Annotated in this window: 38 protein-coding genes and 1 pseudogene (1 of these 39 running past the window's edge); 13 read left to right on the top strand and 26 right to left on the bottom strand. The window is 67.8% G+C overall.

Annotated elements, in window-relative coordinates:
- The 7 genes from araD to D187_RS44215 form a co-directional block, all read right to left on the bottom strand.
- On the bottom strand, window positions 1–265 hold the 5' portion of the coding sequence (gene araD, locus D187_RS44245) for an L-ribulose-5-phosphate 4-epimerase AraD (RefSeq protein WP_002631811.1). It extends 434 nt beyond the left edge of the window; 265 of the gene's 699 nt are visible here — the first part of the coding sequence; it begins with the start codon at window positions 263–265; its stop codon lies off the left edge, out of view.
- A 39-nt stretch (window positions 266–304) separates the two neighbouring features.
- Window positions 305–1420 carry a galactofuranose ABC transporter, permease protein YjfF gene (gene yjfF, locus D187_RS44240; RefSeq protein WP_002631812.1) on the bottom strand — a complete coding sequence of 372 codons (1116 nt, stop codon included), beginning with the start codon at window positions 1418–1420 and terminating at the stop codon, window positions 305–307.
- Window positions 1417–2493, bottom strand: a complete 1077-nt coding sequence (locus D187_RS44235) for an ABC transporter permease (protein WP_002631813.1) — start codon at window positions 2491–2493, stop codon at window positions 1417–1419. The genes yjfF and D187_RS44235 overlap by 4 nt, the downstream gene beginning before the upstream one ends.
- Window positions 2490–4037 (bottom strand): sugar ABC transporter ATP-binding protein, encoded by a 1548-nt coding sequence (locus D187_RS44230; RefSeq protein WP_002631815.1) that lies wholly within the window; start codon window positions 4035–4037, stop codon window positions 2490–2492. The genes D187_RS44235 and D187_RS44230 overlap by 4 nt, the downstream gene beginning before the upstream one ends.
- A gap of 32 nt (window positions 4038–4069) precedes the next feature.
- Window positions 4070–5041: an ABC transporter substrate-binding protein gene (locus tag D187_RS44225; RefSeq protein WP_002631817.1), complete on the bottom strand. Its 972-nt coding sequence runs from the start codon at window positions 5039–5041 to the stop codon at window positions 4070–4072.
- A 106-nt stretch (window positions 5042–5147) separates the two neighbouring features.
- A complete protein-coding gene (gene araA, locus D187_RS44220; RefSeq protein ID WP_002631818.1) occupies window positions 5148–6650 on the bottom strand; it encodes an L-arabinose isomerase in 1503 nt (500 codons plus the stop codon).
- A 48-nt stretch (window positions 6651–6698) separates the two neighbouring features.
- Window positions 6699–8396, bottom strand: coding sequence for a ribulokinase (locus tag D187_RS44215; protein ID WP_002631820.1), 1698 nt, complete (start codon window positions 8394–8396; stop codon window positions 6699–6701).
- A 302-nt stretch (window positions 8397–8698) separates the two neighbouring features.
- Here D187_RS44215 and D187_RS44210 point away from each other — a divergent pair, with 302 nt between their 5' ends.
- Window positions 8699–9688 (top strand): LacI family DNA-binding transcriptional regulator, encoded by a 990-nt coding sequence (locus D187_RS44210; protein WP_002631822.1) that lies wholly within the window; start codon window positions 8699–8701, stop codon window positions 9686–9688.
- A 27-nt stretch (window positions 9689–9715) separates the two neighbouring features.
- Here D187_RS44210 and D187_RS44205 read toward each other — a convergent pair whose 3' ends face one another.
- The 6 genes from D187_RS44205 to D187_RS44180 form a co-directional block, all read right to left on the bottom strand.
- Window positions 9716–11092, bottom strand: a complete 1377-nt coding sequence (locus D187_RS44205) for an iron-containing alcohol dehydrogenase (protein WP_002631824.1) — start codon at window positions 11090–11092, stop codon at window positions 9716–9718.
- 7 nt (window positions 11093–11099) lie between these two features.
- Window positions 11100–12278 (bottom strand): multiple monosaccharide ABC transporter permease, encoded by a 1179-nt coding sequence (gene mmsB, locus D187_RS44200; RefSeq protein WP_063725090.1) that lies wholly within the window; start codon window positions 12276–12278, stop codon window positions 11100–11102.
- 35 nt (window positions 12279–12313) lie between these two features.
- Complete coding sequence (mmsA, locus tag D187_RS44195) at window positions 12314–13843, bottom strand: multiple monosaccharide ABC transporter ATP-binding protein (protein ID WP_002631827.1); 1530 nt, start codon at window positions 13841–13843, stop codon at window positions 12314–12316.
- A gap of 73 nt (window positions 13844–13916) precedes the next feature.
- Window positions 13917–16985: an MGH1-like glycoside hydrolase domain-containing protein gene (locus D187_RS44190; protein WP_002631828.1), complete on the bottom strand. Its 3069-nt coding sequence runs from the start codon at window positions 16983–16985 to the stop codon at window positions 13917–13919.
- Between the two features lie 122 nt (window positions 16986–17107).
- On the bottom strand, window positions 17108–18172 hold the full coding sequence (gene chvE / locus D187_RS44185; RefSeq protein WP_002631829.1) for a multiple monosaccharide ABC transporter substrate-binding protein: 1065 nt from the start codon (window positions 18170–18172) through the stop codon (window positions 17108–17110).
- Between the two features lie 59 nt (window positions 18173–18231).
- Window positions 18232–19641, bottom strand: a complete 1410-nt coding sequence (locus D187_RS44180; protein WP_002631830.1) for a glycoside hydrolase family 43 protein — start codon at window positions 19639–19641, stop codon at window positions 18232–18234.
- Window positions 19642–20216: 575 nt separating this feature from the next.
- On the opposite strand from D187_RS44180, the gene D187_RS44175 reads away from it, so the two are divergent.
- A complete protein-coding gene (locus D187_RS44175) occupies window positions 20217–22100 on the top strand; it encodes an RICIN domain-containing protein (RefSeq protein WP_002631833.1) in 1884 nt (627 codons plus the stop codon).
- A 98-nt stretch (window positions 22101–22198) separates the two neighbouring features.
- On the top strand, window positions 22199–23521 hold the full coding sequence (locus D187_RS44170) for a cell wall protein YJL171C/Tos1 domain-containing protein (protein WP_155894015.1): 1323 nt from the start codon (window positions 22199–22201) through the stop codon (window positions 23519–23521).
- A gap of 21 nt (window positions 23522–23542) precedes the next feature.
- Here the strand turns inward: D187_RS44170 and D187_RS44165 are convergent, their stop codons facing one another.
- The gene (locus D187_RS44165) at window positions 23543–25279 is read right to left on the bottom strand and encodes an RICIN domain-containing protein (protein ID WP_002631835.1); all 1737 of its coding nucleotides are present in this window, start codon (window positions 25277–25279) and stop codon (window positions 23543–23545) included.
- Between the two features lie 211 nt (window positions 25280–25490).
- Between D187_RS44165 and D187_RS44160 the strand changes: the two genes are divergently transcribed.
- On the top strand, window positions 25491–26546 hold the full coding sequence (locus tag D187_RS44160; RefSeq protein WP_002631837.1) for an iron-containing alcohol dehydrogenase family protein: 1056 nt from the start codon (window positions 25491–25493) through the stop codon (window positions 26544–26546).
- A gap of 85 nt (window positions 26547–26631) precedes the next feature.
- Here D187_RS44160 and D187_RS44155 read toward each other — a convergent pair whose 3' ends face one another.
- Genes D187_RS44155 through D187_RS53385 form a run of 3 tightly spaced genes read right to left on the bottom strand, consistent with a single transcriptional unit; the run spans window position 26632 to window position 28511 of the window.
- Window positions 26632–27090 carry a hypothetical protein gene (locus tag D187_RS44155; protein WP_002631838.1) on the bottom strand — a complete coding sequence of 153 codons (459 nt, stop codon included), beginning with the start codon at window positions 27088–27090 and terminating at the stop codon, window positions 26632–26634.
- Between the two features lie 42 nt (window positions 27091–27132).
- Complete coding sequence (locus D187_RS44150; protein ID WP_002631839.1) at window positions 27133–28329, bottom strand: trans-sulfuration enzyme family protein; 1197 nt, start codon at window positions 28327–28329, stop codon at window positions 27133–27135.
- A complete protein-coding gene (locus D187_RS53385; protein WP_002631840.1) occupies window positions 28326–28511 on the bottom strand; it encodes a hypothetical protein in 186 nt (61 codons plus the stop codon). Before D187_RS53385 ends, D187_RS44150 begins: the two co-directional genes overlap by 4 nt.
- 86 nt (window positions 28512–28597) lie before the next feature.
- On the opposite strand from D187_RS53385, the gene D187_RS51320 reads away from it, so the two are divergent.
- From D187_RS51320 to sitI6, 7 genes are all read left to right on the top strand, one after another.
- Window positions 28598–29032: a hypothetical protein gene (locus tag D187_RS51320; RefSeq protein WP_020918697.1), complete on the top strand. Its 435-nt coding sequence runs from the start codon at window positions 28598–28600 to the stop codon at window positions 29030–29032.
- A 332-nt stretch (window positions 29033–29364) separates the two neighbouring features.
- On the top strand, window positions 29365–32715 hold the full coding sequence (locus D187_RS44140) for an AAA family ATPase (protein ID WP_002631842.1): 3351 nt from the start codon (window positions 29365–29367) through the stop codon (window positions 32713–32715).
- Window positions 32712–36149 (top strand): AAA family ATPase, encoded by a 3438-nt coding sequence (locus D187_RS44135; protein WP_002631843.1) that lies wholly within the window; start codon window positions 32712–32714, stop codon window positions 36147–36149. Before D187_RS44140 ends, D187_RS44135 begins: the two co-directional genes overlap by 4 nt.
- The gene (locus tag D187_RS44130) at window positions 36142–38451 is read left to right on the top strand and encodes an AAA family ATPase (protein ID WP_002631844.1); all 2310 of its coding nucleotides are present in this window, start codon (window positions 36142–36144) and stop codon (window positions 38449–38451) included. The genes D187_RS44135 and D187_RS44130 overlap by 8 nt, the downstream gene beginning before the upstream one ends.
- Window positions 38452–38846: 395 nt before the next feature.
- The gene (locus tag D187_RS44125; protein ID WP_002631846.1) at window positions 38847–39818 is read left to right on the top strand and encodes an AAA family ATPase; all 972 of its coding nucleotides are present in this window, start codon (window positions 38847–38849) and stop codon (window positions 39816–39818) included.
- Window positions 39819–39838: 20 nt separating this feature from the next.
- A complete protein-coding gene (locus tag D187_RS51760; protein ID WP_002631847.1) occupies window positions 39839–42265 on the top strand; it encodes a S8 family peptidase in 2427 nt (808 codons plus the stop codon).
- A 324-nt stretch (window positions 42266–42589) separates the two neighbouring features.
- Complete coding sequence (sitI6, locus tag D187_RS44115; RefSeq protein ID WP_002631982.1) at window positions 42590–43306, top strand: SitI6 family double-CXXCG motif immunity protein; 717 nt, start codon at window positions 42590–42592, stop codon at window positions 43304–43306.
- A 45-nt stretch (window positions 43307–43351) separates the two neighbouring features.
- Here sitI6 and D187_RS44110 read toward each other — a convergent pair whose 3' ends face one another.
- From D187_RS44110 to D187_RS44100, 3 genes are all read right to left on the bottom strand, one after another.
- Entirely contained in the window at window positions 43352–45106 is a 1755-nt protein-coding gene (locus D187_RS44110) for a DnaJ-like cysteine-rich domain-containing protein (RefSeq protein ID WP_020918696.1), read from the bottom strand.
- 141 nt (window positions 45107–45247) lie between these two features.
- A complete protein-coding gene (locus D187_RS51310) occupies window positions 45248–45988 on the bottom strand; it encodes a hypothetical protein (RefSeq protein WP_002631986.1) in 741 nt (246 codons plus the stop codon).
- A gap of 196 nt (window positions 45989–46184) precedes the next feature.
- Window positions 46185–47093, bottom strand: coding sequence for a LysR family transcriptional regulator (locus D187_RS44100; RefSeq protein WP_043434803.1), 909 nt, complete (start codon window positions 47091–47093; stop codon window positions 46185–46187).
- Window positions 47094–47217: 124 nt separating this feature from the next.
- On the opposite strand from D187_RS44100, the gene D187_RS44095 reads away from it, so the two are divergent.
- Window positions 47218–48213: a nitrilase family protein gene (locus D187_RS44095; RefSeq protein WP_002631990.1), complete on the top strand. Its 996-nt coding sequence runs from the start codon at window positions 47218–47220 to the stop codon at window positions 48211–48213.
- A gap of 29 nt (window positions 48214–48242) precedes the next feature.
- On the opposite strand, the gene D187_RS44090 is transcribed toward D187_RS44095, so the two are convergent.
- Window positions 48243–48773, bottom strand: coding sequence for a cytochrome P450 (locus tag D187_RS44090; RefSeq protein ID WP_002631992.1), 531 nt, complete (start codon window positions 48771–48773; stop codon window positions 48243–48245).
- Between the two features lie 72 nt (window positions 48774–48845).
- Window positions 48846–51236 carry an ATP-binding cassette domain-containing protein gene (locus tag D187_RS44085; RefSeq protein ID WP_002631994.1) on the bottom strand — a complete coding sequence of 797 codons (2391 nt, stop codon included), beginning with the start codon at window positions 51234–51236 and terminating at the stop codon, window positions 48846–48848.
- 206 nt (window positions 51237–51442) lie between these two features.
- Between D187_RS44085 and D187_RS51305 the strand changes: the two genes are divergently transcribed.
- On the top strand, window positions 51443–53299 hold the full coding sequence (locus tag D187_RS51305; protein ID WP_002631996.1) for a methyl-accepting chemotaxis protein: 1857 nt from the start codon (window positions 51443–51445) through the stop codon (window positions 53297–53299).
- A 1-nt stretch (window position 53300) separates the two neighbouring features.
- On the opposite strand, the gene D187_RS44075 is transcribed toward D187_RS51305, so the two are convergent.
- The 4 genes and pseudogenes from D187_RS44075 to D187_RS44060 form a co-directional block, all read right to left on the bottom strand.
- Window positions 53301–54464 (bottom strand): terpene synthase family protein, encoded by a 1164-nt coding sequence (locus D187_RS44075; protein ID WP_002631997.1) that lies wholly within the window; start codon window positions 54462–54464, stop codon window positions 53301–53303.
- A 287-nt stretch (window positions 54465–54751) separates the two neighbouring features.
- Entirely contained in the window at window positions 54752–56323 is a 1572-nt protein-coding gene (locus D187_RS44070; protein ID WP_155894014.1) for a sensor histidine kinase, read from the bottom strand.
- A 187-nt stretch (window positions 56324–56510) separates the two neighbouring features.
- Window positions 56511–57308, bottom strand: a complete 798-nt coding sequence (locus D187_RS44065; protein ID WP_002632003.1) for an isocitrate lyase/PEP mutase family protein — start codon at window positions 57306–57308, stop codon at window positions 56511–56513.
- 103 nt (window positions 57309–57411) lie between these two features.
- Window positions 57412–57671 (bottom strand): annotated as a pseudogene (locus D187_RS44060) (hypothetical protein); the annotation flags it as partial.

The following is a 57671-nucleotide window of genomic DNA, read 5'->3' as shown; positions in this document are numbered from 1 at the left end:
GGTTGCGGTACAGGACGAGGTGGGTCCGCGTGTCGGAGGAGGGCCGCAGGGTGCCCTCGATGATCCTCCCCTCGAGGTCCACCACCACCATGTGCTCCACCTGGAGCTGGTCATAGGGCACGCCGCTCGGCTTGATGGCGAAGACGCCCGCCCGGGCGTCCAGGGCGGAGACATTGCCGAAGGTATAGATGGCGAGCCCACGCCGCGGGATCTCCATGTTCGCCGCCCAGGCTCGTTCTTTCAGTGCGTGGTATTTCGATTCCATGGCGCCTCGATGCCGTCTGGGAAGGGTGCTGCGTGGGGGTTACCCGCCCACCTGGGCGGTCTGCTCGATGGGGGAGGAAACGGGGTGGGTCTGCCCGGTGTCCTGCCGGGCCGCGCGGGTGGACCCCTGGCGCGCGGGCGCTCTGGCCAGCACCTTTTGCAGCAGGCAGAAGACGAGCAGCAGCAGGCCAATGACGATCTTCGTCCACCAGGAGCTGAGGCTGCCCTCGAACATGATGAGGGTCTGGATGGTGCCGTAGATCAACACGCCGACCAGGGTGCCCAGGACATGGCCCGCGCCGCCCGTGAGCAGGGTCCCTCCCACCACCACCGCCGCGATGGCATCCATCTCCATTCCCTGCGCGTGCAACCCGTAGCCGGAGAGCATGTAGAAGGTGAAGGCGATGCCCGCCAGGGCGGAACAGAAGCCACTGAACGTGTAGACGAAGATCTTCGTCCGCGCGACCGGCAGGCCCATCAGCAGGGCGGACTGCTCACTGCCGCCAATGGCATACAGCGTCCGCCCCAAGCGCGTGGAGTGCGCCAGGTACACCGCTCCGAGCAGGACCCCCAGCGCCATGACGACATTGACGGAGACGGAGGTCTCGAAGGGCAGGGGATAGCGGATCGCGGAGATGTCGGTGAAGAAGGGATGGGAGATGGCGATCGAGTCGACGCTGATGAGGTAGCAGAGCCCCCGGGCGAGGAACATGCCCGCCAGGGTGACGATGAAGGGTTGGAGCGAGAAGTACTGGATGACGACCCCATGGATCAGTCCGATGGTGGCGCCCATCAGCAGGACCAGCGGGATGACCAGCACGGGGCTCCAGCCCCGGTTCTCGACGAGGTGCGCCAGCACCATGGTGGTGAGCGCCGTCACCGAGCCCACCGACAGGTCGATGCCGCCGGAGATGATGACGAAGGTCATCCCGACCGCGGCGATCAGCAGGAAGGCGTTGTCGATGAACAGGTTGAGGAAGACCTGGAGGGAGAAGAAGCCGTCGAACGCGACCGAGCCCGCGCCGAACATCACCCCGAACAGTCCCAGGGTGACCATGAACGGCAGGTGCCGCGGATCCAGCCGGGGCCGCGCGGGCGCGCGAGCCGGGAGGGCGCGGGGCGCGGCGAAGAACCTGGAGTCGGTCTCGTTCCTCACAGTGCCTCCCCCAGCTTGCCCATCGAGGTGATGCGGTTGCGCACCCTGTCGGACTGCAGGATGCTGACGAGAAAGACGACGGCGGCCTTCACCACCAGCGTCACCTCGGGCGGCACGCCGACGGAGTAGATGGTCGTGGTGAGGGTCTGGATGATGAGGGCTCCCAGCACGCTGCCCACCAGCGTGAAGCGGCCGCCATTGAGCGACGTTCCTCCCAGGACCACCGCGAGGATGGCATCCAGCTCGAAGAGCAGGCCCGCGTTGTTGCCGTCCGCGCTCTTGACGTTCGAGCTGATGATGAGCCCCGCGATTCCGGCGCACAGGCCACAGAAGGCGTAGGCCCAGAAGGTGATGGCGCGCGCCCGGACTCCCGCGAAGCGGGCGGCGACGGGATTGAGCCCGACCGCCTCGATGAAGAGTCCCAGTGCGGTCCGGCGCGTGAGCACCAGCAGCAACAGCAGCACGGCGGTCACGATGAAGAGCGAGAACGGCAGCCCCGCGAGGAACCCGTTGCCGATGAAGAAGTAGGGGGTGTGGTAGATGGTGATGATCTGCCCGCCCGTAATGAGCTGGGCCACGCCGCGCCCCGCCACCAGGAGGATCAGCGTGGCGATGATGGGCTGCATGCCGAAGAAGGAGATGAGCGCGCCGTTCCACATTCCCAGTGCCATCGCCACGCCCAGGGCCGCGATGATGGCGAGCGGCATCGGATGGCCGGCCGCCTCTGGTGATCCACCGCCCGGAGTGAGCTGACCGCCGATCAGCGTCGCCGCCACCGCTCCCGAGATGGCCACCACCGCGCCCACCGAGATGTCGATGCCATGGGTGGCGATCACCAGCGTCAGCCCCATGGCGACGATCATCAGGGGCGCGGCGCGGTTGAGGATGTCGATCAGGCTGCCGTACAGATGGCCGTCCCGGACGGTGATGGAGAAGAAGTGCGCGTTGAAGGCCAGGTTGAACGAGAGCAACAGGGCCAGGGTGACCAGCGGCCAGAAGAGCCGTCCCCTGACCAGCGCTCGCAGGGACTCGGATGCCCGGGACGCCCCGGGGGACTTCGTGGCCGCGCTCATACCTGTCCCCCCGCGATGATCTTGAACACCATGCTCTCGTCCGCTTCGCCCGACTTGATTTCACTGACCTTGCGCCGGTCGCGCATGACCGCGATGCGGTCCGAGTAGCAGAGCACCTCCTCGATCTCCGACGAGATGAAGAGGATGGCCATGCCCTTGTCACACAGCTCCATCACCTTCCCCATGATCTCGTGCTTCGCCGCCACGTCGATGCCGCGGGTCGGCTCATCGAGGATGAGCATGCGCGGCTCGGTCGCCAGCCAGCGGGCGAGGAGGACCTTCTGCTGGTTTCCCCCCGACAGCTGCGAGATGGGCTTCTCCGCGCTCGGGGTCTTGATGCCGAGGGCCTCGATGTAGCCCGCCGCGAGCTCGTCCTGACGCTTGCGCGAGAGCGTGCGGAAGATGCCCCGCTTGGCCTGGAGCGCGAGCAGGATGTTCTCGCGGATCGACAGCTCGCCCACGATTCCCTCGTGCTTGCGATCCTCCGGGCAGAAGCCGATGCCGTGCTGGATGGCCTCCAGGGGGGAGGAGATCCGCGCGGCCCGGCCCTCGATCTTGATGGAGCCCTTCTCGGCCCGATCGATGCCGAAGAGCAGCCGGGCGAGTTCGGTCCGTCCGGAGCCCAGCAGCCCTCCCATGCCCAGGGCCTTGCCCCGCCTCACCTCCAGGCCCACGTCCTGGACCGAGCCCCGCCGGCCGAGTCCCTCCGCGCTGAGGAAGGGCCCCTCGGCCGAAGCGGGCGCCTCGTCCACGACGGCCTGCGTGCCCGCGGGGACACGCGCGCTCTTGCCCCGGCCCGGGCCCGGCCCGGCCACCTCGCGGCCGACCATCCGGGTGACCAGCTCGATACGCGACACCTCCTGGACGGGGTACTCGCCGACGAGCTCTCCGTTCCTGAGGACGGTGATGCGGTCGGAGATCTCGAAGACCTGCTCGAGGAAGTGGGTGACGAAGAGGATGGCCATCCCCTGCGCCCGGAGCTTCCTCATGACCGACAGGAGCATCTTCACCTCGTCCTCGGCGAGACTCGAGGTGGGCTCGTCGAGGATGAGGATCTTCGCCTGCGTGCTCAGGGCGCGGGCGATGGCGCACACCTGCTGCACCGCGATGGAGTAGGAGGAGAGGGGAGCGGTGACGTCGAGCTGGAGGTTGAGGTCCGCCAGCAGCGCCTCCGCCTTCTGGTGCATCTGCTTCCAGCGGATGGCAAAGGTCTCGGAGGCGTCCTGGCCGAGGCAGATGTTCTCGGCGACCGAGAGGTTCGGGCAGAGGTTGACCTCCTGGTACACCGTGCTGATGCCCAGCTTGCGTGCCTCGAGCGGGCTCCGGGGTTTGATCTCCTGACCTCGCAGCAGGATGCGGCCCGAGTCCGGACGATGAACCCCCGTGAGGATCTTGATCAGCGTGGACTTGCCCGCGCCATTCTGGCCCATGACGGTATGGACCTCGCCGGGCAGCAGGCGGAAGTCCACGCCCTGGAGCGCCTGGACGCCGGAGAATCGCTTCGAGATTCCCCTCATTTCGAGCACTGGAACGGTTGGCATCATGTTCCTCTCCTCCGCGCGCGAGGCTCTGGGGCTCAGTACTTGCGGTTCGGGAACTCGCGGGCGGCGCTCTCCTGGGGGAACACGGACTCCTGCGTGACGATGCGCCGGGGCACCTGCTTGCCGGCCACCACGTCCTTCACCAGGCGCATCAGCTGCGGCCCCAGCTGCGGGTTGCACTCCACCGTGCAGTTGAGCTTGCCGGCGATCATCGCCTCGAAGGCACCCTTCACCGCGTCGATGGACACGATGATCACGTCCTTGCCGGGCTTCAGGCCGGCCTCCTCGATGGCCTGGATGGCGCCAATGGCCATGTCGTCGTTGTGCGCGTAGAGCACGTTGATCTTCTTGCCCTCGGCCTTGAGGAACGCCTCCATGACTTCCTTGCCCTTGGCGCGGGTGAAGTCACCAGTCTGCGAGCGGATGATCTTGAACTTCGGCTGGTCCTTCAGGACCTCCTCGAAGCCCTTCTTGCGATCGATGGCGGGAGCGGAGCCCACCGTGCCCTGGAGCTCGACGATGTTCACCTCGCCCTTGGCGGCGAGCTCCTGGATGGGCGCGTAGCCGACGAGCCACTTCGCGGCGCGGCGGCCCTCCTCCACGAAGTCCGAGCCCAGGAAGGAGAGCCAGAGCGACTCGTCCTTCACGGAGACGGCGCGGTCGGTGAGGATGACGGGGATGCGGGCCGCCTTGGCCTCGCGCAGGACGGGCTCCCAGCCGGTCTCGACCACGGGCGAGAAGGCGATCACGTTCACCCGCTGGGCGATGAAGGAGCGGATGGCCTTGATCTGGTTCTCCTGCTTCTGCTGGGCATCGGAGAACTTCAGGGTGATGCCCTCCTGGGTGGCGGCCTCCTTGATCGACTGGGTGTTGGCCGTGCGCCACTCGCTCTCGGCACCCACCTGGGAGAAGCCGAGCACGATGGAGTCCTTGGCCAGCACGGCACCGGGAATCAGCGCGAGGAAGACGAGGACCGCGGAAGCGACCTTGAACGTGACACTCTTCATGGGGTGGCTCTCTGGAGGGAGGTACGGCTCTGGGGTTTGAGGAAGGGAAAGCCGTGTCACGCCGGGTGTCGGGCCCGCCGTGACACGGTGCGAAGCCGGCGCGCGGCTAGCGGGCCAGCCGGTAGGCGATGTCGTTCCAGCGCAGCTCGTTCTTGAGGGCGGTGAGGCTCGTCCCCGGACCGATGTGGATGAACTCGAGGCCCGCCATCGCCGCGAAGTCCTGGAGCTGGGAGACGGAGACGGCGCGGCTGAAGCCCGAGTGGTGCGCGCCGCCCGCGAGGATCCACGCCTCGCAGCTGCTCTTGAAGTCGGGCAGGGGCTTCCAGACGGCGTGCGCCACGGGCAGGTTCGGCATCGGGCTCTCGGCCTTCACCACTTCCAGCTCGTTCACGATCATCCGCATGCGCCCTCCCATGTCGACGAGGGTCGCGTTGAGCGCGGGACCGGTCCCGGCCGCGAAGACCAGACGGCAGGGCGGCGCCTTGCCGCCGATGTCGAGCGGGTGCACCTCGAGCGACGGCTTGCTGTCGGAGATCGACGGGCAGACCTCGAGCATGTGCGCGCCGAGCACGAGCTCGCGCCCCTTGGCCAGGTGGTACGTGTAGTCCTCCATGAAGGAGGCGCCCCCGGGGCGTCCCGCGCTCATCACCTTCATGACGCGCAGCAGCGCGGCCGTCTTCCAGTCACCCTCCGCGCCGAAGCCGTAGCCCTCCGCCATGAGCCGCTGGCAGGCGAGGCCGGGCAGTTGCTTGAGCCCGTGGAGATCCTCGAAGGTGGTGGTGAAGGCGCTGAAGCCGCCCTCGCGCAGGAAGCCGCGCATGCCGATCTCCTGCCGCGCCGCATCGCGCAGGCCCGAACGGCGCTCGCCGCCCTTCCGCAGGGCGGGGACGAGGGTGTACGAGTCCTCGTACACCGAGAGCTGGGCATCCACCTCGGCGTCGCTCACGTCGGCGATGCGCCCGACCAGGTCTCCCACCGCGTGGCCATTGACGGACCAGCCGAGCTGGATCTGCGCCTCGAGGCGGTCGCCGCCGGTGACGGCCACCTCCCTCATGTTCATGCCGCCGAAGCGGACGATCTTCATGCGCCGCGACTCGGCGAGGCCGCAGGCCGACCGCGCCCAGCCGTCGAGCTTCGTCAGGACATCCTCGTCCTTCCAGTAGCCGACGATGATCTTCCGCTCCAGCCGCAGCCGGGCCCCGATGAACCCGAACTCACGGTCGCCATGGGCGGACTGGTTCAGGTTCATGAACTCCATGTCGATCTTGTCCCAGGGCAGCTCCCGCTCGGTCTGGGTATGCAGGTGGGCCAGGGGCTTCTGGAGGCGCGACAGCCCGGCGACCCACATCTTCGACGGCGAGAAGGTGTGCATCCAGGTGATGACGCCCACGCAGTTCGGCGAGTTGTTGGCCTCCAGGCAGACGTTCTGGATGGCCTCGGCGTCGGTGAGCGTGGGCTTGCAGACCACGCGGACCGGCAGCTTGCCGCAAGAGTCGAGGTACTCGGCGATCTGGCGTGAGTTGGCGGCGACCTTCGCGAGGGCCTCGTTGCCATACAGGTGCTGACTGCCCGTGAGGAACCACACTTCCTGCGTCTTCAAGTCAATCATGCTCATGCTCCTGGTTCTCGTCCCGGTCCGGCTCCGGACCGGACATGCTCAAGGGTGGGCTTCGTCCTGCCGGGTCAGCTGCCTCTGCACGAAGCCGCCCAGCTCGAGGTACTTCGGATAGAGCGATGCATAGTGGTGGGCGCGTGCCGGGTCGGGCCGGTACGTCCGCTCGGTGCCGGGGGACATGGCCTCCTGCGCCGCCTCGACCCGGGGGTAGAGGCCCGCGGCGGTCGCCGCGAACATCGCCGCCCCCACCGCCACGGCCTGGTCGCCCGCGCAGACGGAGATCTCCATGTTCATCACGTCCGCCACGGTCTGCATGATGAAGGGGCTCTTGCGCGCCACGCCGCCAATGGCGATGGCACTGTCGAGCCGGACCCCCTCCGCGCGGAAGCGCTCGACGATGGCGCGCGAGCCGAAGGCCGTCGCCTCCACCAGGGCCCGGTAGAGCCGCGGGGCGTCCGTGCCCAGGGTGATGCCCGTGAGGGCCCCCTTGAGGCGTTGGTTCGCGTCGGGCGTCCGTCGTCCGTTCATCCAGTCGAGCGCCAGGAGCGAGCCGTCCTCGAGCGGAAGCTCCCTCGCGGCCCGCTCGAGCTCCGGAAGGATGCGATCCATGAGCGCGTCGCCGATGACGCGGCGGGCCTCCGGGTCGGCTCCGCCCTGGGAGGGAAGCAGGGCCTCGAGGGGCCAGCTGAGCAGCCGTTTGAACCAGGCATAGACATCGCCGAAGGCCGACTGTCCCGCCTCGTAGCCCATCATCCCCGGGATGATGGAGCCGTCGACCTGGCCGCAGATGCCCGGCACCAGCCGCTCCGGCCCCCGCGTCCGGGGCGCCACGACCATGTCCAGGCTGCTCGTCCCCATGATCTTCAGGAGTTGATGGGGCTTGATGTTGCCGCCCACCGCGCCCATGTGCGCATCGAAGGCGCCCACGGCGACGAGGGTGTCATGCGGCAGGCCCAGCTTCACCGCCCACTCCGCGGAGAGCGTGCCAAAGGGGATGTCCGAGGTGAAGGTCTCCTGCCCGAGCGAGGCCTTGAACTCGACCAGGCGCGGATGGAGCCGGGCGAGGAACTCATCCGCCGGGTAGCCGCCGAACTCGGCGTGCCACATCGCCTTGTGCCCCGCGGCGCAGCGGCTGCGCTTGAGCTTGCCGAGGTCCTCGCACCCGGTGAGGACGGCGGGAATCCAATCACACAACTCCAGGATGCTGACCGCCGCCTGGGACACCGCGGGATTGGTCTCCACGACGTGCAACACCTTCGCCCAGAACCACTCGCTGGAGTAGATGCCGCCCTCGTACTTCGTGAAGTCGGCCCCGCCCCAGGTGCGCGCCGTCTGGTTGATGCGCTCCGCCTGCGCCACCGCCGTGTGATCCTTCCACAAGAGGAACATGGCGTCCGGGTCCTCGCGAAACCCGGGCGTGAGCGCGAGGGGCACGCCGCGTTTGTCCGTGAGGATGGGCGTCGAGCCGGTGGTGTCGGCCGCGATGCCACGCACCCGGGACGCGACCTCTCGTCCCGCCCGCGCGGTCGCTTCCGTGATCGCCGCCTGCATCGTCTCCAGATAGTCCAGGGGGTGGTGGCGGAAGCGGTTCTCGTTCGGCTCGCAATAGAGCCCCCGGGCCCAGCGCGGATAATGCTGAACCGAGACACTCACCACCTCCCCATCCGCCGCGTCTGCGATCACCGCCCGGACCGAGTCCGTTCCAAAATCAATCCCGATGACAAACGCCCCGCGCTTCATGGGGACCTCCAAGTGGATTTCGAGGGGTGGGAACGTGACCAGGCTTTCCCGGCGAGCACATCCCATGGCCAAGAATTGTGAACGTTAACATGGAGGCCGTCAAGCAATGGCCACTGGAGGGAATACTTGATGCGTTGCGCCAGCGGATGACACGTTCCAGTCCGCCTGGGCCGAGTCGGGAACTGACCGGGAGTCGACACATTCAGGGGCGCGGACGACCGGACGGAGATAGGCTGTCGCGCATGAGCAGTGGATCACAGAAGGGAAGTAAGACTCGGAAGGGTGGGCGTGGGCCCGCCGTCATGACGGATGTCGCGAAGCTGGCCCGGGTCTCGCATCAGACGGTCTCGCGCGTGTTGCACGACAGTCCGAACGTGAAGGGGGAAACCCGCGAGCGCGTTCTCGCGGCCATCCGGCAACTCAACTACCGGCCCAACTCGGTGGCGCAGGCGCTGGTCACGGGGCGCTCACGGGTCATCGGGGTCGTCAGCCTGGACACCGTGCACTACGGTCCCGCGTCGACCCTGCTCGGCATCGAGGAGGCGGCGCACAACGCGGGCTACGCGGTCAGCATCACCAGCCTGCGCTCGCGCAGCCGCACCTCGGTCCTCGACGCGGTGCAGCTCCTGCGGGACCAGGCGGTCGACGGGGTCGTGGTCATCGCGCCCCATATCACCGCGTTGGAGGCCCTGCGCCGGTTGCCCCCGGACCTTCCCATGGTCGCGGTCGGTGCCGGCTCCACGAACGCGGTGCCCGTGGTCGCCGTGGATCAGATCGGCGGCGCGAAGGCCGCCACGCAGCACCTGTTGGATCTCGGCCATCGGACCGTCTGGCACCTCGCCGGGCCCGCGGATTGGATCGAGGCCGAGCAGCGCATCTCCGGGTGGCAGGCGGCGCTCAAGCAGGCCGGAGCTCCCGTTCCCGCCCTGTTGCGGGGGGACTGGAGTGCCCACTCCGGCTATGAGCTGGGCCGGCAGTTGCTGGAGAAGCCCGACGCGACCGCGGTCTTCGTGGCCAACGATCAAATGGCGCTGGGACTGCTGCGTCGGCTCCACGAGGTCAACCGGGAGAAGCCCCGGCAGATCAGCATCGTCGGCTTCGATGACATCCCCGAGGCGGGCTACTTCACGCCCCCGCTCACCACGGTGCGCCAGGACTTCGCCGAGGTGGGGCGGCGCTGCATCCACCTGCTCCTCGAACAGATCGAGGGCACGGCGAAGACCAAGGAGCATGTCCTGGTGCCCATCCAGCTCATCCTGCGCCAGAGCACCGCCGCGGCGAAGGCGCGCTGAGGCCGGCGGCGGGCGGTGCGCCGCCCGTCATTCCAGCGCGCCGCGCGAGATCAGGCCGAGGAGCGCGTCCTCCTGGCCCAGCTCGTGCGCGAGATCGAAGGTCGTGTAGCGGTTGCGCAGCAGCCGGGCATGACGGACGGGGGGCATCCCGTGGCGCGCGTCGATTCCCAGCTCCTCCAGCGCGAAGGGAAAACCGATGCGCTCCAGCAGCGCGATGGCGTCGGCGAGTTCCTTCAGCAGGGGCTCGGCCATGCCCTGGAGGACATCCCTCTGCCTGGCGAACGCATCGAGGCGCTGGGCCAGCGCCTGGCGGTCGAAGGTCCGGCCGCGCATCTCCCCTTCCATCTTGTGACGGAAGGGCACCATCGCCGCCTCCAGGCGCTCGTGCCAGGGCGGTGCCTGTTCCAGGGCGGTGAGCCGGGCTTCCACGTCCACCTCCACCTTTCCGAGCTGGCGGTACCAGCCGACGTAGCCGGGCAGCACGAGCCGGCACGCGGCGCCGACCAACAGTCCGTGCAGATCCTTCTCCTCCTCGGCCACCGCGCCCGCCATCTCCCAGAAATGCGCGATGGTGTGCTCGGCCGAGGCCGCTGGCCGTGAACTGCCCACCGCCTGCATCGCGAAGCCCGAGGCGAGCGCCGCCTCGGTGAGGGCGCGAACCGCCTCGAGGGGCTGGGTTTGCCAGGCCCGCGCGGCCGCCAACGCTTCCCGGGCCGAGTCGAGGGCCAGCCCGGCGAGGGGGGCACAGAAGGCCTCCCGCGCCACGAGCCGGGCGAGGTGCCAGTCCAGATGCGCCAGGTACTTGGCCAGCAGATCTCCCAGGCCCGCCAGGAACAACAGGCGAGGGGCGCGGGCGAGCACCTCCAGGTCCCCCACGATGACCTCGGAGGGCCGCGCGGGGACGGCTTGATGGTACCCCTCGAGGCGGAGCGCCGCGGTCGTCGAGCTGTAGGCATCCACCGAGGGGGCGGTCGCGATGCACCAGTTGGGCAGGCCGGTGTCCAGGGACACCTTCTTCACCAGATCGCTGATGACGCCGCTGCCCACGCCGACCAGGAGATCCGGCGACGCGGCCCGCACCTCGGCGGCGAGCTCCTGCGCCAGCGCCAGCGTCGGCACCGGCCGGGGTACTCCGGGAAGGATCCGCGAGACGAGCCTTCCGGCGTGGACGCTCGTCTTCCAGCGCTCCGCCGCGGCGGCTTCCGTGTGTTCATCGCTCAGGACCCAGATCGTCGGGCTCTGCCCCCACTGCCTCCGCAGGAGGCTGGTGGACTGCCGCAGCGCATCCTCCCCGATGATCACCTGCTTCACCTGGACGCGGTGGGGCCTGCCGCACGTGCAGGCGAGCACTCCATCGGGGCCGAGGCGGGAGAGGAATTGCTGGAGAGCCGACGAGGTGGACATACGCCCTCTACTTCTTGCGGTTGTAGACATCGACCGACACGGCGGCGAGGAGCACGAGCCCCTTGATGATCTGCTGGTAGTCGATGCCGATGCCGAGGATCGACATGCCGTTGTTCATCACGCCCATGATCAACGCGCCGATGACCGCGCCCGTGACCTTGCCGAAGCCGCCAGCGGCCGAGGCCCCGCCGATGAAGCAGGCGGCGATCACATCCAGCTCGAAGCCGAGGCCCGCCTTCGGGGTCGCGGTGTTGAGGCGCGCCGCGAAGATGAGGCCGGCGAGTGCCGCGAGCGCTCCCATGTTGACGAAGGCCAGCAGGGTGAGCCGTTCGGTCTTGATGCCGGAGAGCTTCGCGGCCTTCTCGTTGCCGCCGAGGGCGTAGATGCGCCGTCCCATCACGGTGCGGTTCGTCACGAAGGCATACAGGGCGACCAGCAGGGACATGATCAGGAGCACGTTCGGCATGCCGCGGTAGGTGGCGAGCAGATAGCAGAAGGACAGGACGAGCGCGGCGAGCAGCCCGTTCTTGAACGCGAAGAGGGCGAAGGGCGTCGTCTCGAGTCCATGTTGTTGCTGTTGGCGGCGCTGGCGAATGCCTCCCCACAGGCTCGCGGCCACGGTCGTGGCGCCCAGGAGCAGGCACGTGGCGTTGAGTGCCCCCCCACCGAACACGTCGGGGATGAAGCCAGAGCTCAGCTTCTGGAACCCGGCGGAGAAGGGACCGACGGACCGGCCCCCGAGCAGCGCGAGCTGCAGCCCCCGGAAGACGAGCATGCCCGCGAGCGTCACGATGAACGAAGGCACGCGCATGTAGGCGACCCAGTACCCCTGGACCCCACCGATGAGCCCGCCCACCGCCAGACAGAGTCCCATCGTCGGCAAGAAGGGCAGGCCGTACTCGACCATCAGCACCGCCGCGAGGCCCCCGACGAATCCGACCACCGAGCCGACGGAGAGGTCGATGTGCCCGGAGACGATCACGAGCAGCATGCCCAGCGCCATGATGACGATGTAGCTGTTCTGCAATACCAGATTCGTCAGGTTGAGCGGTTTGAGGAGCGTTCCCCCGGTGGACACCTGGAAGAACAGCATGATCGCCAGCAGCGCCAGCAGCATGCCGTAGTCACGGAAATGCGCCTTGAGGAAGCTCCCCACGGAGGGAAGCGAACGCGGGGCGGTCCGCAACGCTTGGGATTCTTGGGTCAGCCCGGTATCCATCGTCAGTGTGCTCCCTTGCGCATGATGGCCTGCATGATCTTCTCTTGTGACGCCTGCTCGGCCGTGAGCTCCGCCACGAGCGCGCCTTCGCTCATCACGAGGATCCGGTCGCACATGCCGAGCAGCTCCGGCATCTCGGAGGAGATCATCAGCACGCCCTTGCCCGTCCGGGCGAGCTCGTTGATGATCGTGTAGATCTCATACTTGGCCCCCACGTCGATGCCTCGGGTGGGCTCGTCGAGGATCAACACCTTGGGATTGGCGAAGAGCCAGCGGCTGAGCACCACCTTCTGCTGATTGCCGCCCGAGAGGTTCAAGGTCTCCTGATAGATGCTCGAGGAGCGGATCCGCAGCCGATCCCGGTACTCGTTCGCGACCGCGAGCTCCCGCACCTCGTCGATGACCTGGAAGCGCGACACCCCGTCCAGATGGGCGAGCGTCACGTTCTTGCGGATGTCCTCGGAGAGGATCAGACCATAGGTCTTCCGGTCCTCGGTCACGTAGGCGATTCCCTGGCGGATGGCCTTCTCCACCGTGCTGACGTCGACCTCCCGGCCCTCGACGCGCACGCGTCCGCTGATGTCACGGCCGTAGGTGCGGCCGAACAGACTCATCGCGAACTCGGTCCGGCCCGCGCCCATCAGACCGGCGATTCCAAGAATCTCCCCGCGGCGCAGCGTCAGGGAGACGTCCTTGACGACCCGCCGCGCGGGATGGACCGGGTGATGGGCCGTCCAGCCCTCCACCTCGAGGAGCACCTCGCCCGGGGCGCGGTCGCGCTTGGGATAACGGTCCGCCATGCCCCGGCCGACCATGCCCTGGATGATCCGGTCCTCGCTGACCGGCGCGCGGCGGCAGTCCAGGGTTTCGATGGTCGCTCCATCGCGCAGCACCGTGATCGAGTCCGCGACCCGGGTGATTTCGTTCAACTTGTGGGAGATGAGGATGGAGGTGATGCCCCGCTCCTTGAACCGCAGCAGCAGGTCGAGCAGCGCGCTGCTGTCGCTTTCATTCAGACTCGCGGTCGGCTCATCGAGGATGAGCAGCTTGACCTCCTTGGCCAGGGCCTTGGCGATCTCCACGAGCTGCTGCTTGCCCACGCCGAGCTCGGTCACGAGCGTGTCGGGGGACTCCTGGAGTCCGACCCGATCGAGCAGTTGCCGGGTGCGCGCGTGGGTCACGGACCAGTCGATGACGCCGTGCTCCGCCTGTTCGTTGCCGAGGAAGATGTTCTCGGCGATCGACAGCAGGGGGACGAGGGCGAGCTCCTGGTGGATGATGATGATGCCGAGCTTCTCGCTGTCCGAGATGTCCGAGAAGCGCCGCTCCTCGCCCTCGAAGTAGAGCTCCCCCGAATAGGTGCCATGCGGATGGACGCCGCTCAGCACCTTCATGAGGGTGGACTTGCCCGCGCCGTTCTCGCCGATCAACGCATGGATTTCGCCGGCCTGGACCGTGAGGTGGACGTCGTGGAGCGCACGCACGCCGGGAAACGTCTTGGTGATTCCCCGCATTTCGAGCACAGCGGTCATGAAGAAGTCCTGGTGAGAGGGAAGGCCCCGTGCGTCTGGTGCACGGGGCCCGTCATGTCAGCCGTCCGGGGCCTCACGGGGCCGCGGACGAGGGAGCGGCGGTCTCGATGCGCCACCGATGATCGTCGGTGCCGGTGTCGTGCCATTGCAGCGCGGGGGCCCCCACGGACCGGGACGCGTCCCGGATGCCCAGCACCATCCCGCTGTGGGCGTTCACGAGCTTGGAGTAGCCATTGCCCATGTCCACGATGGACCACAGGTGATCCCGGGTCAGGGTGTCGCCCCACTGCAGTGCGAGGGCGCCCGCGGCCGTGGATGCGTCGCGGATGCCCAGCACCTGTCCGCTCTGGACGTTGATGAGCTTGGAGAACCCGTTCTCCGCCGGGACCACGTTCCACTGGTGGGAGCGCGTCCCGGTGGCGGCCTGTTGCGACACCTCGGCGCCAAAGGCCATGGAGTCTCCCGTCACCGACAGCTCCAGGCCGCTGTTCTTGTTGACGAGCCGCACGGGCGGCGGCTGGGGGTACCACGACTGCAACTCGGTGACACCCACGAACTTCCCGCCCTGGGGCGTGAAGACGACGCGCAACTGAGACGTCGAGAGGACCGGGAAGGTCACCGTGTTGAGGTCATTGCCCACCGGTGTGGCCGGCGTCTTGACCTGGTTGGGAATGCTCCTCCACGTCTGTCCATCCAGGTACTGGACGTCATACGCGGCCGGCGCACGGATTCGATCACGGTCATCGTAGAGGTAGAGGCTCACCTGCTGGAGGGGCCGCACCGCACCGAAGTCCACGCCGAGGTGGTCGGTGGCATTCGGGGAGCCCAGGTTGGTCCACCGGTTGTCCGGGATGGTGTCATACCGGATCCACCCGTCGGTGGCCCGCATCGGCTGATCATAGGTGGTCGGCCGGCACGTCTGTCCGCTGTGGCATCGCGGCCCGTTGGACACCGGGTTGGTGTACGAGGCGAACGCGCGCGGGTAGGGCTGGGTGATCGCTCGGTTGAGCCAATCCTGCTCCATGGTCAGCGGATTGGCGGCCACGTTCATCATCCGCTGCCTGGCCGCCGGCAGCACCGTCGGGGCGACCTTGAGGGTCGTCTCTCCCAACGTGGCCGCGCTGTGGATCAACTGGCCATCCTGGATGACCCGGAGACCCGAGCCCTGGCCGTAGCGGGTGCCGTACCGGTCGAACACGAGGGTGAGCTTGTGGCCGTGATAGGGCAGATCCTGGACCGCGAAGTAATCCCAGGACGGTGACACCAGCGGCTTGAGCACCAGGGTGTCATTGGCCTGGGGCTTGATTCCCAGCAGGCCGGTGAGCACCAGATCGATGTAGGAGGAGTGGTTGTAGTGCTCGCTGAAGTTGAAGCCGTCGTAGATCCACTGGCCGGTGTCGCCGTTGGCCGCCTCGGCCACGTAGGGCTTGCCCTCCTTGTACTGCAGCGCCGTGAAGTCGCTGAGCATCTCCCGGTAGTCCGCTGCCGTGATGTAGGACTGGGCCGGGTAGTTCTGGAGCAGATTGGCCAGACCGGCGAGCACCTGGCTGGTCTGGAACGGCCAGCTCGGACCGTTCCAATGGCAGCAGTTCCAGTCCTCGCGATTGGGCTGGGACGGGAGGGCCTGGTAGTTGAAGTAGGGATTGGCGGAGATCTTGTCCAGCTCGGCGTAGCCGGTGCCCTTCTGGAACTTCAAGGCGTTGGACCCGGCACGCATCGCGACCTGCACCGTCACGAATTGCTGAGCGGAGAACTGGCCCCAGGCAGAGGTCGCCGGGTAGGTGACGGTCTGCGGCGTCGACGCGCCGTTGACGAACAACTGATGCGTGCTGCTGGCTCCCGTCGCGTTGGCGTAGAACACCTTCACCGGGTACGTGCCGTCGCCCGGTGCGTCGACCGTGAAGGTGACGCTGCTGGTGGCCAGGTCGATCTGGCCGATGTACGAGCCGTTGGAGGCAGAGCCCGAGGTCCACCGGGTGGCGTTGGCGATGATGGCCTGCTCGGCCTCGAGCGGGTGCATGCGCTCGAGCGTGGTGGGGCCGTAGGCGGCGCCAAAGCCGTCGGGATGGGTCAGGAACTGCCAGGCGGACGAATACTGCGCGTCCGGAAGGTTGTAGGCCCAGGGCGCGTACCCCATCAGCTCGCGCCAGGTGGTCCGCGTGCCTTTCAAGGCCCCATTGGAGTCGTCGTAGGTGGTGTACACCTGGAAGAAGAAGGAGCGCTGGGGATCCCACAGGGCCTTCTGCACGCCGTCCTTGATGGACGCGGCCCTGGACGCGTAATCGTCGGCGGTCGCGGTGTCTCCGGCGGTGCGGGCGAGCTTGCTGATCGCGGTGGCAGCGGCGTACATGTAGGCATTGATGGTCGGGCGGTAGCCGGCACCGCCGCCGAACCAATTGCTGCTCTTCATGGACGTCTCGGTGTACTCCGTCGCGTCCGACAGCGGCGATTGCCAGTACAGCTTCGCGTTCGACGCTCCACCGTTGAGGGGGAAGTTGTCGACGAGTCGGGCATTCCAGCGCTGGTACAGCCCGATGAGCTCCGGGAGGCGGGAGATCAGATCCCGCTGATCTCCGGTCACCAGCGCCCGTTGATAGGCGGCATCGATGATCCACTCGGAGAAGTTCAAGGTCCCGGTGTAGCCGGCACCGCGCAGCCAGAAGTCCAGGTAGTCCCCGGCGTAGTCCGGATTGGCGAGCCACCGTCCATCCTGGATGTGGTAGCCGGCCGCATCTGGAAGAGCCGTGTAGGGGTTGCCGGCGTAGCCGATCGGGACGTCATACTCCGTGGAGACATAGCCCGTGCCGGGCACGGTGTAGCGCAGCGCCCGCTTGTAGGTGCTCCATCGGTAGTAATAGACCTCGTCGAGCTTGTCGTCCGGCGTGTCCAGGAAGGGGATGTTGTCCTTGTACCACTGGGGCTCGTCGAGACGCTGCGCCGCCAGGATCGCATCCCGGTTCAACGGTCCGGCAAGAGCCGACACGACCGGTTCCGGGGCCACGGACTCCGCGGCGACCGGTCCCGGCGCGACGGGTTCTTCCTTCACGGTCGTGGCACGCTGGCAGCCCACGTGCGTGAGGCCGAACAGGGCGAAAGTCAGACCCAGTCCGACTGCACTGGAACGGGATGCGGATGTTGCCATGTGCTTTCTCCAACTCGTCGGGTGGGGGAGCCATGCGTCGACGCTCGGCTCCTCGCCACCGCGGGCGAGCAGACGGTTCACGGCCCGGAGGCCGCGAGCGTTGACATGTCTTGCCGTGGAACCTACTTGAGTTGGTTGTCCTTGTAGTAGCCGCTGTCGACGAGGACCTGCTTCCAGTTGGTGGCGTCGATGCTCACGGGCTTGAGCAGGTAGGAGGGCACGATCTTCGCCCCGTTGTTGTAGGTCTGGGTGTCGTTCACCTCGACCGTCTTCCCGGTGAGGACGGCATCCACCATGTTGGCCGTGACCCGGGCGAGCTCGCGGGTGTCCTTGAACACCGTGGACGTCTGCTCCTTGGCGAGGATGGACTTCACGGAGGGCACCTCCGCGTCCTGGCCCGTCACGATGGGCATGGGCTGCGTCGGGGTTCCATAGCCAACGCCCTTGAGCGAGGAGAGGATGCCGATGCTCAGGCCATCATAAGGGGAGAGGACGGCGTCCACGCGCTTGTCGGCGTAGTAGGCACTCAGCAGGTTGTCCATGCGGGCCTGGGCGACGGCACCGTCCCAGCGCAGGGTCGAGACCTTGTCCATTCCCACCTGCCCCGAGCGCACCACGAGCTTGCCGCTCTCGAGGTACGGTTTGAGCACGGACATGGCGCCGTTGTAGAAGAAGAACGCGTTGTTGTCGTCGGGCGAGCCGCCGAAGAGCTCGATGTTGAAGGGGCCCTTGCCCTCCTTCAGGCCGAGCGCCTTTTCGATGTAGCCGCCCTGGAGCACCCCCACCTGGAAGTTGTCGAAGGTGGCGTAGTAGTCGACGTTCTTCGAGTCGCGAATCAAGCGATCATAGGCGATGACCTTGATGCCCTGATCGGCCGCCTGCTGCAGCACGTTGGACAGGGTGGTGCCGTCGATGGCGGCGATCACCAGCACCTTGGCGCCCTTGGTGAGCATGTTCTCGATCTGGGCGAGCTGATTCGGGATGTCGTCCTCCGCGTATTGCAGATCGACCTTGTAGCCCTTCGCCTGGAGGGCCTTGACCATGTTGTTGCCATCGTCGATCCAGCGGGCCGAGGACTTGGTGGGCATCGAGACGCCGATGGTCGCCTTGTCCTGGGTGCACGCGCCAGCCATGAGCGCGAGCGCACCCAGCGCGATTGCCACCACCATGGAGCCAATTGATTTCATGTCGTTTCTCTCACCTGCGTTGGGGGTCGTGCACCGAGGTGCATGGGAGGGGTTGTCACTCAGCGGGTCAGGGCGAAGGTCGCATCCTCCCGGTCGGTCAGCGGCGAGGAGGCGTTGATGGGATCGATGCGCAAGCGGAAGCCCTGGTGGCGCAGGACCCGATCCGAGTAGTTCCAGGACCGCAGCGTCGTCCAGGAGGCATTGGCCAGGCCGGCCGTGCGCGTGAAGGTCGCGTCCGCGGCGAAGCCGGCCGAGCCGTCATCGCGCTCCAGGCGCACCTCGAAGCCCGAGTGGCGCAGGTAGAGGCCCGGATCGGTCACCGACTGCAGCGACACGCCGCTCGAGCTGGCGAGCCCGCCCACCAGGCGGAACTGCGAGTCCGTATAGGGGTCCATGGGGTAGGGGTCCACACGGCCCTCGTAGTTGGCGTGGCGCACGTAGCGGTCGGGGTAGTTGTACGACTTGAGGCGGATCCACGCCGGCGTGCCGTAGCGGCTGAGCAGCGCGGACTTCTCCGCCGAGGTGAGGGCCACGATGGTGGCGTGCTTGGAGTTGATGGGCTGCGTGTACAGGCGCTGGCTCAGTGGCTCCCAGGCGTCCTGGGTGATGTTCCCCGAGCGCCAGGCGAAGAAGCGGCCGTTGACCGGCGTGTAGATGTCCCCCCACATCGTCCACTCGTCGCGGTCGAGCGACTTGACGACGATGGGGGCCTCGGTGGCACCGAGCCCATCGAAGGCCCGCGTGTAGATGGACGCGTTGAAGGCGCCCGGCGTCAGCGACGTGGAGCGTGCCCCCATGAGGCGGCTGTCGCTCGTGCGCTTGAAATACAGGTAGTTGACGCCGCCGTGGGAGTGCATCGTCGCGTCGAGCACGTTGAAGCCCGGGTCGAAGTACGTCTGGGCCGCCGAGAAGGTGACGAAGTCGCTCGTGTAGTTGACGAGGATGACGTCGCGCGTGCCGTTGAAGGCGGAGTAGATGACCGCGTACTGCCCGCGCTGGGCGTCCCAGAAGGACTCGGGCGCCCACGAATGGGTCGGCAAGTCATGCAGCTTCACCCGCCGGTAGTTCTCGAAGGACGTCAAGCCACGGGAGTCCCAGACATGGATGAACTGGTTCTGCTTGGAGAAGTCGAGCCCGTAGAGGTCCGTGGCCAGGACGACGAAGGTGCCGTCCTGCTTGCGCAGGATGAACGGGTCGCGCAGGCCCTTGGTGCCGAGGGTCGGCGTCACCACGGGCGCGTTCTGGTTGAGCGGCGTCCACTCACGTCCGTCGTCGCTCACCGCGAGGTGCAGGCCATAGTCGCTGGCCAGTCCATTGGGGGACTCGGTGAAGTAGCCCATGGCGAAAGCGGACGCGCCTGTCGTCTGGGCCCACGCTCCCGGGGCCATGAGCACGAGGTACAGGGCGCTCAGCATGGAGGTCAGCGCGGCGAGGCGGGGAGGGCGTGGGAGCGGGGGGGCGCTGAACATCGAATCTCCGGGGTGAATTGTGAGCGTTCACATCCCTGCGGCGGTGCGAAGGTACCAACGGATGAAACCCGCGTGCAATGACAAACCCGAAGGAACAGGGAGGCGGTCTCATGACGCGCTGCCCTGGACCCGGCGCGCCTCGGCCATGATGCATCGCGCCGTCAGGGATTGAATGGCTTCGGAGGCCCTGCTGGCACGAGTCAGGAAATGGCTGGCACGAGTCATCCGCTCACGCGGGGTGTGATTTTCCGCTCGGCCTCCGCCCGTGGCGCCTGCGCTCGGAGCGGACGGCGCTCCTCCATGGCTCTGTCCGGTGTCAAACACTCACTGCCGTGGGGGTGTTGGGCGCGAGTCCGTGCCGGAATCCATGATGCACCGCGCCGTCTGAGATGTGGTTGACAATGTTCGTGGATGAGCGCAGCTTCGGCCGAAGAGATGTGAGCGTTCACATCTCCCGTTCCCGCACCGGACAGGCTGCTCCTTTTGCTGGCATGGCCATCCAGGGCCTCGTGCCCCGGTGATGGTCAGACCGGCTTCGCGCGCAGGTGTCCGCATCCCCTGATCGAAAGTGAGACATGGCACACTCCCGGGCGTTCACCGCGTTGCTGCTTGGCCTGGCCGTTCTGGTTCTCCCCGCTACCCCCGCGCGAGCGGTCGGTGAGACCACCTTCCGCAACCCCTTGCTGGGGGATGGAGCGGACCCCTGGCTGCAGTACTACAACGGCAACTACTACCTGGCGACGACGACCTGGTCCTCGCAGATGATGATGCGCAAATCGCCGACCCTGGCGGGGCTGAGTACCGCGACGCCGGTGGTGATCTGGTCGGACACCACGGCCAGCCGGTGCTGTAACTTCTGGGCTCCCGAGTTCCATCGGCTCAATGGCCCCAATGGGTACCGCTGGTACTTCATGTTCACGGCCGGCACGGGGGGGAACTTCGATAACCAGCACCTGGTGGTGCTCGAGAGCGCGGGAGACGATCCCATGGGGCCCTATGCCTTCAAGAGCGAGCCCCAGGGCACCGGCTGGAACATCGATGGCTCCTATCTCCAGGTCAACGGCTCGCTGTACCTGCTCTCCTCGGCGTTCGAGGGCAGCAACCAGAACATGTGGATCGCCAAGATGAGCAACCCCTGGACCACGAGCGGTACGAAGGTGTTGCTCTCCAATCCCACGTACAGCTGGGAGACGCAGGGTGCCCCCGTCAACGAGGGACCCGTGGTCCTGCAGCGCGGCGGCAAGACCTTCCTCATCTACTCGGCCAGCTTCTGCGGGACCCCGGACTACAAGCTCGGAATGTTGACGCTCACCGGGAGCGATCCGCTGAGCCTCTCCTCCTGGAAGAAGTCCGCCAACCCCGTGTTCCAGCGCTCCGACGCCAATGGGGTCTACGGGCCGGGTCACAACGGCTTCTTCACCTCGCCGGATGGCACGCAAAGCTGGATCGTCTACCACGCCAACAGCGCCGCCAATCAGGGCTGCTCGCGGACGCGCTCGACCCGTGCGCAGGCCTTCACCTGGAACTCGGATGGCACGCCCTCTTTCGGCACTCCCGTCCCCCTCGGCACGTCGCTCGCGGTTCCCTCCGGGGAGCGCTCGCCCATCACCACCGCCGTGCGCGGCGCCGCCTACAAGCTGGTGAGCCGGTCGGCGAACAAGTGCATGGGGGTCAGCGGGGGCGCGAGCGGCGATGGGGCGAGCGCGGTCCTGGCCTCCTGCTCCAGTGCGGCTACCGGTTGGGTGCTCGATCCGACCGCGGACGGGTACTACCGGTTGGTGAACAGCAGCACCGGCAAGTCCCTGGACGCCGTCAACTGCGGCACCGCGGACGGCACCCGCGTGGGCCAGTGGTCGTGGTTGGGCAATGCGTGCCAGCAGTGGATGCCCGTGGCCACCTCGGAGGGGTGGTTCCGTCTGCAGAACCGCAACAGCGGCAAGGTGCTGGACGTGGCCAACTGCGCGAGCGCGGACGGGTCGGCCGTGAACCTGTGGTCCGGGTTGGGCAACACCTGTCAGGAGTGGCAGCTCCAGCCGGTGGGGCCGGTGGCGATCGTCAACGTCTCGAGTGGCAAGGTGCTGGACGTGGCCAACTGCGGCACCGCGGACGGCACCCGCGTGAACCAGTGGAGCTGGCTGGGGAACAACTGTCAGCGGTGGAATTTCACCCCCACCGGAGATGGGTACTTCCAGCTCTCGCCAGTCTCCAATGCCGGAAGCTGTCTCCTCATCGAGGGGGCTTCCACCGCCAACTCCGCCCGCACCGTCACGGGCTCCTGCTCGGGCACCCACTCCCAGTGGCGCATCGAGCCGCTGGCGGATGGCACCGCCCGGCTCATCGCCCGGCACAGCGGCAAGGCCCTCGAGGTGTCCGGCTGCTCCTTGGCCGAAGGGGGCACGGTCCAGCAGTACAGCTGGCTGGACAACACCTGCCAGCGATTCCACCTGCGGCCCTACTGAGATCAGCCTGGGATTGAACGAGATCATCAAGGAGCTGACCTGTTCGTGACGCCTGATCTCGTTTGATCCAGTCGATTGCCGATGATAAGTCAACACAGATGAACGTAGTCACAGACAGCAGGCTTGGTGGGAGTGGCCGGCGCCTCCGATTCCTCATCACCGCGGCCATCCTGGGGATCGCAGGCGTGGCGTGCAGCGCCGACCCGAAGGCCGACGGCGCTGCCCCCTCCAAGCCGGGCGGCGAACCCGCCGTTCCCACGCACGAGCCCCCCACGCCGTCGAACACGGGGCCCGCGACCCGGGGCGGCACGATGACCTTCACCAATATCGGCGCCACGGGCTACTGGGGCCGCCGGATCGAGGCGAGCGAGGGCGACCCGCGCTGCGACGTCGAGGCGCGATGGATCAGCTACCCCTGGGGAGGTAAGGAGTACTGCTGCCGCACCAGGCACCAGGTAACGAGCAACCGCCTGTCCCCGTACAACGAGCAGATGACGCTGGTCCTCGAAGGGCCGATGCGCGTCAAGCAGTTCGCCGTCTACCAGCCGGTCGCGGAGCCCACGGGCGCATGGGCCATCAAGTCGTTCTGGGACCGGCGGGCGCCGACCACGTTCCAGAACCTCCACATCTCCGGGCCCGGAGACAAGACGCCGTTCACGGGTGACCTCGGGAACAACTGCGCGTTCTACGCCATGCAGGACCGCAAGTTCCCCTGCGGTCCGGGAAGCAATCCGTACTGCCCCGGCTCGGCGCTGGACTACGACGGTTGGCCGGGTTCCAAGCTCGTGGTGCTGCTCGCCTCCATGCCCTACGCGGATGATCCGACGCTCAAGCCGCTGAGCTGCATCAAGCCCGGAGAGGACGAGCGCCAGCAGGACGCGCCGTGGATCGGCTTCAGCCCCTCGGAGCTCAACCGCGACGGGTGGTCGGGCTATCACCCGTGTCACTGCTTCGCGAACACGAACGGGGCCGTGGGCGACGGGTGCGGCCAGATCAACGTGTTCGAGGTCGTGGCGGAGTCGTCGGGCAGCCAGTGGGGCAACCGCGACATCATCAGCACGGGGCTCAGGTCGTTCCAGGTCGGCAGCCTCGGCGGGTCCGTGTGCGGCATCGCTGGCTGTGGCATCGGCCAGTTCGATCCCGGCTCCGATCTCCTCGACGCGCGGGCGCTCAAGGCCATGGAGCGTGGCGCGGTGATCGACGCGGACAACCGCGCGAGCGCCTATGCGCCGGTGTGGCGCCGGCCGCTCGACGACCGCTACTTCGCCATCCTCCTCGACGAGCAGTCGCGGGTCGTGCAGGTGATGATCCTCCACCCGGGCAACCTCCCCGGCGCGGCCCGCGCCCTGCTGCCCGCGCTTCCGAACGAGGTCTCGCGCGCGGCGATCGATGGGCTCGTGGGGCTCCGCGTGCCCCAGTGACCGCGGAGGCCCAGGGCCGTGTCACGGCGCGAAGCGGAAGCTCTCGTTCGTCGTCCAGCCGCACGGCCACTGGATCAGCGACCCGCCGTCGTCCATGGAGCCGCCCGCGATGTCCAGGCATTGGTTGCTGTGCTTCGCCTGGATCGCGAAGTAACCGTTGCCGTACGGGAGCAGGCGGAAGCGCTGGTTGTCGCCGCCGTTGCAGGTGTGCTGGACGACGTTCGTGCCGGCCGTCATGGAAGCTCCGGCCACGTCCATGCACTTGCCGCTGTGGCGTGCGCGCAACGTGAAGAAGCCGTCTCCCGTCGACTCGAGCAGCCAGCGCTGGTTGTCCACGCCCCAGTTGGAGAACTGGGTGAGCGCCACCCCATCGCTGGTGCTCGCCCCAGGGACATCGATCACCTTGCCACTGTGCTGGAGGTAGAGGGCCGTATGGTCCGTGCCCGCCGGGTCGTTCTGGAAGGGCATGTTCTCACCGAGGGAAGACCGACCGCAGCCGTCCTTCGCGCAGCCACGCATCGAGCGCAGGTCTCCCGTCTGTTCGATCGGATGACCGATGCCATCGAAGCAACCCGAGCCCGTGCAGTTCATCCACGCGGGCGAGTTGCCGCCCCGGGTGAGGGGCACGAGGTTGTTCCAGGTATCCATGTGGTAGTCGTTGCCGCCGGGATTGCGAAAGTCCTCGAAGTAGAGGCAGCCGCCCGAGCCCCCGGAGTCGTGGTAGGTGCCGTGGGCGTTCTTCCCGACGTAGCCGATGGGATGCGTGCCCTCCACGGTCTCGAACGAACCGGCTTCCCGGCTGTACCACCCGCCGTGCTGGTAGAACGCGACCCGGCTCAACCGCCCATCGACGACCAGGACCGCCACCGACTCCCAATCCGCGGCGTGCGAGCCCGAGCTGACGAAGCACGTGCTCTGCCACGCATAGAAGTACCAATAGCGGATGAGCACCGTGTTCGTCCCGACCTGGGTGGCGGTGTAGTACGCCGGGACCCGGTTGTTCTGAATCGTCGAATAGTCCTTGTTGCAGAGCGAAACGGGGGATGCGCCTCGCGCGCGTTGCTCGAAGTACGTGGCCGCGTCGCTCGGGAAGCACTTGCTCTGCTCGCCGGAGCCCGTGGTGGTCTCCTGGTCGAAGCGCAGGCGAGGCGCGTATTTGGCCGCCATCGCGCTCAAATCGAAAGACGGCCCGCCGTTGTCCGCCTGGCAGAGATAGAGCTGCTTGTTGTCACAGTAGCGATCCCAGCATCGGACACCCGCGAGGTACATGGACTCCGGGGCCACGAACTTCCCGCCGCTCTCTTCCGAGATGGACTCCGTCCAGTAGCAGTTCGAGCGCACGCCGCCGTTGTCGATCTGCGAGCACCGCAGGGCGATGCTGTCGCAGTAGTCACCGGAACAGCCCAGGCCCGTCACGAAGCCGTTGTCGCCGCACACCTGCTCGTGCGCGCCCTCTTCGGAGAAGGAGTCCGTCCACCAGCTGTTCGTCTGCGTGTATCCGGACTCCACGTTGAGCAGGCTCACGCTGTCGCAGTAGCGGCCGCTGCAGCGCAGGCCGTGCGTCAGGAAGGCAGGACCGCTCTCGATCGCGGGCGCGCCATCGGTGGTCCATGGCAGCCAGTGCGGAGGATGGATCTCGGTATGGAAGTACGTGCCGCGCGCGTCGGCGGTGGGCACGCCGAGCAGCTGGGGCTCGGTGACCAGGGCGAACATGAGCAGAGAGGCGCCGACAGCGACGCCGATGTTCTTGATCTTCATGGCTCTCGTGGGGTGAGGGGTGCGCTGCCACGGGGCCGGATTCCTGGTCGCCGTCGGGCGACGACCGGCCTCGTCACCAGTAACCGATGGTTGACGAGAGCATACAGGAGCGCCGCACGACGTATAGGACGCATGGGGCCCCTGGAGCGGGTGGGGTGCGCGTAGCCCGAAGTGGCCCAGCACGCATCGCGGTGCCATCTTGTGAGCCACCATGCCTCCACGTACGCAGCCGCTCCTCATTCCTGGTCTCGTGCGCATCAAACCCGGCGCGCTGGACCGGGTTGGCGTCTACCTGTCACGTGCCGGGCACCGGCGCATCTTCCTGCTGGTGAGCACCGGACTGCTGCCCGGGCCGGGCCAGCGTCTGGAGGCGAGCCTCACACGGGAGGGAATCACCGTCGTGGGGCGGGCGGAGGTGACCGAGGCGAGCTTCGAGCACGCCAGCGCGCTCTTCACCTGCCTGCCCGCGGGCTGTGAGGCCGTTCTCGGATTTGGCGGCGGGCGGGCGCTGGACGTCGCCAAGTACGTGGCCTTCCTCGCGGGCCTGCCGTACCTGGCCGTACCCACGTCCCTGTCCAATGATGGCTTCTGCAGCCCACAGTCGAGCCTCACCCAAGGGGGACGACGCCGCTCGCTGCGCGCGGCGATGCCCACCGGCGTCGTCGTCGACACGGACGTCTGCCTCCATGCACCGGACACGCTCTGGTGGTCTGGCATTGGTGACCTCGTCGCGAAGGTGACGGCCATCGCCGACTGGAAGCTGGCCTTCCATGCCCGAGGCACGCCCGTGAACGACTTCGCGGCGTTGCTCTCGGACGCGACCGTCTTTCAGTTCATGGCGCGGCCGGTGAGGGACCTGGAGGGTGTCCGCCTCCTGGCCATGTCGCTCATGCTGAATGGGATTGCCATGGAGGTGAGCGGCTCGTCACGCCCGGCGAGCGGCAGCGAGCACCTGCTGTCCCACGCGCTGGATGCGCTGGCCGCGCGCCCCCGTCTCCATGGGCTGCAGGTGGGGGTGGCGACGTATGTCATCAGCCGGCTGCAGGGCCAGGGCACGGAGCGGGTGGCCTCCGTGCTGGACGCCACCGGCTTCTGGCGGGGCATCACCGCGGACCCCTTCTCCCGCCGGGAGTGGCTCGCGGCGGTGCGCCTCGCGCCCTCGCTGAAGGAGGACTTCTACACGGTGCTCTCCTCACGTGACTGCGCGCCGGAGGTCGATGCCCTCCTGCGCACGGACCCGAGGCTGGCGGGCTGCTTCGTGGACTGAGTGGCCAGTCCCAGGTGCGCCAGAAGGGCGCGCGCCCCGTTAGGTGCCATCAGGTACGCCAACACACCTGGCGCCCGCACCGTGTTCAGTGGGGCTTCAGGCCGAAGTGAGCCTCGATGCGCTGGGTGGGAGGGTTGCTGCCGCTCTCCTCGAGCACGTTGAGGCACCAGCGCGCCGCGTCATTCAGATGGGGAGTGACGAGATGGCGGCTGTTGCGCGGCCGGATCTTGTGGAAGGTGGAGAGCATCAACCGCAAGAAGGGGGAGGTGACGACCAGGGCATGACCGAGCACCTGGGCCTCGACCAGGGCCGCGTGCTGCTTGAGCCACTCGGACTGACGCTGGCGGATCTCGGAGGGGAGCATGGGCGCGTGCCGCATGTCGAAGAGGACGACGTGCTTCTCCTGTCGCCGCAGGTAGGTGAGCCGCCGCACGAGATACTCCTCGAAGTGCGCGAGCGGGACCGCGCCTCGTGGCTGGACGATGAGCAGGGGCCAGAGGAAGTCCTCCACGAGCATGCAAGGCGAGGGAGTGTCGTTCGGCATGGGCGTCACAACTCTTCTATGTGTCCCGTCTGAATGCGTGGCTCACGGGGCCAGGGCCTGATCGAGATCCCGGATGATGTCCGCCGGGGCCTCCAGGCCGATCGACAGGCGGAAGATGCCGTCGCCCGCCCAGGCACGGTAGCGCGCCAGCAGCGCCGGGGAGAGCTGGAACGAGGTGCGCTGCAGCTCGTCCGTGGGCAGGTAGAAGACGAGGCTGTGGGGCTTGCCGAGCGAGACGGCGTAGTGGACGACCTTCAACCGCTCGGCGAGACGGCGCGCCACCGCCGGGGCGTCCTCCGCTTGAAAGGCAATCATGCCGGAGGTGTTGCGCAACTGCCGGCGGGCGAGGGCGGCCTGGGGATGGGAGTCGCGCCCCGGGTAGAGGACGTGGTGCACGCGGGGGTGGTTCTCCAGGAAGGCGGCCACCTCGCGGGCCGTGGCCTCGTGGGCCGCCATGCGCTGGGGCAGGGTGGCCAGGCTGCGCAAGAGCAACCACGCGGGAAAGGGATTGAGCACGGCGCCCAGGTGGATGAGTGAGTCCTGGCGGAGCGCGGCCAGCTCGGCCCGCCCGCCGACGACGACCCCGCCCAGCACGTCACCGTGGCCGCCGATGTACTTGGTCAAGGAATGCAGGACGAAGTCGGCCCCGAGCGCCAGGGGTTGCAGGCCGATGGGCGTCGCGAGGGTCGCGTCGACGGCGACCCGGGCTCCGACGCCGTGCGCGAGCGTGGCCACCGCCTCGATGTCCGTCAGCTTGAGCACGGGGTTGCACGGTGACTCCAGGTAGACAAGCCGGGTATTGGGGCGCAGCGCGGCGCGCACCTGCTCGAGGTCCGAGGTGTCCACGGGGGTGACGTCCACGCCGTAGCGCCGCAGCGTCCCGCGGACGAACTCGGCCGTGCCCGCGTAGCAGACGTCACTGATGACCAGGTGGGTGCCGGGCCCAAGCAGGTGCAGCAGCAGCCCGGTGATGGCCGCCATCCCACTGGCGAAGCACAGCGCGTCCTCGCCGCCCTCGAGGTCGGCCAGCCGCCGCTCCAGGGTCCGCACGGTGGGGGTCGACCACCGGGCGTAGAAGAAGGGCGACTGCTCCCCCATGTCCACGGCGGAGAAACCCACGCCCTCCGGATGGGCACGGAAGGTGGTGGAGAGCACCAGGGGGGTGTTGAGCGGCGCGCCTTCCTCGTCGGCCTCGTCGGCCCGCACGAGCCGGGTCCGCACATCCCATTCCGAAGTCATTCGTGTGTTCCTCGCGGTCTGAAGAGGGGACAGCGCAGCACGGGCTGGGGCGGGTACTTGCCCGGCAACAGGGGGCAGAGGATGAAGGTGGACGTCTTCGTCCGCACGTACTTCGGGGGCGCCGCGCAGCGGTGGCAGAGGCTCGTGGGGAACGGCAAGGGGGACGGTTCGGTCTCGTCCACGGTCAGGCTCCTACCTTCAGGGAGGCGGTGAAACTACTCCGCCCTGGCTCCTTCTCGTAGAGTTCCTCACATAGAGGGGTGAACTCATGCGTGAAGTGCGGCGGTTCTCGCTCGCCGGGTTGGACTCCGAGCGAGGCACCTCTCGGCTGGTCCGTGACGGGAAAGCACTCGGCTTCACCGTCGAGGGTCTGCTGCTGGAAGAGCAGCTCGAGCTGGAGGACGGCTCCTGCCTCGTATGGTTGACCCAGGACTGTCCCTTCGAGGAGCTGCTCTCCGTGTACCTGGTGGGGCGCGAGGGCCAGCTCCTGGACTCCGTCTCGGCCGGGATGCCCTACGCCCCCGGGATCCTCTCCATTCGGACCGTGGGACCCGACTGGGTGGAGTTCGGCTTCTTCGGAGATGCCTCCTACCGGCTCCAGGTCGAGCCACTCGCCCGGTTCAGAAGATGGCTGCCCGTCGGCTGGAGATACCACCGGTGGCTCGCCAGGCACCGTCTCACCGTCAACAAGCTCCGTCCGTAGGACCATGAGCCAGCGGGGGCAACCGCGGCCCTTGTCGAATGCACGGTGTCTCAGAGCGATGCCCACATAGAACGTCTTGGTGAGCAGGAGAAATAGACATACATCCGATTGTTATTGTTTTTGTGTATGCCTTTCTCTTTTTTTGTGTTTGATGAGAGTGATTGTCAGTAACATGCAATTAATTGCAAACACGGTGCGTGCATTTTATTTACGGATTGCTTTTGATAATAAAACACAAACACGATCCATGTCGCGTCCTGGCATGGCAATTATTGCCATCAGAGAAGATAGAGATTGATGGAGACATGCGCTCGGCATAGGATGGGTGGCGCATGGCCCCTTCCGACGCCTCATCCGGGACCCTCGAGTTCACCACACCGCTCCTCTGCCAACAGCTCTGGAATGGCGACTACCAGGTGTTTCCCGTGGCCGCGCCCGCCCTGACGAGCCATGCGTCCACCCTCGAGGCGTGCCTCTCGGAGCAGCGGCTGTTCCTCGAGGAGCACCTCTCCCGGATCGAGCCCGAGCACCTCGCCCGGTTCTCCTTTCCCGAGCGGATCCGGCTGGAGATGATGGAGATCCGGGCGGCGCGCGCGGATCTCCCCAAGCGGCTCGCCACCTCCACGCTCGTCGAGTTGGCCGTGGTCGTCGTCCCGCTCGCGGCCGAGACCTGGGTCTTCGTCCCCGCGTTGGATCACACCGTCTTCGTGGGCCCGGCCCAGGACGTGCGCGAGACCGTGCGCGCCGATGTGGAGCGGTTGCTCGCCGCGCGGGAGTTGAGCGCTCCCGACTTCCTGCGGCTCCTGCCTCCCCGGAGCGTGATGCTCGAAACCCTCGCGCTCACGCTCCGGCGCGAGGAGGCGGGCGACAAGGCCCTCAAGGCCCGGAAGAAGCTGGAGGAGAAGCTCCAGCGCGATCAGGCCCATGAAGTGCTCCTCTCCGTGTCCGTGCCCCTGCACGACCGCGAGGACGCGCGCCAGGGGCCACCGCTCCTGGGCCGGGACACCGAACTCGCCTTGCTGTCCACCCTCGTGGGCGGCGAGAAGCGGCAGGGCGTGTTGCTCGTGGGTCCGGAGCGGGTCGGCAAGACGGAACTGCTCCAGGCGTGGATGCGCGCCGAGCGCAAGGCGGGCCGCCCCCGGCGGGTGTATGCGACGAGCGGCTCGCGGCTCATCGCCGGCATGTCTGGCTTCGGCCAGTGGCAGGAGCGCGTCCTGCGGGTGATGCGCGCCGCGCGGGAGCTCGACGCCGTCCTCTTCTTCGAGAACCTGGGCGAGCTGCTCGCCCAGCACTCCACGGAGTCCGTCAACATCCCCGGCGTGATGAAGCCCTTCCTGGAGGAGGGCAGGGTGCGGCTGCTCGGGGAACTCACCTCCGAGTCGCTCGATCTCCTGGAGAACCAACACCCGGGCTTCTTCTCCCTGCTCGCGCGCGTGCGCCTGGAGCCCCTGAGCGCGAAGCAGACCCGGGAGGCGCTGCGCGCGCGGGCCGCCTGGCAGCGGCAGGCGGAGCCTTCGCGGCCCCAGCTGGCCGAGGACGCGGTGGAGCCCCTCGTGGAGCTGGCCGAGCGCTATCTCCCCGGTGGCGCGATGCCCGGCAAGGCGGTGCGGCTGTACGAGGAGCTGCGCGCGAGCCTCCATCAGGCGCGCACGGGGGATGGCCAGGTGCCCCTGCTCACCCGGGAGCGGCTGTACTCGCTCTTCAGCCTCAAGACGGGCGTCCCCGAGTTCCTCCTGCGCGAGGATCGCGCCCTGCTCGCCGCGGACGTCGAGGCGTCCTTCCGCCGCCAGCTCGTGGGGCAGGAGGTGGCGGTGCGCCGGGTGGTGGAGACGCTGTGCATGGTGAAGGCGGGGCTCCAGCCCCAGGGCAAGCCACTGGCCACCTTCCTCTTCGTCGGCCCCACCGGCGTCGGGAAGACGGAGCTCGCGCGGCTGCTCGCCACGTTCCTCTTCGGCTCGCCGGAGCGGATGTTCCGCTTCGACATGAGCGAGTTCATGGACGCCTGGGCCGCCGAGCGGCTCATCCGGGGCAGTGCCCGGGGGCCCGGACTGCTCACGCGGCGGGTGCGCCAGCAGCCCTTCTGCGTGCTCCTGCTCGACGAGATCGAGAAGGCCCACCCCGCCGTGTTCGATCTGCTGCTCCAGGTCTGCGGGGAAGGGCGGCTCACCGACACCCATGGCCAGACGGCCTGGTTCCACAACGCCCTCATCATCATGACGAGCAACCTCGGGGTCACGCATCGCCGCACCCCCCTGGGCATCGGCGCCGCGCCGGTGGATGACACCGAGCACTACCTGCGCGAGGTGCACCGGCACTTCCGTCCCGAGTTCGTCAACCGCATCGACCAGCTCATCGCCTTCCACCCGCTCACCCCCACCCAGGTGGAGCAGGTGGCCCGGCTCACCGTGGACAAGCTGCGACAGCGGCGCGGCCTGCTCCAGCGGGGGCTCGAACTCCAGGTGCCGCCCGAGCTCCTCTCCTCGCTCGCCGCGTCCGGCTACCACGAGGCCCATGGTGCCCGGGCGCTGCGCCGTCATCTGGATCAACAGCTCGTCGTGCCCCTGGCCCGCGCGCTCTCCGCCGCGGGCCCCGAGGCCCAGGGCGGTGAAGTCACCCTCCGCTCGGATTCTCGGGGGCTCTCGGTGGCGTTGACCCCGGGCAGCCCCAGGCAGGCGCGTCATCAACTCGAGCGGGTGGAGTCCCTCCAGGCCGAGCGGCGGGAACTCGATGCCATCCTCCGCATGGACGCCGTGGAGCGGCTCGTGGAGCAGGTGCGCTTCCTCGTGGCCCAGCTCGCGCAAGGGGCCCACCCGAATCAGGGTCACGAGGCCCTCTCCCTCGGGCAACTGCATCACGAGCACAGTCGGCTGGATCTGCTCTGGGCCCAGGTCCAGCGGCTGCGCGCGGCGCTCTCGGCCGCCGAGGAGCTGGCGCTGCTGGCCCTCTTCGAGCAACAGGACATCTCCCCCTTCGTGGAGGACGCCCGGGAGCAGTCGCGCGCCTTGCGCCGGATGCTGCCCTCGGTGCTGCTCGCCTCGCAGCCCCAGCGCGATGGCATCACGCTCATCGTCCAGGAGGCGGGGGAGACGCGGGCGCTCGACGCCTGGCTGTCGCCGCTGCTCGAGGAACTGCCCCGCCGCGGGTGGGTGGCCGGTGGCCGCCTCTCCGCCGTCCGTCACCACAAGGACGACAAGCGCCGGTGGCGCGACGAGGTCCTCTCCGCCGAGGCGTTGATGCGGGCCCTCGGCGAGCCCGAGCGCGCGTTCCACGAGGTGTTGTTGTCGGTCAGCGGCCCCTATGCCGGCTCGTTCCTGGCGCTCGAGGCCGGACTGCACCGCTTTCCCCCCACACCGCGCGACGAGCCCGTCCTGCTCACCGTCCAACCCGTGGCGATGAGGCCCCACCTGTCCCAGAAGGAGCTGGAGCTGCCCGCCATCGCCCCGCCCGCCCCCGTTCCTCTCAAGGAGCTGCGATTGATGCCCGCCGTGCGTGAGCACCAGCCCGGGGGAGACGTCGTCCTCTGCGACGGCGCGCGAACCGTCTCGCTCGGTGCCCGGGGGTATTTCCAGGACTGGGAGCACCTCCTGCTCGAACATCTCCTGCACCTGGAGCGCTCGGGAAGCTTCGATCCCGAGAGCACTCCCTCCGTCGTCCTCGACGCGCTCCGAGCCGCCACGCCATGAACCTGACCCTCGCCGTCTACCAGAGCCGGAGTGCCTCGGGGGCCATGCGGTGGACCACGCTCGGACTCGGTCCGTATACCCGCAGCCGCGAGGGGAAGGGCGCGGTCAAGCTTCAACAGAAACTCGTGGAGGACCTGCGCGGCCTCCTGGGCGAGCTGCCCCCGCGAGAGCTGGCGTGCTTCCAGTTGCCTCGCGGCATCCGGCTGGAGCGCGTGCAGTTGGAGCTGGATTTCAAGCGCGTGCGCTCGGGAACCGATACGCCCCGGCTCTCCGGCCTGTTTCCGTTGATCCTCGAGCCGCGCTGGCGCACCCGGAGCGAGCCCCTGTTGATCGCCTACCATCCCTCGCGCCAGCAGGAGTGGTTCGCCGTCGAGGCGGGCCTGTCCCTGGAGGAGCAGGCGAAGGTGTTCTTCACCCACGCCTGGGCACGGCTGGAGTCCGAGGAACTCGAGTCGCTGCGCTCCAACCGCAAGGACAGTCTCAAGGCGTTCTCGTTCGTCGCCCAGCCTCCGACACTGCTCGACCAGCTCGGCGCGAAGAAGGGTCCCTGGGCGGACCTGGAGGTGGAGGATCGGCCCGGCAAGGGCAAGAAGCGCCCGAAGAAGGGGGGCGGCACTCGGGTGCTGCACACCCTGGGCACGAACCTCACGCTCCAGGCGGCCGAGGGCTCGTTGGCGATCGGCATGCCCCGCGTGCCCTATCGCGAGCAGTTGCAACTGTTGCTCGGCGGAGAGCGGCGCACGCCCGTGCTGCTCGTCGGGCCCCCAGGGTGTGGCAAGCGGACCCTGCTCAAGCACTTCGTCGCCGATCAGCTCGACACCGACGGCTTCCAGACCCACCGCAACCTCGACAAGGTGACCGAGGTGTGGACGATCGCCGGCAAGCGACTCATCGCCGGCATGAGCTACGTCGGGGATTGGGAGCAGCGCTGCCTCCAGGTGCTGGAGGACGCCAGGGGAGGGCGCCGCATCCTCTTCGTCGAGGATCTCCAGGCCTTTGGCCTCCTGGGCCGCACGCGGGACAGTGACACCCACCTCGCGCTGTTCTTCCAGGGGGCGCTCGCGCGGGGGGAGATCACCCTGGTGGGCGCGGTGACGCCCGAGCAGCTCCAGCGGCTGGAGTCGGACGCGCCGTCCTTCGCCGCGCTCTTCACCCAGGTGCACGTGCGCCCGACGAGCGCCGACGAGACGCTGCGCATGTTGCTGCACGAGGCGCGCGAGCTGGAGTCCAAACACTCGCTGACCTGGCATCCCCTCCTGTTCCCCGTGCTGCTCGAACAGGCCTCGTCCCTGTTCCCCGGCGCCGCGCTTCCCGGCAAGGCGTTGGATCTGCTGCGCGAGCTGGCCACGGGCTCCCAGAGCGAGGGCCGCACGCTCGGCGTGGAGGCGCTCTTCACGCACCTGGCGGGCCGCACCGGGCTGCCATCCACCCTGCTCAGCGCCCGGGAACCCCTGGCGCCCGAGGAGGTCCACGAGGCCCTCTCGCGCAAGGTGATGGGCCAGCCGGACGCCGTGCGCGAGGCGTGCGATCTCGTCGCGCGCATCCATGCCGGGCTCACCGATCCCCTCAGGCCCTACGGCGTCTATCTCTTCACCGGCCCCACCGGCACGGGCAAGACGGAGCTCGCGCGCGCGCTGGCCAGCTACCTGTATGGCGATGCCTCGCGGATGATCCGGCTCGACATGGCCGAGTTCCAGACGCCGGACGCCGTCGCCCGACTCACCGGGGATCCGTGGCGGCCCGAGGGCCATCTGACCCGGCTCATCCGCGAGCAGCCCTTCTCCCTCGTGTTGTTGGATGAGATCGAGAAGGCTCACGCCTCGCTGCTCTACTTGCTCCTGCAGCTCTTCGACGAGGGCCGCCTGACGGATGCCTCGGGCGACACCACGGACTTCACGCACACCGTCATCGTGATGACGAGCAACCTGGGCGCCCGGCGCAAGCCGCCCGTGGGCATCGGCGAGCCGGACGCGCGCACCCTCGCGCTCGAGGCGGACCGGGCCGTGCGCGACTTCTTTCCCCCCGAGCTCTTCAACCGCATCGATCGCATCGTCCACTTCTCGCCGCTCTCGCGCGAGGTGGGGGAGAAGGTCGTCGAGAAGGAACTCGCGCGGCTGCTCGCGCGGCAGGGGCTCACCTCGCGCAACATCTTCGTGTCCGCGGACGACGCGGTGAAGCGGCGCATCGTGGAGGACGCCTTCGACGCTCGCCTGGGCGCTCGGCCCCTCAAGCGCTACCTGGAGGAGCACGTGGGCCAGGTGCTCTCCGACGCCATCATCCGCGGCCCCCAGTCCCTCTTGCGCCTGTTCCAGCTCTACACCCGCGAGGAGCGCTTCGAGGTCCAGGCCGACGCGCTCATCCCCCGCGAGCCCGTGGCCGAGGGCTTCGCGCTGGAGCCCCTCCTGGAGCTGCCCATCTCGGGCTTGCGCGAGAAGCTGCTCGAGGCCCACGAGGCCGTGCGCGCCATGCGCGAGAGCGAGGCGCTCGGCGCCCTGTCCGAGCAGGTCCGCTTCCACCTGGAGCGGTTGCAGGCCGGTGAGCGCGAACACGCCGAGTCGCTCTACACGCTCGACGCCATGCGCATGTACCTGGAGCACTTCGCCACCCAGCTCGAGTCGCTTGCCCGCGCGCCCGAGGAAGAGGCCCGGGAGATGATCGAGGCGCAGCGGTTCAACCTCTTCGATCGCCGGGCGCTCGCCCCGGTGCGGACCGCGACCCGCGAGCAACTGCTCGATGCGCTGGCCGAGGTGTACTTCCTCCAGCGCGTCCTCCGGGGACTCGCCCGGCCGGATCAGCACACCGTGATGCTGGAGTTGCTCCCGCTGGGACAGTGGCGCCGGGGCGCCACCTCCGGTTCGTTGCTCACCCGGTGGTTGTGCACGGCCTACGCCCACTCGCGCGGGGCGATCGAGTCCTTCGCCGCGCACCTGCCCGGAGGCGCCGTGGTGTCCGGGGGCCTGCGCCAGCTCCGGGAGTTCCTGCACGCCTCCACCGTGGAGCCGGTGCACGCCGCCATCAAGCTGGTGGGTCCGGGCATCCGTCCCTTCCTCGACGGCGAGAGCGGGCTGCACGTCTGGCAATCCTCGGGGCGGCTGCCGGAGATCGTGAAGGTCCGTGTCCACGACGCCCAGGCCCCCGCGCCCGCGGTGCTGCTCGCGGGACATGGCGCCCGGCTCCAGGCCTTCCACCAGGCGCGGCAGGAGGGCGTGCGGCCCCTGCCCGAGGATCCCGAGGCCGCCATGCCCGTGGTCCGGGCCTACCGCTTCGAGCCTCCCGCGCGCCAGGGCCAGGCGGAGCTGGAGCTGGACGACTACCTGCTCACCTACAGCGGCACCCACCGGGTGCGCTCTCCCGCCGAGGCCCTGCCCGTGCTGTGGCGGTTGCGGATGAGCCAGAACCCGGCGAGCCCCGAGCGGGGAGGGCGCCATGAGTGACAAGAGCCTGCGCGTCTACTTCACCACCCACCACGATGGCCGGCTCACGGGGCAACTCCTGCCCGTCTGGGACAGCTTCTTCGACAAGCCGCCTCCCTCCGCCTACGGCACGAGTGAGTCCGAGGTCCTCTCGCTGCTGGAGACGCGGGTGCGGCAGTTGATGCGCGAGGACGACGCCGCGCTCGAGCGCTTCCTCTGGGAGGAGGACCTGGAGGCCCGGACGATCACCGTGGAGATCCACCCCCAGACGGTGCACAAGAAGCGGCCGGTCATCTCCCAGGCGCTCATCCCCCTGCGGCTCACCTACGTCTACGGGCGGATGGAAGGCGGCGCCTGGCGCGTGCGGGTGCCGCGCTTCGACTGGTCCTTCGTGGTGGAGGATCTCTCCATCGCGCGCGATGTGTTGCAGAACGCGCTGAGCACCGCGCTGCTCGGGGAGAAGCCCAAGGGCCTGTATGACTTCCGCCACGAGGGAGAGGAGTTCGTCCGGGCGTGGGATCCGCTCGGTGCGCGGCGCGAGGTCCGCGGCGGCGCGCGGCGGGAGCCTCCCCCCGAGGTGCTCGATCAGGTAGGTGAGGAATTGACGTCACGCGCCCTGGGCAGCCGGCAGCCGGCCCTGGTGTACGACGCCGAGGCGATGCGCGAATGGCTGGAGCTCGCCCAGCGCCGGCCCCCGCCGTCGCTGTTGCTCGTCGGCGGCACGGGCACGGGCAAGACGAGCCACGTGTCGATGCTTGCGCGGCGGATCGCCGAGCGGCGGCGTGAGGACAAGACGGTGCGTCTGCCCGACATCTGGCGCACCAGCGCCGAGCGCATTGTCGCGGGCATGGTGTACCTGGGCATGTGGCAGGAGCGGTGCCTGAAGCTCATCGACGCGCTGTCGCACGAGGAGGACTACCTCTTCGTGGATCGGCTCACGTCGCTGCTCGCGCCCCAGCCGGATGGCTCATCCATTGGAGACCTGCTCCTGCCGGCCGCGATGAGCGGGGAGATCTCCCTCATCGCCGAGTGCACCGAGGCCGAACTCGAGCGCTGCCAGCGGCGCTTCCCGGAGGCGCTGCGGCCCTTCCGCGTCCTGCGCATCGAGCAGCCCCCGGCGTCGCGCATGCCCGAGCTCATGCAGCGCTACCAATCCGTGCGGCGCAGCCGGGTGGGCATCCATCCCGTGGGGCTGCGGCAGCTCGTGGCCCACCTGGACACGTTCCAGCGCGACAGCCTGTTTCCGGGCAAGGCGTTCCGCTTCCTCGACTGGCTGGAGCAGCAGGGCGAGCGCGGCCAGTCCCGGACGCTCTACCCGCGCGATGCCTCCGAGGCCTACGCGCGCTACTCGGGCCTGCCGCTCCAGCTCATCAGCGACGAGGTGCCCGCCGAGCGTCACGCGCTCGCGGCGCAGCTCCAGAAGGGCGTCATCGGTCAGGAGCGGGCGTGTGAGCTGGCCGCTGGCGTGCTCGCGCGGTTCAAGGCGGGGCTGAATGATCCGGACAAGCCCGTGGGCACGCTGCTCTTCGCCGGGCCCACGGGGGTGGGAAAGACGGAGCTGTCCAAGCAACTGGCACGCACGCTCTTCGGTGATGAGCAGCGGATGATCCGCCTGGACATGTCCGAGTACATGTTGCCCGGCTCGGCCCAGCGGTTGATGGAGGTGGGGCCGGGCATCACCAGCCTCGCCGAGCGGGTGCGGCAGCAACCCCTGTCACTCGTCCTCTTCGATGAGTTGGAGAAGGCGCACCCGGAGGTCTTCGATCTGCTCCTGGGCATCCTGGGGGAGGGGAGACTGACGGATGGGTTGGGGCGCCTGGTGGACTTCCGGATGACGGTGGTGTGCATGACGAGCAATCTCGGCGTGGTGCACTCGGAGCCGGCGGGGTTCGGAGCGGAGCGGGGCGCGGAGGACTTCACGCGGGCCATCCGTCAGGCCTTCCGGCCGGAGCTGTTCAACCGCATCGACCACATCATCCCGTTCCGCCGTCTGACGGAGGCGGACGTGCTGCGCATCGTGGACCTGGAGCTGGAGAAGGCGGCGTCGCGGGCGGGGCTCTTGCGGCGCGGGCTGAAGCTGGTGGTGGAGCCGGACGCGCGGGCGTGGCTGGCCCGGCACGGGTATGAGCCCCAGCTGGGGGCCCGGCCCTTGAAGCGGCTCATCGAGGCGAAGGTGATGGCGCCCATCGCCGTGCGGCTCGCGGCCCATCCGGAGCTGGAGGGCGTGCTGCTGCCCGTGGTCGTGGCTGGAAGTGCGGCCGAACGCGGATTGCGGCCCGAGTACCGCGCCCTCGCCACGCTCCTCGACGACCTCGTTGCTTGATTGGGCAGTTAGGGCTCCAAGCAAGCCCGTGGAAGCCCATCCGTACTTGGAGTGCGGAGCGGGATGCTGCCGCGCGTGGCCTGCCACCGTCAGTAGACGCTGTCCTTTCCCCACTGGGTGCGGTGGGTACTGCTATATGACGCCCGGGTGACCAGGGCGATCCTGGGTGCTCCTGCAGTGGCCGAGTCCTCCCCCGTCAAGAGGGACGTGACGGCGACCAGAGTCGGCTCAGGCAGGGTCCACCCTGGCCCCGCCCGGGGTAAAACCTCCGGGGCAACAAGGGCCAAGTTGCTCCTCGGGCGGGGGTGCGAAAAGTGAGCCTGCGAGAAGAAAGAAGTAGTGTCCAGAAATGGGCTCCGACAGAGAGCCATCGTAGAGTATTACGAGGGAACTCCATGGCCACTGCCGAGCAAGTCAAAGCCCTCATTGAGAGCCATACGAAGGGAGACGAGCCTCGCTTCCTGGCGGTTGCCATGCAGGTCGCCGCCTTGGAGGCTCGGCAGGGCCACGTCCGGCTGGCTGGTGAGCTTCGTGAGATCATCGATCGCGCCAAGGAGGATGGGGTCAAAAGGCCTGTCCCCCTCGCGCAGCCGCGGGGCGAGCTGGGTGGACTACTTGCTGCGTCGTACCCGAAGGCGACCCTGAACGAACTTGTAGCCGCGCCCGAGCTTCGGCGCCGTATCGACAGGCTCCTTCACGAACAGCGTCAGGCTGAGCAGCTCCGCTCTCATGGGCTGAGCCCGCGCCATCGAGTGCTGCTCGTAGGCCCGCCGGGCACGGGCAAGACATTGTGTGCGACGGTCATCGCGGGCGAACTCCACCTGCCTCTCTTCAAGGTCGTGTTCGAGTCCCTCGTGACGAAGTTCCTGGGCGAGACGGCCGCGAAGTTGAAGCTCGTTTTCGACGCGATACGGGCAACCCGAGGCGTCTACCTCTTCGATGAGTTCGACGCGATTGGCGGGCAGCGCACGGCCGGGAACGATGTTGGTGAGATCCGGCGGGTGGTGAATTCGTTCCTGCAACTCCTCGAACAGGATGATTCGAACAGTGTCGTTCTCGCCGCGACCAATCACCCCCAGATGCTGGATCGTGCCCTCTTCCGTCGCTTCGATGACGTCATCGAGTTCTCGCTGCCTTCCCAAGCCCAAGCAGAGGAGACAATGAGGAATCGGCTCGCTCCCTTCGACACGGGCTGCCTGACGTGGACCCGGATTCGCCCCGCAGCTCGCGGGCTGAGCCATGCGCTGCTTGCGCGAGCGTGTGATGATGCGGCAAAGCAGGCCGTTCTCGCTGGAACGCGGGAGGTTTCGACCGAGGCGCTCATCGAAGCGCTCCGTGAGCAGCGAGAATTCGCCGCGATGAAGTAGGTCAAGTACGCGGGGGGCTGATGGCGGAAGAGAAACCGGAAAAATTGCGGCACCTGCTCGTTCAGGGGACTGGTACATCTTACGACTACGTTTCGCCGCTTTCCGTGCCGCACTCGCGGACTCCTCCAGCAAGGGACCGTGCTGCTCACGGTCAACGATTGCTTAGGGAATACGGAGCCGCTTTCAAGACCGGCATCATGGCTCGTGGTGGCGGAGCCGACGTTCCGGGAGTGTCTCTCACTGTGCGCGGCGAGCCCGGATCCGAGCTTCCCTTCGAGTCGCTCGACAGTCGACGTTCTGATGGCCCACGCGTCCTGGCCGTGAGAGAGGTCGAGGGCACAACAGTCGCTCAGGTTTTCGTGCCTCAAGGCGGCTTTCAGATCATCGAAGAGAAGCTGCGGGACTATCTTCGTAAGGATACCCGTAAAGGTAAACCCGCCAACGAGTCCCTCGTCGCTTCGATCGCCTCGTTTCAGCTCGCGGCTCTTCAGGAACTCTGGACCGACCCGGAACTCCCGTTCCCCGCTCCCTCGCAGCCTATGGCTTGGGAGGCTTGGCTCCGCGATCCTTCCGAGGAACTGCTCTCCTCCTTTCTCTTGCTGTGCAGGCAACATGGGTTGGTCACCGGAGAGCGCTCGCTCGAGTTCCCCGACCGGCGAGTTCTACTCGTGTCGGGTACGGCAACCCAGCTCTCGTCATTCGCCATCCTGGACACGCTCGCCGAACTTCGGCCTGCGCGCACACCACCGACGGAGTTCGTGGAAATGCCGTCGCGTGAGCAAGGCGAATGGAGCCGGGAATTGTTGTCCCGCCTTGTTCTTCCCGCGTCAGATCCGCCGGTGGTGTGCGTGCTCGACACGGGAGTAAGCAACAATCATCCGCTCCTCGCTCCTCTTCTCCCCGCCGCGAACATGTTCGCTTATCGGAAAAACTGGGGCCTTGCCGATCACGATGGCCACGGCACCGAAATGGCAGGTCTCGCGGGGTATGGTGATCTGATTGACGCGCTTGAGTCGAAGATGCGCGTTGCACTCGAGGTAGGTCTCGAGTCGGTGAAGATCCTTCCGCCGCCTCCGGCTGCGAACCCTCCCGAACTTTACGGTGCGATCACCGCCGATGCGGCTGGTCAGGTCGAGGTGGCAGCTCCGGAGCGACTCCGCGTTTTCTCGATGTCGGTTTCAACGAGTAATGGGCGGACGGGGGGCCGCCCCTCTTCGTGGTCGGCGGAGATTGATCGACTCGCCGCAGGAGTGGAGGACGGGCGACAACGGCTCTACTGTATTTGCGCGGGAAACGCTGACCCAGACGGGTATCCGCACTACCCGGAAGGAATCATGACGGGAAAACCGCTCGATCCCGCTCAGGCGTGGAACGCGTTGACCATCGGCGCGTACACGGAGAGGGACATCATTGCGGAACCCGCGCTTTCCGGGTGGCTGCCAATTGCTCCACACGGTGACATTTCTCCCACGAGCACTTCATCCATGACCTTCGACAGAGGGTGGCCGAACAAACCCGACCTTGTTCTCGAGGGAGGAAATGTCGCGCTGAGCCCCGGAGGAACTCTTCCGCCAGACGCCTCGATTCCCAGCCTTTCGCTGCTCACGACCGACCGGATGAGCCGAGGTCGTTTGTTCACGTATACCAACGCCACGAGCGCGGCGACTGCTCAGGCCGCCCGTATGGCGGCCCACCTCTGGGCAGAGTACCCCACGCTCAGGCCCGAAACGATTCGGGCCCTCCTTGTCCACTCCGCCCGTTGGACGCCCGCGATGTTGAGCCGGATCCATAACAAGGACCATCGCATCCGGCTCTATGGCTACGGCGTACCAAGCCTCGCACGAGCCCGGTGGAGTGCACGCGATGTGCTGACGCTCATCGTCGAAGATGAGCTTCGCCCTTTTAAAGCGGGCAAGTTGCCAGCGCAGATGCGCCTTCACGAATTCCCATGGCCGGTCGAGGAACTGCAACGCCTTGGCGCCGCCGATGTCCGGCTTCGGGTGACGCTCTCCTACTTCATCGAGCCAAATCCGGCACAACGCGGTTGGATGGGGCGGTTCCGTTACCAATCGCACGGACTCCGGTTTTCGGTGCGTCGTCCCACTGAAAGCAACTCCGCGTTTAGCGCGAGGCTCAGCAAGGCGATGCAGGACGAAGGTTATACGAGTAGTACGGGAACAGACCCCGGCTGGGAGCTCAAAGGAGCCCGGCGCAATCGCGGCTCCATCCACTCGGATGTGTGGCACGGGTCGGCAGCGGAGCTTGCCTCTCGCCAGGTCCTGGCCGTCCTCCCGGTAGGGGGGTGGAAAGCGGACGCCCGCAGGGCCGAGAAACCCACGTCCGTTCGGTTTTCACTCGTCGTCTCGATAGAAACAGACGAGACAGAGGTCGATCTCTACACGCCGGTAGCAAACGAGCTGGGCGTACCAATCGCTGTCGAGAGCTGATGGAGCCCATCCACGGGGGCGGAGAAGGTGTCAGACGATTCGTAGGAGACGAGATATCGGAGTCGGGTAGACCGGGGCAGTTCCCACCCCGGCCCCCACAGATCCGGACGTGCAGAATTCCCGCATCCGGCTCTTCGGCTCATGGGTGCGTTCCCCTGCTTCACAGGTGTTGGCCTGGCCGCTTATATCGCACGGACTGCGGCGCGGTGCTGGCGGTTTTCGGACCTGGTCCCCGAGGTGGCCTGTGCACGCCTCCTCTACCTGCTATCCCCTGTTTCTTGTCCCGCGATGGCAGGCCCCATAGCCTCGGCCGAGAAGCCACGAATGCGATATTTCAAAATCGAGGAAGACAGGTTCGCGGGCTACACGGGCAACGTTGACGGCATGCACAAGTGGCGGCTTCCGGGCATTCTCGGTTGCCCTAGCTGCAAGGCCACCTGGAGTGACAATTCCAAAGCGTACCCCTCGGTAGACCTCACCCCCATTGCCTCCCTGGCCGACTTCGAAGAAGCGCGGCCCGAGCCCATCCAGGAGTATGAACGGCTGTGCGAGTTGGTGCGCCCACTCCTCCCACCAGGAGCCGTGCTGACACCCGGTGCAACCTTTGGCCCGCTCGTGGGCAAGGCTCGAGGCCGCTTCGGGCAATTCGTGACTCCAGTCCCTTGGTGGCCGCTCGTGCAGCGCGAGGCGTTCGAGAAACTCCAAGCCGAGGGCCTGCCAGGTCTTCAGGGCTGTCCCACCCAATTGCGCTTCCGCCAGCGCGCCTCGCCCGTGTTGCTCGAGTTGGAGTTACTCCCCGTGGGCCGAGCGCACCCAGATTGCCTGCCCTCCAACGGTAAACCGCCGTGCCCTCGCTGTGGCCGCTTGGGCCTCTCCCTGCCCAAGCACCTCGTGCTGGATGCTGCCTCCCTGCCCAACCACCGGGACGCCTTCCGGCTGGAGGATTTCTCCACGGTGGTCGTCTGCACCGAGCGCTTCGTCGACACCTGCGTGCGCCTGGGGCTCGACGGTGTGGCCTTCCACCCCCTGCCCACGAAATGATTGCGGCAGCCCAGGTTCATTGAGACACGCCCGCCGTCCGCCGCGCTACCTGCGCCGACTCCGGGTGTGCGGAGACACGTACGTGCCATTCTTCCGGTAGTACCCCCGGACGTGCACGCGCCCCCCGCCCGAGTACCCCGACCCGGAGAAGGAAGCGGCCTCGACCCGCTCCTGGCGCTCGCGCAGCGCCTGCTCCCGAGCGGCCAGCGCCTCGGCGCGTTTCTTGGCGGCGGCGATCCGCGCCTCCACCCTCGCGAGGCGTTGCGCGAGGGCTGTGAGCGCGGCCTCGGTACCCTCACCGGCCTTCAGCAGGCGCCGCGACAACCCGAGGACTTCCTCGAGCGCTTGGCGCTGCGCCTCCAGCTCCTGGGTGGCGGCGACACGCACGAGCGCCTCGTCCCGGGCGGCTTTGAGCGCGGCGACGTGGGCGGCCCGCACGGACGCGAGTTCCCCGGCGGGCGCGCGCGCGGCGGCGGGACCGCTGAGCTCCTCGTCCACGCAGGGGAAGTCCTTGCCCTTCAGGCACGTCGCGGCCCGGGCTAGCGCCGCGCGGCCGTAAAGGCCATCGCGAGCCTCGGGCAGCAGCTCCTCGGTGGCGCGGGCCAGTTCGCCGAGCGCTCGCGCATCGTCCGCCTTGAAATGGGCATCCGAGGCGGCCTGCACGTTGGTGCGAAGCAGGGCGAGGGCTTCCTCTCGGGACTGTGTGCCATACCAGGGCATGCCAACACGCCGGGCCTGTTCGAGCGGACTCGGCGTCGCGCGGTGGACCTCCTCCAGGTGCAGGGCGTCGAGAAACCGGGTGCCCTCCTCGCGATCGACGCCCAAGGACACCAGCGCCTCGGCCTCCACGCGCGCGCGCGCCTTGTCGCCCGCGTCCAGGGCGGCCTGGGCGCCTCGTGCCGTTGGGCCTCCCAAGCCGAACGCGCCCAGGGAGACCAGCCAGCACGCGGCCACCGCCCCGACCATCCGCTTCAGGGAGGCCACGGAGCGCGCGGGCGGGGCGAGGAAGCGATGCGCGGCCGCCTTGAACGCGACGAAGGCCGCCACCATCGTCGGCAGCAGGACGAGCGCGGGGTGGCCGTGCCTCGCGAACCAATCGTGGCGCGATACATACAGGGCCCAGAACAGCAGGCCGGCCAGCAACGCGCCGATGCCAACCGCCCAGGAGGCCTTCGTCCGCTTGGACAGCGGCGTCCACACCGTCGCCCCCGTGACGACGGAGCGCCACCCCGCGACCTCCACCAGGCCCTTCCCTTGAGCCGTGGCGTAATTCACCCGGAACACGTCACTCGCGAAGGTCTGGATCCGCGCCGACACGAGCCGGTCCTCGACCGCATTCAACCGGGCACGAAGACCCTCGGGACACGGATGCGAGGGCGGCTGGACCCCCCCGTCCTCGACGAGCCGGTTCACCCACCCGCGCGGTGGCGCGTCGAAATCCTCGGGAAGCGTCAGCATCTCGTGGATCGCGCTCGACCGGTTGGCGGGATGGGACTGGACCTGGGTGAGCAATTGCGTCTCGACCTCGAGCCACGCATCCACCCGGCCATCCGCGCCACACGTCACACAGTCGATCTTGCCGGACCTGCACGCGGTGCACTTCACGTCGCCCCGCGCCCGGCACGTGGGGCAGTTCTTCATGCCCCCCTTGGCACCCGGCACCCGTCCGGAGCCCGAGCAGCCCCTACACGTGCGGCGGGCCGAGCCCGCGCAGTCGGAACAGGACCGACGCTTCTCGCCCTGACAGCCCAGGCACACGGTGACGACCCGGGACTCCCGGGCCAGTTGCTCGGCATCCACCGACCAGGGATCGACGCGGGCGGGATCCGGTGGGGGCTCGGCCTTCCGGGAGCGGGTGGGCTCGCCCGGATCTCAGCGGATCACCACCCGCCGCTTTGGAGGGAGGATCCTCCTCGGCTGCTTCCTGGGTTCTCCGCCGTGTCAGGGCTGAACGGAACGAGGCACTGGGTCGGGTTTCTTCACGGCCACGTAGCACTTGCCCTGGTACTCGGCTGAACCTCGGGGACAGGGCGCGGTCTGTGCCGCCTGAACCCAGCATCCGCCTCGGATCTCCACTTCCAGTTCGGGCATGCACGGAGGCTTGCGCTGCTCACTGAAAGGCTTTTCCGGCATGGGGTAAGCGATGGCTCCCGTGGAAAGGTCCTTTCCATCCGTGAAGCTGGGAGACTCGCCCAGTGGGTTGCGCGCAGGGGAATGCTCCGGAGCACGCGGCCAGAGCAGGAGCGCGAGGCCCACCGTCAGGGCCACGCCCGCGCCCGCGAGGCCCCACCGCACCGCCCGGCGACGTGTGCGGGAAGGCATTGGCGTCTGTGCCACGAAGGAGGACCCCTCTCCCCGCCGCTCAGCCAGGAGCGCCAGGGCGCCCGCGATGTGGATGTAGGCCAGGGACAGCTCGTGGAAGCTCGGAGCCCGTGCGTCGCTCGGCCACCGGGGATGCACGATGAGCAAGTCCGGCTGGAGGACATGCGTGGTCAGCACGTCCCACGACGAGCGCGGCCGCCAGTTCATCCCCGGACCCGGCCGGAGCGCCAGCGCGGGTGCGCCCGTCTCGACATGGCGCGCCTCGTAGATCTCTCCCGCGTCCTCTGGAAGGTCCTGACATCGCCCGCCAATCTCATAGAGCCCGATCCGGCCGCCCTTCCACTTCGAGGTGTCGCTCATTTGCCAATCTCCCGTCGCTCCGGCTTCCTACTCCAGATGTCGGATCGATGTATAGACCTGAGTGGTCAAGGTCACTTGTCCTTGCCACGCTCGGCCCGCCCTGACGGAGTCTTCATGCCAGGGGAGGGAGGCGTGGGACGGAGCTGAACGCCGCGACGGCCGGCTATCAAGTCGGATACCAGAGCCCAGGCCGAGGTCATTCCCTCTGAGCCTGGGCTCCGGACAGCAGCGCGCGCTCGTCTCGGAAGAGCTCGAAGAGATGGTCTCCCACCGCCTTCACCCGGGGCACCCGGGCCGAGTCGCGGCGCATCAATATCCAGACCTCGCGCTCGGGTGGAAGCGGGCCGAACGGGATTCGCACGAGGCCTGGGTAGCTCGCGGCCAGGAAACAGGGCAGCAGCACGATGCCATATCCGACCTGCGCGGCCGCCGCCTGGGCCTGGAGGCTGTTGCTTCGGAAGATGAACCGATGACTGGGAAAGCGGGACGCCATCCAGGCAGCCTCGGCCGCCTGATGGTCCGCTCCATACCCGACGAGGGGTGGCTGCTCGCGGGAAAGAAGCGCATCGCGCTTTCGAGCGGGCGCGAAGAAGGCATAACCCACCGTGGCGGCCCTCCGGGCCAGCAGGTCGCTGTCGGCGGGCCGACCGAGGCGGATCGCGATGTCCGCCTCCCCGCGGGACAGGCTGAGCACCCGCGTCTCGGCGATGAACTCGACGTCGAGCCCGGGGTGGCGGTCATGGAGCGGTCCCATCCGGTCCACCAGGAAGCCATGAGCCAGGGACCGGGACGTCGTGAGCCGCACCGGCCCCTTCGGACCGTCATCGCCCTCGAGACGACGCTGCACCACCAGCGCGGCCTCTTCCATCGCGGTCGCTTGCGCCAACACGGTCGCGCCATCGTCGGTGAGCCTGAAACCGTCTGGCGTCCGAACGAGCAGCGGCCTGCCGAGCCGACGCTCCAGTCCCTCGACACGCCGCGCGATCGTCGAGCGGGCGGCGCCCAGGGCCCGGCTCGCGGCGGCCAGACTGCCGTGCCGGGCCAGGGCCGCGAAGTGACGGAGGTCGTCCCAATCCAACGAGGGTGTGCGTTTTTCGGCAGGCATGGGGCAAAGGTCGACAGTTTACCGGGACCACGCTCGTCTCGGATGCTCCCTCCCGCGTCCGAGGCCGGCCACCGCACCGGCGGCACTGCCCACGCACGCCTACCGACAGAGGAGAGTTCGAGCCATGACGAGCATACGGGTCGCTTCGGTGCAGTTCCAGCATCTGCCGGGTGACAAGGCCTACAACCTCGAGCGCATCCGGTACTTCGCCGGGCTGGCCTCCTCCAACGGCGTCAAGCTGATCACCTTCCCGGAGATGTGCGTGACGGGCTACTGGCATGTTCGCCACCTCGACCGGGCGGGCATCTCGGCGCTGGCCGAGCCAGTTCCTTCTGGTCCCTCGGTCGACATCCTCCGCGCGCTGGCTCGCGAACAGGATCTCGTGCTGGGCGCCGGCCTCATCGAGGAGGGCGCCGACGGCCGCTTCTACAACGCCTATGCCGTCTGTCTGCCGGATGGGACGGTTCATACCCATCGCAAGCTCCACTCCTTCGAGAGCGAGCACATGGCGAGTGGCGATCGCTACACCGTCTTCGACACGCCGCTGGGAATCCGGGTCGGGGTGCTGATCTGCTGGGACAACAACCTCGTCGAAAACGCCCGTGCGACAGCGCTCCTCGGCGCGGATGTGCTCATGGCACCGCATCAGACCGGCGGGACGAATTCGCGCAGCCCGCACGCCATGGGGCGGATCGACCCCGAGATCTGGCGGCGAAGAGCGGAAGACCCCCGCGCCCTCGAGGCTGAATTCCGTGGACAGAAGGGTCGGGAGTGGCTGATGCGCTGGCTCCCAGCGCGAGCCCACGACAACGGCATGTTCCTCCTGTTCAGCAATGGTGTCGGCCTGGACGACGATGAGGTGCGCACCGGCAACGCGATGATCCTCGACCCCTACGGCCGCATCCTGGCGGAGACCTGGAGGGCGGGTGACGACATGGTGGTCGCGGACCTGGACCTCGACCTGCTCCCGCTGTGCACCGGACGCCGCTGGATCCGCGGTCGCCGTCCCGAACTGTACGGCATGCTGGCCGAGCACAGGGGGGACGAGTTGGAGCCCCGGCAGGCCCGATTCTCTTCCGAGCCAACGGCGGCGAGAGCGCTCCTCACCAAAGCGAGGTGATCGAGTATCCGCGGGCAGATGCCCGCGGTTCAACTCCTGTCACAGACAACCTTGGCGTTGCGCAACTCATAGCTCATCAACTCATCGAACCAGCGCATCTCGGGCGCTCGCTCCAGCCGGATGCCCGGCACCCGCAGCAGTCGATCGAGGAACACGCGCGTTTCGTGCATCGCCACCTGCGCGCCCGGGCAGCGATGATTGCCGTCACCGAAGCTCATATAGGAACCGAGCACCTTCATCCGCCTGGCGCGGTCGGGATCGATCATGTGCGGGCAGGGGCCCGTCACGGCCTCGTCGGTGTTCGCCGCCCGGATGTCAATGGCGACGACCGACCCGGCGGCGATGGGCCCCGCCGCGGCCAGCTGCGTCTCCTCGGCGGCGCGCCGGTGCAGCATCGCCGCCACCGGATCCAGGCGCAGGATCTCCTCGAGGATCGCGAACTGCTCGTCTTCACCGCCGTTCAAGAAGCGCCCGCGCAGCGCGTCACGCTCGAACAGATGCCACGCGGCCATCACGATGAACTCGCGCGTGGTGACCATGCCCGCGACGGCGTAGGTCATGCACTCCCGGCTCGATGCGTGGAATCGCGAGCTGCTCTGCCGCCTGCATGAGTCCGGCGTGGCGGTGCCCTCCTATACAGCCTTCGAACGGCCGCCGACGAATGCCGCCAGGTGCTGGCCGGTCAGGGTCGACCTCGCCGCCACCAGGTCGGCCGGGGTGCCTTCGAACACGACCCGCCCGCCGTCGTGGCCCGCCCCCGGCCCAAGGTCGATGATCCAGTCGGCGTGCGCCATCACCGCCTGGTGGTGCTCGATCACGATGACCGACTTGCCGGAGTCGACCAGCCGGTCCAGCAGCCCGAGCAGTTGCTCGAGGTCGGCCAGGTGCAGCCCGGTGGTCGGCTCGTCGAGCACGTAGACGCCGCCGTCGGCCCCCATGTGCGTGGCGAGCTTGAGCCGCTGCCGCTCGCCCCCCGACAGCGTGGTGAGCGGTTGGCCGAGCCGCAGGTAGCCAATCCCCACGTCGGCCATGCGCCGCAGGATCGCGTGCGCGGCCGGCGTACGCGCCTCGCCAGCGCCGAAGAAGCCGACCGCGTCGTCGACGGACAGGTCGAGCACCTCGGCGATGTTGAGCCCGCCGAACCGGTACTCCAGCACCGATGCCTGGAACCGCCGGCCCTCGCACTCCTCGCAGACCGTGGTGACGCCGGCCATCATCCCCAGGTCGGTGTAGATCACCCCGGCGCCGTTGCAGGTCGGACAGGCGCCCTCGGAGTTGGCGCTGAACAGGGCGGGCTTCACGCCGTTCGCCTTCGCGAACGCCTTGCGGATCGGCTCCAGCAGATCGGTGTACGTCGCCGGGTTGCTCCGCCGCGAGCCCCGGATGGGAGTCTGGTCGACCGACACCACCCCGTCCCGGCCACACACCGAGCCGTGGATGAGTGAGCTCTTGCCCGACCCGGCCACGCCGGTCACCACCACCAGCACGCCGAGCGGGATGTCGACGTTGACGTCCCGCAGGTTGTGCGTGCGGGCGCCGCGCACTTGCATCATCCCCGACGGCGTGCGCACCGACGGCTTCAGGGAGGCCCGATCACTCAGGTGACGCCCGGTGAGCGTGCCACTGGCCCGCAGTCCGTCCACGGTCCCCGCGAAGACCACCTCGCCGCCGGCGGTGCCCGCGCGGGGGCCGAGGTCGACGACGTGGTCGGCGATCGCGATCACCTCCGGCTTGTGCTCGACCACGAGGACGGTATTGCCCTTGTCGCGCAGCCGCAGCAGCAGCTCGTTCATCCGCTGGATGTCGTGGGGGTGCAGCCCGACCGTCGGCTCATCGAAGACGTAGGTCACGTCGGTGAGCGACGAGCCGAGGTGGCGGATCATCTTGGTGCGCTGCGCCTCACCGCCCGACAGCGTGCCGGACGGCCGGTCGAGGCTGAGATAGCCCAGCCCGATCTCCACGAACGAGTCGAGCGTGTGCCGCAGCGTCTTCAGCAGCGGCGCGACGGACGGCTCGTCCAGCTCGCGCACCCACTGGGCCAGATCGTTGATCTGCATCGCGCAGGCGTCGGCGATGTTGATTCCCTTGATCTTCGAGGACCGGGCGGCCGCGCTGAGCCGGGTCCCGCCGCACTCGGGACAGGCGGTGAAGGTGACCGCGCGCTCCACGAAGGCCCGGATGTGCGGCTGCATCGCCTCGACGTCCTTGGACAGGAACGACTTCTGCACCTTGGGGATCAACCCCTCGTAGGTCATGTTGATGTTGTCGATCTTGACCTTGGTGGGCTCCCGGTAGAGGAAGTCGTGGAGTTCTTGCTTGGTGTAGCGCCGGATCGGCTTGTCCGGATCGAGGAAGCCCGAGGCCGAGAAGATGCGCACCAGCCATCCATCGACGGTGTAGCCGGGGATGGTGAGCGCGCCCTCGGCGAGGGACTTCGTGTCGTCGTATAGCTGCGACAGATCGATGTCGCTCACCGAGCCCATGCCCTCGCATCGCGGGCACATGCCGCCGGTGACCGTGAACTCGCGTTTCTCGCTCTTCCCGGCGCCCTTCTCGGTCGAGAGCTGCCCGACGCCGCGGACCGACGGGACGTTGAAGGAGAAGGCGTTGGACGAGCCGACGTACGGCTTGCCGAGGCGGCTGAACAGCACCCGCAGCATCGCGTTGGCGTCGGTGGCCGTGCCGACCGTCGAGCGGACATTGGCGCCCATCCGCTCCTGGTCGACGATGATCGCGGTCGTCAAGCCTTCCAGGACGTCGACCTCGGGCCGGGCCAGCGTCGGCATGAAGCCCTGCACGAACGTGCTGTAGGTCTCGTTGATCAGCCGCTGCGACTCGGCCGCGATGGTGCCGAACACCAGCGACGACTTGCCCGAGCCCGAGACACCGGTGAACACCGTCAGCCGCCGCTTGGGGAGCTCGACGCTGACGTCCTTGAGGTTGTTTTCCCGAGCGCCCTGGACGCGGATCAGGTCGTGGTTGTCGGCGGGGTGTTGGTTGGAGGAGGCCATGTTCGCGAGCATGGCATCGAGCAGCCACGGGGTGTGGAGAACTCTCCGCTACCTGCCATCGGGCAGGGCCGACACGGGGCAGGACGTTCGCCCTGGCCCGGTCGCCCAGCCTCCGTGCCGGGAGTTGCCCCTGTTCCCGTCTCGTCTTGCGGTCTACATTGGGCGCCCGGCCTCACGCTCCCCGGGCCTCACGCCTTCTCAGAAAGACTGTTCGAGTCATGACCCAGACGCAGCCCCAGTCCCAGTCCCAGCCTGCGGACATCGGGCGTACCGCGTGGCGGATCTTCCTGCTCCAGCAGGTGAATCTGTTCACGTCGCTGCCGTGCGCCATCTACATCGTCCTGCTCATCGCTCGGATTCCCCAGGAGCAGGCGGTGGTGGCCATCTCGCCCATCCCCGTCTTCGCCCTGGTGTGTGGCGTCGGGCTTCCACTGTGGCTCGTGCACCTGCAGACGCGGCGGGCCTTCGCCTTCCGGCCGGATGATCCGCCCGGAGCCCGGCTGGTGCGCCTGCTCAAGCTGCCGCGGGCCCTCGAGGTCAGCATCCTCACGGTCTACATCACGGGCAACTCGGCCTATCTGCTCTGGCTCGCCCTGCGGCTGAACAAGCCGCTCTACATCGTGCCCTGGGGCTCGGGTGTCATCCTGGTGATGATGATGCTGGTGATGATCTGGACCCGCGTCTTCCTCGAGCGGCTGCTGATGCCCCATGCCCTCGAGGAGTTCTTCAAGCACCCCGAGGCCAACCTGCCCGGGGCCCGGGGCCTGCTGTGGCCCAAGCAGAGCTGGTACCTGCCCTACTGCTTCGCCCTCTTCGTGCTGTGCACCGTCTTCGCCCTGGGCTCCATCCTCACCCAGATGGGCATGAACCTGTACGGGGAGGTGGCGGCGTCCATTCCTCCGGACGTCCTCGTCACGGTGAACAAGTCGCTCGCCGGCTTCCTCGACAACATCTCCCTGCCCCTGGTGCTGGTCAGCCTCTACATGCTCATCACCAGCGCGAGCGCGGCCTGGCTGCTCACGCAACAGCAGGAGCGCGGCTTCCGCGCCGTCCAGGACTCCATCGAGGGCTTCGCCACCGGTCAGCCCGTCATCGCCCCCTGGGTGACGACGGACGAGACGGGAGACCTGGCGCGCTCCACGGCCCGGGCCTTCCACCAGCTGCGCCAGTTCGCGCTCGCCTTGGACCGCACCGCCACCAAGCTGGGCACCAGCGCCAGGCAGCTCGAGCAGTCCAACTCCGTGCAGAACCAGTCCCTCACCCGGCAGGCCGCGGCACTCGAGGAGGCCCAGGTGACGGTGCAGGAGATCCACCAGACGTCCCAGACGACGGCCCAGAAGGCCGAGGGCTTTCTGTACCAGACGGGCCGCATCGAGGAGATCAGCAGCAAGGGCGAGGCCACCATCCAGCAGAGCCTCCACGGCCTGGAGGAGATCCGCTCCCAGGTGGAGCTGATGGCCCTGAGCATCCGCAATCTCAGCGAGCTCACCCGGGAGCTCGACAGCATCACCCGCGTGGTCAAGGAGCTGGCGGACCGCTCCAACATGCTGGCCGTCAACGCGGCCATCGAGGCCGTCCGCTCCGGCGAGCATGGCAAGGGCTTTGGCGTCGTGGCGCGGGAGATCCGCACCATGTCGGATCAGTCCGTCAAGGCCACCAACAACGTGCGCGACATGTTGACCAACCTCTCCCAGTCCATCCGCGATGCCGTGGAGCTGACGGAGCGGGGGGTCGACAAGGTCAACAGCAACGTCGAGCAGGTGAAGGCCACCGGCGACAACATGCGCACGCTGACCTCCATCATGAAGGAGAGCATCTCCGCGGTGCGGCAGATCAGCGTCACGGTGAGCCAGCAGGGCGTGGGGGTCCAGCAGATCTTCCAGGCCATCAAGGACCTGAATCAGCTCATGGAGGGCACCCTGCAACAGCTTGGGGACCTGAGCACCGTGACACACAGCGTCGGTGAGACGTCCACCGAGGTGCACCTGCTCATCTCCCAGCACGGTTGGCAGAGCACGGCGCAGGGGGAGCAGGAGCCTGCCGCCGAGGGCTCACCGCGTCCAGCCGACAAGTAGCTCAGGCGGCCCGGGCGGCCTCCCCGCGCTGGGCACGCAGCTCCTGGTCCAGCCAGAGCGCCCCCTCGCGGTAGCGGGGGTTGGCCGCCTGCCACTGCACCATGCCCACCACCACGTCGAGCATCGTGCGCACGAACAGCTGCGTCTGCACCGAGCCGTCCGCGGCCACGCGACGCTTGAGCAGCTCGAACATCTCCCGGTGCAGGTCGCACACGAGCTCCAGCACGCGCAGGTGGCCGTTGGGGCCACAGACGGTGACGGAGCTCTCCACGCCGTCGCGCTGATCCTTGACGACCGAGAACAGATCGTCGGTGAGGCAGGTGGCGAGGTTGGCCAGGTCCAGGACGCGGGCGTACGACTCGTCCCAGTCGAGACCCTGGAGCGTCAGGTACATGTGCAGCACGCACTCCATCCCGCCCCGGATGCGTCGCATCTCGAGGTACTCCGGCAGCGAGTCGACCCGCCGTGGGGCCTCGGTCTGGCAGATGATGTGGTTCCACACCGCGTTCTGGTAGCCGGGATGGTTCTCGATGGGCTGCCCCAGGGTGCGCAGCTGCTTGCGGTGGTCGATCAGCAGCGCCACCGCCTGGTCGCGGAAGGCCACCACGTCGCCCTCGTGCTGGGGGAGGAGCGCGTCCAGCTGCTCCTCGGACCCGAACCACGCCCGCTTCATGTCCTGGCGCAGCGCCTCGAGGTAGTTGGGCGGCAGGAGCTCGCGGGCGTCATCCACGAGGTTGTCGAGCTTCCAGAAACAGGTGAACCAGGAGACGAGCGCATCGGCCTCGGCCCGCCGCAGGCCCCGGGCGGGCCGGTAGGTGTAGGAGGCGTAGCTGATGGCCAGGTCCACCAGGAAGCGCCAGGTGACCGGGTCCGCCGAGTTGAAGGGCGCGTGCTCCAGCCAGTGGTGGTAGCGCGAGCGCACGTCCTCGAAGCCACTGTCCGAGGGTTTCTCGGCGGAGGCCGACAGCCAGTTCTCCGGCCGCAGGCGGACCGCCGCCTCGCGCAGCAGGGCCATCGACTCCTCACGCCGCTGCGCCGCCTCCGCTCGCGCGAGCTCCAGGGGCATCGTCGTCTGGACACCGCAGCTCTGGCTCCCTTCCTCCTCCGAACTCGAGGCGCTGGGCAGGGAGAGACCGGCGGAGCTGGGCGAGGTGGCGGTGTGCATGACGTCCCTTCGTGGTTTCGCTGTTGGCTACGAGTTCTGCATCCCCCACCTTGACGCTCAGTCTGGGTCGCCATCGACCCCCCATCCCTATTACAGTAGGAGTGGGCTTGAGCCTCTGCTTGCTTTAAAAGTAGAAAATTACTGCTTCCCTGTCAAAGCCGAAAACCCAAAAAAGTGCTGATGGTGGACGGTTGTGGTGGAAACGGAATCACCGAGCACGGCTGACGTCTCTCGAGTCGTTTTGAATCCGTGGGCGACGGTTGGATCCAGACCGTTCCGCGGGAGCGTCACTCTTCTCCACCCGGTAGCCCACTCAGGGGGAGCTCGACGACGAAGGTCGAGCCCAGCCCTGGTTGGCTGTGAACGGTGATGCTGCCTCCCAGTCCCTCGGCGATCTGCCGACTGATCCACAGCCCGAGGCCAAAGCCACCATAGTGCTGGCTCGACACCGCCCGCTCGAATCGATCGAAGATGCGCTCCTGGTCCCGCTCCGAGATGCCGATGCCATGGTCCCGGACGACGAGGCGCGCGCTCTTGCCCAACCGCCGCAGATCCACCTCGACGGGCTTGCCCGGCCCGTACTTGATGGCATTGGAGAGCAGGTTGCTGAGAATCTGATCCACCCGGAGCCGGTCCCACCGGCCGACGACGCCCGTGTCGGTTCTCAGGTGCAGCGCGCATCCCGCCCGGTCCAGATCCTCCTTGAACTGCCCCAGCACATCCTGGAGCACTTCTCCGAGGTCCACTTCCTCCCGATGGAAGTCGAGCCGGTTGGCGGTGATTCGGGACACATCCAGCAGGCTGTTGACGAGCTTCGCCAGCCGGTCGATTTGCCCGTGGATGAGCACGAGCCTGCGGCTCCCCGCGCCCTCCGTCTGCTCGACCGTCTTTTCCGCGCGGTGCTCCAGGGCGCGCAGGTTCAGCTTCACCGAGGTGAGCGGGGTCTTGAGCTCGTGCGAGGCCATGGAGAGGAACTCGTCGCGGGCCGCGACGGCCGCCTTGAGCTCGCGCAGCAGCCGCTCCTTCTCCTCCTCCGCCTTGCGCTTTTCCGTCACGTCCCGCGTCACCTTGGCGAAGCCCCGCAGCCGTCCCTCCTCGTCCCGGAGCGCCGTGGTGACGACATGCGCCCAGAAGCGGCTCCCATCCTTGCGCACGCGCTCGCTCTCGGACTCGTACCGGCCGTGATGGCTGGCCGCCGCGAGCTCTTCGTCCACGCGGCCCGCCCGAAGGTCCTCGGGCGTGTAGAGCGTCGAGACGTGCTGCCCGACGAGCTCCTCCATCGTATGGCCGTAGAGCCGCTCGGCGCCCTGGTTCCATGTCTCCACGCGGCCCCCCGCATCCAGCATGAAGATGGCGAAGTCCTTCACCCCCGCCAGCAGCATCCGGAAGCGCTCCTCGCTCTCGCGCAGCGCGCGTGCGACCTGGGCGTGCTCGGTCACGTCCCGCGTGAAGCACCGGGTGTGGAGGAACTTCCCCGTCTCGTCGAAGCGGACGCTCGAGGAGATGGAGACCTCGCGCACCGAGCCGTCCTTGCACCGCAGCCGCGCCGGGTACTCCAGGAGCCGCTCCCCCCGCGTGAGCCGCTGGAGGATGTCCGAGATGGCCGCGGCGTCCGCGTGGAAGGCGGTGATGTTGTGGCCGATGTACTCGTCGGCCGTGTAGCCGAGCGGCTCGTAGTCGGCCTTGTTCGCCCACAGGATGGTTCCATTGGGCGCGACCCAATGCAGGCCCAGGGCCGCCGAGTCGACGAAGTCCGCCAGGGACTCCCGCGAGCGGGGATGCGTGGCCTGGCGAGAAGGCTGGTCACTACCGCTGCCCGCACAAGGGAGCGACAGGTGATTGGAGGACGAATCTTCCATGGAGAGCACGCGGAGAGACGCTCGAGCAGCGCGGAGAATTTCAGCTCCGACGCCGCCACGACGGACTGTCGTCCGCACCGGCTGGCGGGTCGACGCTGGGGAGGCGAGCCACCTGGCGCTCTCTCCGGCATGAGAACGACCTTCGCCGACGCAGCCGCGCTGGTTCTCCTGGCCCTGGCGCTTGCGCTCAGGCCTTCATCAGCCCGTTCACCTGCGGATAGGGCATCGACTCGGCCGTGACCGGGGCCGACAGCCCATCCTTCAGGAAACCGCCCGCCAGCCGCGCCGCATGGGCGTACATGGCCTCGGAGATCGCGCTGCCCGCCGTGATGCGCCGCACGCCCAGCTTCTCCAGTTCGGCGGCGGGGGCGAGGGTAGGGCGGGCCATGATGTTCACCGGCAGGCGGGTGCCCTTCACCATGGCGGCGATATCCCCCATGTCGGTCATGCCCGCGGGGAAGATGCCGTCGGCGCCCGCCTCCTCATAGAGTCCGGCGCGGCGGATGCATTCGGCGGCGCGCTGGCCCTCGGGGGCAAGCCCGCGCAGATAGACGTCGGTGCGGGCATTGATGAAGATGTCGAGGCCTTCGCGCTTCAGGGCGGCGCGGATCGCTTTGATGCGGGCGACGAGGTGTTCGGGCGGCAGGTCGGCATCCTCGATGTTGAGGCCCGCGACGCCCAGGCGCGCGACGGAGGTCACGGCGGCGGCCACTTCCTCCGGCGTGTTGCCGAAGCCGCGCTCCATGTCGAGGGTCAGGGGCACCTCGATGGCGCGGATGATGGCGCTGGCGGTCTGCAGCAGGCGCTCCAGCGGCAGGGCGTGGCCGTCCTTGTAGCCCCAGGCCCAGGCGACCCCGGCGCTGGTGGTGGCGACGGCCTTGCCGCCCAGGCTCTCGACGAGGCGCGCGCTCCCGGCGTCCCAGGCGTTGGCCAGGAGCAGGATGCCGGACTGATGCAGGCGGCGGAAGTCGGCGGTCTTGGTCATTGTTTCCTCCCCAGGTGTTCGAATGGCCGCTTCTATCGCACTTTCAGAGGAGTTCCGCCGCACCACGGTGCGCTACGTCCGCTGGGAGGATGGCGGCGTGTCATCAAAGGGTGGGGCGCATGCACACCCACCTGGTGTAATAGCTCGTCCCGGTGGAGTCGTACTCGATGGCCTCGCCCTGGCCTTCCACGGTGTCCGTCAGGGAGACGGGGAGGGCGGCGAAGGCGGTCTCGAAGGCCGCGCCCGGGGCGGCACGGAACTCATACACCTTGCGGTAGGTGCGCAGCAGGAAGCGATTGGCACACGGGTGGATGTTGCCCGAGGTGGCTGTCAAAGGTGTCAGACGATTCGTGTGCGCCAGGC

Origin of the sequence: Cystobacter fuscus DSM 2262, from assembly GCF_000335475.2 — a bacterium.
Lineage (GTDB): Bacteria > Myxococcota > Myxococcia > Myxococcales > Myxococcaceae > Cystobacter > Cystobacter fuscus.
This window is presented reverse-complemented; position numbering and strand designations above follow the sequence as displayed.

Excerpts from the sequence above, each read along its gene's own strand:
- D187_RS51760 (WP_002631847.1), top strand. The coding sequence starts at position 39,839 with ATGGCGGAAGAGAAACCGGAAAAATTGCGGCACCTGCTCGTTCAGGGG.
- D187_RS44100 (WP_043434803.1), bottom strand. The coding sequence starts at position 47,093 with ATGCCTGCCGAAAAACGCACACCCTCGTTGGATTGGGACGACCTCCGT.
- D187_RS44150 (WP_002631839.1), bottom strand. The coding sequence starts at position 28,329 with ATGACTTCGGAATGGGATGTGCGGACCCGGCTCGTGCGGGCCGACGAG.
- D187_RS44180 (WP_002631830.1), bottom strand. The coding sequence starts at position 19,641 with ATGTTCAGCGCCCCCCCGCTCCCACGCCCTCCCCGCCTCGCCGCGCTG.
- araA (WP_002631818.1), bottom strand. The coding sequence starts at position 6,650 with ATGATTGACTTGAAGACGCAGGAAGTGTGGTTCCTCACGGGCAGTCAG.
- D187_RS44210 (WP_002631822.1), top strand. The coding sequence starts at position 8,699 with ATGACGGATGTCGCGAAGCTGGCCCGGGTCTCGCATCAGACGGTCTCG.
- D187_RS44215 (WP_002631820.1), bottom strand. The coding sequence starts at position 8,396 with ATGAAGCGCGGGGCGTTTGTCATCGGGATTGATTTTGGAACGGACTCG.
- mmsA (WP_002631827.1), bottom strand. The coding sequence starts at position 13,843 with ATGACCGCTGTGCTCGAAATGCGGGGAATCACCAAGACGTTTCCCGGC.
- D187_RS44155 (WP_002631838.1), bottom strand. The coding sequence starts at position 27,090 with ATGCCGAACGACACTCCCTCGCCTTGCATGCTCGTGGAGGACTTCCTC.
- D187_RS44130 (WP_002631844.1), top strand. The coding sequence starts at position 36,142 with ATGAGTGACAAGAGCCTGCGCGTCTACTTCACCACCCACCACGATGGC.
- D187_RS44140 (WP_002631842.1), top strand. The coding sequence starts at position 29,365 with ATGGCCCCTTCCGACGCCTCATCCGGGACCCTCGAGTTCACCACACCG.
- D187_RS44125 (WP_002631846.1), top strand. The coding sequence starts at position 38,847 with ATGGCCACTGCCGAGCAAGTCAAAGCCCTCATTGAGAGCCATACGAAG.
- D187_RS44190 (WP_002631828.1), bottom strand. The coding sequence starts at position 16,985 with ATGGCAACATCCGCATCCCGTTCCAGTGCAGTCGGACTGGGTCTGACT.
- D187_RS44090 (WP_002631992.1), bottom strand. The coding sequence starts at position 48,773 with ATGACCTACGCCGTCGCGGGCATGGTCACCACGCGCGAGTTCATCGTG.
- sitI6 (WP_002631982.1), top strand. The coding sequence starts at position 42,590 with ATGCGATATTTCAAAATCGAGGAAGACAGGTTCGCGGGCTACACGGGC.
- D187_RS44165 (WP_002631835.1), bottom strand. The coding sequence starts at position 25,279 with ATGAAGATCAAGAACATCGGCGTCGCTGTCGGCGCCTCTCTGCTCATG.
- D187_RS44135 (WP_002631843.1), top strand. The coding sequence starts at position 32,712 with ATGAACCTGACCCTCGCCGTCTACCAGAGCCGGAGTGCCTCGGGGGCC.
- chvE (WP_002631829.1), bottom strand. The coding sequence starts at position 18,172 with ATGAAATCAATTGGCTCCATGGTGGTGGCAATCGCGCTGGGTGCGCTC.
- D187_RS44065 (WP_002632003.1), bottom strand. The coding sequence starts at position 57,308 with ATGACCAAGACCGCCGACTTCCGCCGCCTGCATCAGTCCGGCATCCTG.
- D187_RS44070 (WP_155894014.1), bottom strand. The coding sequence starts at position 56,323 with ATGGAAGATTCGTCCTCCAATCACCTGTCGCTCCCTTGTGCGGGCAGC.
- D187_RS51320 (WP_020918697.1), top strand. The coding sequence starts at position 28,598 with ATGCGTGAAGTGCGGCGGTTCTCGCTCGCCGGGTTGGACTCCGAGCGA.
- D187_RS44170 (WP_155894015.1), top strand. The coding sequence starts at position 22,199 with ATGAACGTAGTCACAGACAGCAGGCTTGGTGGGAGTGGCCGGCGCCTC.
- D187_RS44075 (WP_002631997.1), bottom strand. The coding sequence starts at position 54,464 with ATGCACACCGCCACCTCGCCCAGCTCCGCCGGTCTCTCCCTGCCCAGC.
- D187_RS44205 (WP_002631824.1), bottom strand. The coding sequence starts at position 11,092 with ATGTCCACCTCGTCGGCTCTCCAGCAATTCCTCTCCCGCCTCGGCCCC.
- D187_RS44230 (WP_002631815.1), bottom strand. The coding sequence starts at position 4,037 with ATGATGCCAACCGTTCCAGTGCTCGAAATGAGGGGAATCTCGAAGCGA.
- D187_RS44225 (WP_002631817.1), bottom strand. The coding sequence starts at position 5,041 with ATGAAGAGTGTCACGTTCAAGGTCGCTTCCGCGGTCCTCGTCTTCCTC.
- D187_RS44235 (WP_002631813.1), bottom strand. The coding sequence starts at position 2,493 with ATGAGCGCGGCCACGAAGTCCCCCGGGGCGTCCCGGGCATCCGAGTCC.
- D187_RS44160 (WP_002631837.1), top strand. The coding sequence starts at position 25,491 with ATGCCTCCACGTACGCAGCCGCTCCTCATTCCTGGTCTCGTGCGCATC.
- D187_RS51310 (WP_002631986.1), bottom strand. The coding sequence starts at position 45,988 with ATGAGCGACACCTCGAAGTGGAAGGGCGGCCGGATCGGGCTCTATGAG.
- D187_RS44095 (WP_002631990.1), top strand. The coding sequence starts at position 47,218 with ATGACGAGCATACGGGTCGCTTCGGTGCAGTTCCAGCATCTGCCGGGT.
- D187_RS44085 (WP_002631994.1), bottom strand. The coding sequence starts at position 51,236 with ATGCTCGCGAACATGGCCTCCTCCAACCAACACCCCGCCGACAACCAC.
- D187_RS44175 (WP_002631833.1), top strand. The coding sequence starts at position 20,217 with ATGGCACACTCCCGGGCGTTCACCGCGTTGCTGCTTGGCCTGGCCGTT.
- D187_RS51305 (WP_002631996.1), top strand. The coding sequence starts at position 51,443 with ATGACCCAGACGCAGCCCCAGTCCCAGTCCCAGCCTGCGGACATCGGG.